General features: G+C 31.9%; 45 protein-coding genes, 1 tRNA gene and 1 riboswitch (2 of these 47 running past the window's edge). Of the genes, 17 read left to right on the top strand and 29 right to left on the bottom strand.

The genetic code is table 11. The features are described from left to right. Window positions 1–1,292 carry the 3' portion of a D-alanyl-D-alanine carboxypeptidase family protein gene (locus T537_RS0104450; protein ID WP_051554958.1) on the top strand. The gene continues 103 nt to the left of window position 1, outside the view, so only the last 1,292 of its 1,395 coding nucleotides appear in the window; the start codon falls outside the window, past its left edge; the stop codon is at window positions 1,290–1,292. A 225-nt stretch (window positions 1,293–1,517) separates the two neighbouring features. On the opposite strand, the gene T537_RS0104455 is transcribed toward T537_RS0104450, so the two are convergent. The 4 genes from T537_RS0104455 to glgB all read right to left on the bottom strand — a co-directional run bounded on the left by T537_RS0104455 (window position 1,518) and on the right by glgB (window position 8,825). Next, window positions 1,518–1,982 (bottom strand): flagellar protein FliS, encoded by a 465-nt coding sequence (locus T537_RS0104455; RefSeq protein ID WP_031556527.1) that lies wholly within the window; start codon window positions 1,980–1,982, stop codon window positions 1,518–1,520. A gap of 26 nt (window positions 1,983–2,008) precedes the next feature. Beyond that, window positions 2,009–3,577 carry a flagellin N-terminal helical domain-containing protein gene (locus T537_RS0104460; RefSeq protein WP_027437934.1) on the bottom strand — a complete coding sequence of 523 codons (1,569 nt, stop codon included), beginning with the start codon at window positions 3,575–3,577 and terminating at the stop codon, window positions 2,009–2,011. Between the two features lie 139 nt (window positions 3,578–3,716). After that, window positions 3,717–6,782: a DUF6240 domain-containing protein gene (locus tag T537_RS0104465; RefSeq protein ID WP_027437933.1), complete on the bottom strand. Its 3,066-nt coding sequence runs from the start codon at window positions 6,780–6,782 to the stop codon at window positions 3,717–3,719. Window positions 6,783–6,863: 81 nt separating this feature from the next. Next, on the bottom strand, window positions 6,864–8,825 hold the full coding sequence (gene glgB / locus T537_RS0104470) for a 1,4-alpha-glucan branching protein GlgB (RefSeq protein ID WP_051637160.1): 1,962 nt from the start codon (window positions 8,823–8,825) through the stop codon (window positions 6,864–6,866). A gap of 238 nt (window positions 8,826–9,063) precedes the next feature. Between glgB and T537_RS0104475 the strand changes: the two genes are divergently transcribed. Further along, entirely contained in the window at window positions 9,064–10,032 is a 969-nt protein-coding gene (locus T537_RS0104475) for an MraY family glycosyltransferase (RefSeq protein ID WP_031556529.1), read from the top strand. A gap of 38 nt (window positions 10,033–10,070) precedes the next feature. Here the strand turns inward: T537_RS0104475 and T537_RS0104480 are convergent, their stop codons facing one another. Continuing rightward, window positions 10,071–11,051 carry a 3'-5' exonuclease gene (locus T537_RS0104480; RefSeq protein ID WP_031556530.1) on the bottom strand — a complete coding sequence of 327 codons (981 nt, stop codon included), beginning with the start codon at window positions 11,049–11,051 and terminating at the stop codon, window positions 10,071–10,073. Between the two features lie 133 nt (window positions 11,052–11,184). Continuing rightward, window positions 11,185–11,405, top strand: a riboswitch (cobalamin riboswitch). 52 nt (window positions 11,406–11,457) lie between these two features. Here T537_RS0104480 and T537_RS0104485 point away from each other — a divergent pair. Further along, complete coding sequence (locus tag T537_RS0104485) at window positions 11,458–12,699, top strand: hypothetical protein (protein WP_031556531.1); 1,242 nt, start codon at window positions 11,458–11,460, stop codon at window positions 12,697–12,699. A 90-nt stretch (window positions 12,700–12,789) separates the two neighbouring features. On the opposite strand, the gene T537_RS0104490 is transcribed toward T537_RS0104485, so the two are convergent. The 6 genes from T537_RS0104490 to T537_RS0104515 all read right to left on the bottom strand — a co-directional run bounded on the left by T537_RS0104490 (window position 12,790) and on the right by T537_RS0104515 (window position 19,426). Then, window positions 12,790–13,641: an ECF transporter S component gene (locus T537_RS0104490; protein WP_027437928.1), complete on the bottom strand. Its 852-nt coding sequence runs from the start codon at window positions 13,639–13,641 to the stop codon at window positions 12,790–12,792. Window position 13,642: 1 nt separating this feature from the next. Next, window positions 13,643–15,334 carry an ABC transporter ATP-binding protein gene (locus T537_RS0104495; RefSeq protein ID WP_027437927.1) on the bottom strand — a complete coding sequence of 564 codons (1,692 nt, stop codon included), beginning with the start codon at window positions 15,332–15,334 and terminating at the stop codon, window positions 13,643–13,645. Between the two features lie 4 nt (window positions 15,335–15,338). After that, a complete protein-coding gene (locus T537_RS0104500) occupies window positions 15,339–16,235 on the bottom strand; it encodes an energy-coupling factor transporter transmembrane component T (RefSeq protein ID WP_027437926.1) in 897 nt (298 codons plus the stop codon). A 19-nt stretch (window positions 16,236–16,254) separates the two neighbouring features. Then, entirely contained in the window at window positions 16,255–17,085 is an 831-nt protein-coding gene (locus T537_RS0104505; RefSeq protein WP_197017987.1) for a DUF4430 domain-containing protein, read from the bottom strand. A 299-nt stretch (window positions 17,086–17,384) separates the two neighbouring features. Next, window positions 17,385–18,308, bottom strand: coding sequence for a DUF3881 family protein (locus T537_RS0104510; RefSeq protein WP_027437924.1), 924 nt, complete (start codon window positions 18,306–18,308; stop codon window positions 17,385–17,387). 29 nt (window positions 18,309–18,337) lie between these two features. After that, window positions 18,338–19,426 (bottom strand): HD-GYP domain-containing protein, encoded by a 1,089-nt coding sequence (locus tag T537_RS0104515; protein ID WP_242839158.1) that lies wholly within the window; start codon window positions 19,424–19,426, stop codon window positions 18,338–18,340. Between the two features lie 467 nt (window positions 19,427–19,893). Here T537_RS0104515 and adhE point away from each other — a divergent pair, with 467 nt between their 5' ends. Next, complete coding sequence (adhE, locus tag T537_RS0104520; RefSeq protein WP_031556532.1) at window positions 19,894–22,530, top strand: bifunctional acetaldehyde-CoA/alcohol dehydrogenase; 2,637 nt, start codon at window positions 19,894–19,896, stop codon at window positions 22,528–22,530. Window positions 22,531–22,582: 52 nt separating this feature from the next. Further along, the gene (locus T537_RS0104525; RefSeq protein WP_031556533.1) at window positions 22,583–23,350 is read left to right on the top strand and encodes a phosphotransferase; all 768 of its coding nucleotides are present in this window, start codon (window positions 22,583–22,585) and stop codon (window positions 23,348–23,350) included. A 224-nt stretch (window positions 23,351–23,574) separates the two neighbouring features. On the opposite strand, the gene T537_RS0104530 is transcribed toward T537_RS0104525, so the two are convergent. From T537_RS0104530 to T537_RS0104560, 7 genes are all read right to left on the bottom strand, one after another. Then, a complete protein-coding gene (locus tag T537_RS0104530; RefSeq protein ID WP_031556534.1) occupies window positions 23,575–24,999 on the bottom strand; it encodes a family 43 glycosylhydrolase in 1,425 nt (474 codons plus the stop codon). Between the two features lie 110 nt (window positions 25,000–25,109). Then, the gene (gene serS, locus T537_RS0104535; RefSeq protein WP_031556535.1) at window positions 25,110–26,399 is read right to left on the bottom strand and encodes a serine--tRNA ligase; all 1,290 of its coding nucleotides are present in this window, start codon (window positions 26,397–26,399) and stop codon (window positions 25,110–25,112) included. Window positions 26,400–26,521: 122 nt separating this feature from the next. Further along, window positions 26,522–27,079 (bottom strand): DUF4446 family protein, encoded by a 558-nt coding sequence (locus T537_RS0104540; protein WP_031556536.1) that lies wholly within the window; start codon window positions 27,077–27,079, stop codon window positions 26,522–26,524. A 22-nt stretch (window positions 27,080–27,101) separates the two neighbouring features. Then, the gene (locus T537_RS0104545) at window positions 27,102–28,028 is read right to left on the bottom strand and encodes a ParB/RepB/Spo0J family partition protein (protein WP_031556537.1); all 927 of its coding nucleotides are present in this window, start codon (window positions 28,026–28,028) and stop codon (window positions 27,102–27,104) included. A 16-nt stretch (window positions 28,029–28,044) separates the two neighbouring features. Then, window positions 28,045–28,812, bottom strand: coding sequence for a ParA family protein (locus T537_RS0104550; RefSeq protein ID WP_027437916.1), 768 nt, complete (start codon window positions 28,810–28,812; stop codon window positions 28,045–28,047). Window positions 28,813–29,780: 968 nt separating this feature from the next. Then, window positions 29,781–30,425: a response regulator gene (locus tag T537_RS0104555; protein WP_027437915.1), complete on the bottom strand. Its 645-nt coding sequence runs from the start codon at window positions 30,423–30,425 to the stop codon at window positions 29,781–29,783. 16 nt (window positions 30,426–30,441) lie between these two features. Beyond that, on the bottom strand, window positions 30,442–31,428 hold the full coding sequence (locus T537_RS0104560; RefSeq protein ID WP_031556538.1) for a sensor histidine kinase: 987 nt from the start codon (window positions 31,426–31,428) through the stop codon (window positions 30,442–30,444). A 280-nt stretch (window positions 31,429–31,708) separates the two neighbouring features. On the opposite strand from T537_RS0104560, the gene T537_RS0104565 reads away from it, so the two are divergent. Continuing rightward, complete coding sequence (locus T537_RS0104565; RefSeq protein ID WP_031556539.1) at window positions 31,709–32,656, top strand: alpha/beta fold hydrolase; 948 nt, start codon at window positions 31,709–31,711, stop codon at window positions 32,654–32,656. Window positions 32,657–32,732: 76 nt separating this feature from the next. Here the strand turns inward: T537_RS0104565 and rsmG are convergent, their stop codons facing one another. From rsmG to rpmH, 8 genes are all read right to left on the bottom strand, one after another. Next, the gene (gene rsmG, locus T537_RS0104570; RefSeq protein ID WP_027437912.1) at window positions 32,733–33,458 is read right to left on the bottom strand and encodes a 16S rRNA (guanine(527)-N(7))-methyltransferase RsmG; all 726 of its coding nucleotides are present in this window, start codon (window positions 33,456–33,458) and stop codon (window positions 32,733–32,735) included. A gap of 16 nt (window positions 33,459–33,474) precedes the next feature. Beyond that, window positions 33,475–35,361 carry a tRNA uridine-5-carboxymethylaminomethyl(34) synthesis enzyme MnmG gene (mnmG, locus tag T537_RS0104575; RefSeq protein WP_031556540.1) on the bottom strand — a complete coding sequence of 629 codons (1,887 nt, stop codon included), beginning with the start codon at window positions 35,359–35,361 and terminating at the stop codon, window positions 33,475–33,477. A 23-nt stretch (window positions 35,362–35,384) separates the two neighbouring features. Then, window positions 35,385–36,761 carry a tRNA uridine-5-carboxymethylaminomethyl(34) synthesis GTPase MnmE gene (mnmE, locus tag T537_RS0104580; RefSeq protein WP_031556541.1) on the bottom strand — a complete coding sequence of 459 codons (1,377 nt, stop codon included), beginning with the start codon at window positions 36,759–36,761 and terminating at the stop codon, window positions 35,385–35,387. 116 nt (window positions 36,762–36,877) lie between these two features. Then, window positions 36,878–37,714 (bottom strand): RNA-binding cell elongation regulator Jag/EloR, encoded by an 837-nt coding sequence (gene jag / locus T537_RS0104585; RefSeq protein ID WP_051554956.1) that lies wholly within the window; start codon window positions 37,712–37,714, stop codon window positions 36,878–36,880. A 33-nt stretch (window positions 37,715–37,747) separates the two neighbouring features. Then, on the bottom strand, window positions 37,748–38,953 hold the full coding sequence (locus T537_RS0104590) for a YidC/Oxa1 family membrane protein insertase (RefSeq protein ID WP_034244253.1): 1,206 nt from the start codon (window positions 38,951–38,953) through the stop codon (window positions 37,748–37,750). Then, entirely contained in the window at window positions 38,953–39,225 is a 273-nt protein-coding gene (gene yidD, locus T537_RS0104595) for a membrane protein insertion efficiency factor YidD (protein WP_031556544.1), read from the bottom strand. The genes T537_RS0104590 and yidD overlap by 1 nt, the downstream gene beginning before the upstream one ends. A 26-nt stretch (window positions 39,226–39,251) precedes the next feature. Next, window positions 39,252–39,593, bottom strand: coding sequence for a ribonuclease P protein component (gene rnpA, locus T537_RS0104600; RefSeq protein WP_027437908.1), 342 nt, complete (start codon window positions 39,591–39,593; stop codon window positions 39,252–39,254). Between the two features lie 106 nt (window positions 39,594–39,699). After that, on the bottom strand, window positions 39,700–39,834 hold the full coding sequence (gene rpmH / locus T537_RS0104605; RefSeq protein WP_022432588.1) for a 50S ribosomal protein L34: 135 nt from the start codon (window positions 39,832–39,834) through the stop codon (window positions 39,700–39,702). Between the two features lie 683 nt (window positions 39,835–40,517). On the opposite strand from rpmH, the gene dnaA reads away from it, so the two are divergent. From dnaA to gyrA, 6 genes are all read left to right on the top strand, one after another. Then, entirely contained in the window at window positions 40,518–41,873 is a 1,356-nt protein-coding gene (dnaA, locus tag T537_RS0104610; protein ID WP_027437907.1) for a chromosomal replication initiator protein DnaA, read from the top strand. A 370-nt stretch (window positions 41,874–42,243) separates the two neighbouring features. Further along, on the top strand, window positions 42,244–43,347 hold the full coding sequence (gene dnaN, locus T537_RS0104615) for a DNA polymerase III subunit beta (protein WP_027437906.1): 1,104 nt from the start codon (window positions 42,244–42,246) through the stop codon (window positions 43,345–43,347). 142 nt (window positions 43,348–43,489) lie between these two features. Continuing rightward, window positions 43,490–43,708 carry an RNA-binding S4 domain-containing protein gene (locus T537_RS0104620; RefSeq protein WP_027437905.1) on the top strand — a complete coding sequence of 73 codons (219 nt, stop codon included), beginning with the start codon at window positions 43,490–43,492 and terminating at the stop codon, window positions 43,706–43,708. A gap of 16 nt (window positions 43,709–43,724) precedes the next feature. Then, a complete protein-coding gene (recF, locus tag T537_RS0104625; RefSeq protein ID WP_027437904.1) occupies window positions 43,725–44,831 on the top strand; it encodes a DNA replication/repair protein RecF in 1,107 nt (368 codons plus the stop codon). Window positions 44,832–44,865: 34 nt separating this feature from the next. Further along, window positions 44,866–46,788 carry a DNA topoisomerase (ATP-hydrolyzing) subunit B gene (gyrB, locus tag T537_RS0104630; protein WP_027437903.1) on the top strand — a complete coding sequence of 641 codons (1,923 nt, stop codon included), beginning with the start codon at window positions 44,866–44,868 and terminating at the stop codon, window positions 46,786–46,788. 54 nt (window positions 46,789–46,842) lie between these two features. Further along, on the top strand, window positions 46,843–49,446 hold the full coding sequence (gene gyrA / locus T537_RS0104635; RefSeq protein ID WP_027437902.1) for a DNA gyrase subunit A: 2,604 nt from the start codon (window positions 46,843–46,845) through the stop codon (window positions 49,444–49,446). A 65-nt stretch (window positions 49,447–49,511) separates the two neighbouring features. On the opposite strand, the gene T537_RS0104640 is transcribed toward gyrA, so the two are convergent. Continuing rightward, window positions 49,512–51,230: a GGDEF domain-containing protein gene (locus T537_RS0104640; RefSeq protein ID WP_027437901.1), complete on the bottom strand. Its 1,719-nt coding sequence runs from the start codon at window positions 51,228–51,230 to the stop codon at window positions 49,512–49,514. Between the two features lie 172 nt (window positions 51,231–51,402). Here T537_RS0104640 and T537_RS0104645 point away from each other — a divergent pair, with 172 nt between their 5' ends. The 5 genes from T537_RS0104645 to T537_RS0104665 all read left to right on the top strand — a co-directional run bounded on the left by T537_RS0104645 (window position 51,403) and on the right by T537_RS0104665 (window position 56,540). After that, window positions 51,403–52,245 (top strand): fumarate hydratase, encoded by an 843-nt coding sequence (locus T537_RS0104645; RefSeq protein WP_031556546.1) that lies wholly within the window; start codon window positions 51,403–51,405, stop codon window positions 52,243–52,245. An 81-nt stretch (window positions 52,246–52,326) separates the two neighbouring features. Continuing rightward, entirely contained in the window at window positions 52,327–52,878 is a 552-nt protein-coding gene (locus tag T537_RS0104650; protein WP_027437899.1) for a Fe-S-containing hydro-lyase, read from the top strand. A gap of 454 nt (window positions 52,879–53,332) precedes the next feature. Next, window positions 53,333–54,448: a hypothetical protein gene (locus T537_RS0104655; protein WP_031556547.1), complete on the top strand. Its 1,116-nt coding sequence runs from the start codon at window positions 53,333–53,335 to the stop codon at window positions 54,446–54,448. Between the two features lie 140 nt (window positions 54,449–54,588). Continuing rightward, complete coding sequence (locus T537_RS0104660; protein WP_027437897.1) at window positions 54,589–56,289, top strand: hypothetical protein; 1,701 nt, start codon at window positions 54,589–54,591, stop codon at window positions 56,287–56,289. A 163-nt stretch (window positions 56,290–56,452) separates the two neighbouring features. Continuing rightward, window positions 56,453–56,540: transfer RNA gene (locus tag T537_RS0104665), tRNA-Ser, on the top strand. Window positions 56,541–56,628: 88 nt separating this feature from the next. Here T537_RS0104665 and bioB read toward each other — a convergent pair. Beyond that, window positions 56,629–57,591: a biotin synthase BioB gene (gene bioB / locus T537_RS0104670; RefSeq protein ID WP_031556548.1), complete on the bottom strand. Its 963-nt coding sequence runs from the start codon at window positions 57,589–57,591 to the stop codon at window positions 56,629–56,631. Window positions 57,592–57,602: 11 nt separating this feature from the next. Further along, window positions 57,603–57,671: the end of a biotin transporter BioY gene (locus T537_RS0104675; RefSeq protein ID WP_051554955.1), read on the bottom strand. Its footprint extends 528 nt past the window's final position; the window shows 69 of its 597 coding nt (coding positions 529–597); its start codon lies off the right edge, out of view — the gene reads right to left on this strand; it ends in the stop codon at window positions 57,603–57,605.

Raw genomic sequence — 57,671 nt, forward strand, 5'->3', positions numbered from 1 at the left:
CTGGTAGCATTGTTTCTAATGTAGATACTTCTAATTTAACTTGGCCTAGTGCACCTAATGTGCAAGCCGGAAGTTGTATATTAATAGATGCAGATACAGGTTCAATTCTTTATGAAAAAAATGCATATACAAAATGCTATCCTGCAAGTACAACTAAGATTCTTACAGGATTATTAACTATAGAAAATTGCAGTTTATCTGAAAACATCACTTTTTCAAAAGCTGCTGCCGAATCTGTTAATATAACAGAAGATGCTAATTTAGGCACTAAAGAAGGGGAAACATATACTGTTGAACAGGCACTTTATGGCATGCTTTTATATTCTGCCAATGAAATTGCTTATGGACTTGCTGAACACGTAGCCGGCAACCTAGACAGCTTTGTTGATATGATGAATGCCAAGGCAAAGGAAGTTGGAGCACTTAATACTCACTTTGCTAACTCAAGTGGATTATATGATAGCAATCACTATACAACAGCCTATGATATGGCAATGATTGCAAAGGCATGTTATAACAATGCAACCTTTGTAAATATTGACTCCACTTCTTCATCTTATACTATTCCTGCAACTAACAAGACAGCAACACCAAGAACTTTTAGACATAGACACAAAATGCTATATGGCAGGGAATACTACTATGAATATTGCAAGGGTGGTAAAACAGGATTTACAGACCAGTCACAATATACCCTTGTAACCTTTGCAGAAAAAGATGGAATGAGACTAATATGTGTAACATTCCAAGAACCAAGTGATGAAAGCCGTTTCGTTGATACAAAGGCATTGTTTGAATGGGGTTTTGATAACTTTACAAAAACCACAACTTCAAGTAGTAATATTAGCTCACTATTAACCAATGAGACAATTTATACATCTAGTGTATTCTCAAAAAAGCAGCTAAATTACAACCTTACAGCATCATTTATAACAATACCTAATACTGGTTCATCATCCGATGTTACTATTGCATTAGATGATAACTACGACCTAACCAATAACAATGGTGAATTAGGTATTCACCTTAAATACTTATTTGGCAATAATGTTGTAGGTACAACAACCCTTAATATAAACACTTCAACAGCAGCTAAGGATTCATCCCTTCCATACTTAAATGCTACAGATAATCATTCAAAATATAGCGCCAAAAAATGCCTATATATTAACATCTGGATTTTGCTTGGAGTTGTATTAATAATTGCTTTAGTTGCATATGTAATCTACTATCTTAACACATCAACTAATTACAAAAGACGTAGAAGAGCAAAAAGAAAATTAAGATTTTAATAAAAAGACACTTTAACAGCCCCCGACCAAGAATAAATCTTGGCCAGGGGTTTTATAATGAGGGGGACTGGAAAGCATAATTTTTTCTGATCTAAATCAGAATCTATATATTTGATGTAAAATTGGAGATTCTCTAGGTGGGAGTTCCCTCTCCCACCCAAGGAGAGTCTATGGTATAGCACATCAAAAACAAATACATAAGACGTCTTGTCTTATAGAAACTGTCTAAACAATATAGCCTCTATTGGCATTACCAGATATAGATTCACAATATCCAGCTTTAGAATAAGTTAAACCAGCATATACATTCTGTGTGTTTTTCATAAGAGAAGCTGATTCATCCACCTTACTTACTTCATAAAAACTTTGTCTTAACTTTAATAATATATTTTGTAACTTACAGACCTCATCCCTATCAAATCTTGTAAAGTTACTTATTAGTCTTCTTTTTACAAAATTATAAATAACAAACAAATTCTTAGATAAATCAAATTCCATATTAAGTCCAACAATCAATTCATCTATTGCTCGTTGTGCTCCAACAATCGCATGTCTTTTTTCTTCAATTTCTTCCACTTCACAAGCTTCCTTCAAATAATCAAGTGCTAAGTCATAAATAATAACTACTAATTCTGTTCTATTTGCTTGAGAAATCCTATAAGAATATGTTCTGATTAAATCATTATTCATGGCTATCTTTCCTTCTTCTTAAAAACTTACTTATTTAAAATCTGTAATACTTCTGCCGGTCTTTGATTTGCCTGAGCTAAGATAGATGTTGCAGCCTGAGTCATTACTGTATAACTTGTATATTCTGTCATTTCTTCTGCCATATCTGTATCTGTCATTACTGATAAAGCCTTAGTTAAATTTTCCACTGAAACATCTAAGTTATTTGTAGTATGTTCAAATCTATTCTCATATGCACCTAACTGTGATCTAACCTTATTAAGTCTTGTTATAGCCTCATCAACTATCTGAACAGAAAGTGTTGCTGTATATCCTGTCATAACGTTAATATTCTCAGTCTTTAGTGTATATGTGGAAATTTCTGGAATATTAATTACTATTACCTGATCTTGGTTACCGCCAATATGCACACTTAATGTACCAACATCTGTTACTTCCTGATTGATCTTTTCAGCATTACCCTTTGACACAATTTCAGACTTTCCGTCTGTTCTTCTTTGGTCATTAAAAATTGTTCCTGATACATTTCCTGGAATATCTAGTTTAAATACCTTATTGTTAACATCTGTCACTGTAATTTCTGTACCCTTTGTTGAAATAATTGCAGATGATTCAAAACCAACTCTTGTTTGAACACCATTAGATATTGTTGTTGTGAATTCTGCCTCACAGTCTTTACCTTCTGCAATAATTCCATCGCCAATTCCAGCCTCAGGCATACCAAGCATTGCAGCTAATTCAATGTTATCGCATTTAATCTCTAGTTTTTGATCTGATCCAAATTGATTAGTCATCATAACCAAATATGAACCTGTATAATTAGTTGATGGACTAAATCCAGCATATTTAGTTCCATTAGATTTTGTGTCATTATCTGTAGGAGATGCTACTACAAATGCCTCACCACCAGCATTATTCATACCATCTACTAATTTTCCCATAATATTTCCTAGAGTGTCTCCCTCTGCAATTTCAATTTTATAGCCATTAATGCTAATGTTTCCTGCCTGTCCTGCACTAATTGTCTGTGTGTCATTCATTGAAATTGTGAAAGAACTTACTGCCACAGCCTGTCTAGCATCTTCAGTAACAGTAACTCCATAAATACCTGCAACATAATTATCAGTACATTCAAGCTGATTAACTCCCTGATAATCTGAATACACTCTTCTTGTTAAATTACCATTTATAAGAGACTGAGTATTAAATTCTGTCTGATTTGATATTCTATCTATTTCATTATTAATGTTATCAATTTCTTCCTGAATAGCTCTACGTTCAGAATCAGAGTTAACATCATTAACTGCCTGAACTGTAAGTTCCTTTAATCTTGCAAGCATAGACTGAATCTCACTTAAAGCACCTTCAGCTGTGTTTAATACAGATACCCCATCTGAAGAGTTATTGTTGGCTTGATTTAGTCCTCTAATCTGCATTCTCATTTTTTCAGATATAGCAAGACCAGCAGGATCGTCCACTGAACTATTTAATTTAAAACCAGATGATAATCTCTCGATTGAGGTAGATAAAGCATTCTGTGCCTTCTGTAAAGCGTTATTAGAAACGATGGCTGAAATATTTGTGTTAATTCTCATTATAAAAACCTCTCTTTGTCCGTCCACCGCCCTGTGAGAAACTTTTTATTTTAACTTCCATGTACTATATATATCGGACCAATTTCCTATTTCTTAACTCGATATTAGTAATTTCTTGTTTCAATAAAATTTAGTTTTTCTAGTAAACAAGCGCATTAACAGCTTTGCGTGCAAGGCTATATAAGCTAGATGTAGAGACTTGTGTTTCTCCTATAGCAGTATTTATATTTTCTAGTTCCTCTACAAAATCCACCTGTTTAAAACTACCATCATTAACATAAGTATCCTTTATCTTGCCCTTTAAAATGTCCATTTTTTCCACACTTTTACTTACCTTAATACTTGCAGCAATTGTATCATTACTTACCTGCATATTAAGACTAGTCTTTCCGTATTCCTTGCTATCTAATTCAATGGCTATTTGACCCTTAAACTCAGATGTTGAAACTAGCTTTAAGTTTATCATTCCTATTCCATCCTCTGATGTATAAGGTATTCTATACTCTCCTTTGTCTCTTAATTTTGATGCATAATTAAACTGTCTATTGTTAATTCTTAACAGTTCTAACATTTCAAAATTAAGATTAGAAAGTGCATTTGCTCCTGCCATTTCCATCATATTAGACGCACTAGAATCATTATTAGTCCCAACTAATCTACCCTCAATTGCTGCCTCAAGACTATCATTACTAGCTTCCCTTAATTCTTCTATGTAATTATCAAGTTCTTCCTTTTGTCCAATTTTTTCTATTACTTCTCCTATGCCCTTTACTTTAACTGGACTAATAGCTGCATTGGCAATAATAAAATTATCGGATTTAATTAATTCACTTACAGCCCTTAGATTTCCCATATTTTCTTCTAAATCTGCCTGTAATAAATTATTATATATCCTATCTTCTACATTGCTTTTTTCTAGCAATTCTCTTGTGTATTCATTATCTAATTCCTGCTCTAATCTATAATCATATTCAACACTAATATCATTGATAAATTTATTAACCGATTCCTTTTCAATTCCATATTTATTGTCGATTTTTTTCAATGTATTAGGTGTTATATAATTCTTATTATTGTTAAATAATGCCTTATAATAGTTAATCTCGCCTTCTATGCTTGCTAGTCCTGTATTGTCATCTATTGTTCTATCAATACCACTGTGTTTTCTACTTTCAAAAGCGGTAATAAGATTTCCCATAGATACATCAGCGCCCTGCTTTATAAGACGACCAACCGATTCTCCAGCATCCTTAGTAAAAATATTCATCATTCTATAGATGCCTATAAACATCTTTCTTTCATCTGCTGTAATATTGTTTGTTCTATCTAATTTATACAAAAATTTTGCAAACTTTTCTTCATTAGCCAAACTTGCCTCACTATTTTGTTCAACAAGATATTCATTTAGATCAGAGATGTCGCTTTCCATTGGATTAATACCATCTCTAATCATCTTAAGGGCTGTCTCTGGTTTCATATTATTAATCAAGTTCTTAAGAGTTTCATTTACTGTCTTAACTTTATTAATATTATCAGTTGTCTCCTCCATGCCATTAAGAGCTAATATTCTAACTGCATCTCTATTAGCCTTATTATCTTCTAGTCCTAAACTATTTAATATTTCCACAGCACTATTTTTAACAGCCTTACTCATAGAATCCCCTAAGTCAGGTCTTATCTGTGTTCCAACTGTCTCATATGTCTTATCATATAAATCAAGCTTACTTTTTATTTGCATTCCCACATTTGCAACTGTGTTAATTGTGAGAATAGTTGCAGCTTCACTAGTATTAATAAGCTTACTAAAGGCAAAAAGAGGGGTTTCTTTAATTTCTTCAACACGAGTACTAACATCTATTGCTCTTCTTATATCAGCTGCTAAATTTCCTGTACTATCAAGCCCCTTTATAAGTTCTTCATTTAACTTACTTATTGGAGTTGATAATAGTTTATCTACATTATTTACCAAAAAGGCACTTGCACTGCTTGTCATTAATATTCTTGTTTCAAGTAATGTATAATATGCAGCATTTGCCTTAGCATTATCTGTATTATTATCCTCTAAATTTATATCCTTAATTAAGGCCAAAGCTTCATTAGGATCAAATACTTCCTTCCCTTTATCATTAGCTTTAACTGCCTTATATATGTTTTCTAAGTTAATTGAAAGTTTATTGTCTATGCAAGTTTTAATTTCCTTAATACCAGCATTATTACTTGCTTCATAAGCCATTTCAACTGCTTCTAGTTTGGAATATTTACTTGTTACATAAACATTATTTATGCTCTCACCAAGGGCTAAATTATCGACCATTTTATCTAATATTTGTGCCTTGCCCGTTAAACTTTTTATTTCGTTAACATCGACTGAATCTAGTTTTTCTAAATTTTCTAGATTAGTTGCTGTTACTGGAATGTCCGATTTTAACAAAAGCTTTGCATTTTCTAATGCAGCCTTTAAGTCTTCACAATTAGATGACTGAACAACTCTAACTAATTGATTTCTCATACCATCAAGATCTGCATCACTAATTGTGCTAGACATATTAAATGTGCTATTTGTAGCCATTTGTGCATTATAAATTCCATCAATAGTTGCTTCTACATTATTAGACACCATATATAATTTTGCCTTGCTATTTAAGCCTTCTAATTTGTCTATTTTTTTCATAGTATCTTCTATAGATACCAAGTCTTCTTCTTTTAATTCTATACCCTTATCATTAAGCCTATTAGACACTTCATTAGCTAGAGCTTTACTTCCTGTTGCTTTTATTAAAGCCTCTTTATTAATTGGTGTGCCATAGGCTCTATAGTCCTTTGAATGCATTGCAAGTTCAACTCTTATCTTATCTATAATTGTAAGCATTTCATCCTTAGATGCGTCTGTAAGATTATAGCCCTCTTTATCAATTCCTATAGCATCAGCTACACTTGAGCCTGACAACTTTTTCATAAGAGCTTTTAATCCAATTTGTGCACCCTTAGCACTATCCATAATTTGAGATTTTACATCATTAGCTTCAGAAAGGAGTTCATCATATGCATTAATGCTTTTCTTCTCTCCATTAGACACAAAAGCAGCGGCAAATGTTTTATCTACACTTGCCGTCTTAGACATATTATTGTTTAAGATATTTATAGAATTATTACTTGTTTTTTCATTTCTATCTAAAAAAGTATTTACATCTATATTTAAACCCATAAAAAAACTCCTTATTTCCTGTACTAATCTTCTCTACGATTAATATCGGAAACAAGGAGTTAAAATATAAGTTAATGTTTTTTACCTATCAATTTTTGTTGGTAAACAACGGCTTACATCACCGTCAAATTCATAAACATTTATTCCATATCTATCAAGATCAATTAATAATGAATCGTCATATCCATCACAATTTCCCTTAACTGATTGAATCTGCTTTGCCTGTTTTTCTTCATTATCACCTAGCACTAATTTATACTTACCTGCAATTGGTGTACCAATTCTAAATGATGGTCTTTCAATTGGTGTAAAATTAAGAACAAAGAGTAAATTTTTCTTTCCAGAAGGACTAATTCTAATAAATGATAATACGCTATTATCCTTGTCATTAGCATTAATCCATCTAAATCCCTTTTCATCATAATCTGTCGCATAAAGAGCTGGATATTTTTTATAAAGCTTCATACACTTTGATGTAAATTCCTGCATTGCCTTATGTGAAGGATCCTCAAGTAAGTACCAATCAAGGGATTTCTTCTCACTCCATTCATTCCACTGACCAAATTCCTGACCCATAAATAAAAGTTTTTTACCTGGATGTCCTGTCATATATGCATAAGCCAATTTAAGGTTAGCAAATTTATCTTCCCTGTCACCAGGCATTTTTCCAAGCATAGAATTCTTTAAATGAACCACTTCATCATGTGATAAAACTAATATGAAATTCTCGCTATATGCATACATAAGTGAAAATGTAATTCGTCCATGGTTGAATTTTCTAAAATATGGATCCAACTTCATATATTCTGTAAAATCATGCATCCAACCCATATTCCACTTAAATGTAAATCCTAAGCATTCGCCATTATCAGGATCACCTGATACCATAGGCCAAGCTGTTGATTCCTCAGCTATTGATATTGCCTGTGGGAATCTCTTTCTTAATATGCTATTAAAGTGCTTTAAAAAGCTCATAGCTTCTAGGTTTCCATTGTCGCCATATTTATTAGGAATCCAATTTCCATCTGATCTTCCATAGTCAAGGTATAACATTGAAGCTACCGCATCCACTCTTAATCCATCTACATGGAACTTATCTATCCAATATAATCCGTTGGCAATAAGGAAGTTGGATACTTCATTCTTCTCATAGTCAAAAACCAAAGTTCCCCAATCTGGATGTTCGCCCTTTCTTGGATCTGCGTATTCATAAACACAACTTCCATCAAACTTAGCAAGTCCGTGAGCATCCTTAGGGAAATGAGCTGGTACCCAGTCAAGAATTACACCTATTTTTTTCTTATGCATATAGTCAACAAAATACATAAAATCTTCTGGTGTACCATATCTTGCTGTTGGAGCATAATATCCTGTTACCTGATAACCCCATGAGCCATCAAATGGATATTCTGCAATTCCCATTAACTCAATATGTGTATATCCCATTTCTGATACATAATCAGCTAACTTATCTGCTAGCTCTCTATAACTAAAAAATCCATCATCTGAATCTTCTATTTTCTTTTTCCATGATCCTAAATGGCATTCATAAATTGACATTGGAGACTTTAAATGGTTTTCCTTTTTCTTAGCTTCAACCCATTTTTCGTCCTTCCATGTAAAGCCATTAAGATTTGTGATTTTTGATGCTGTTGCTGGTCTTAATTCTGCAGCATTAGCATATGGATCTGCCTTATATAATGCTTCTCCACTCTGTGAAATAATTAAGAATTTATATAACTGATTCTCCTTAGCACCTTCTATAAATAAATCGTAAACGCCACCCTCTGATATTTTCTTCATATCATATCCGTATGCGTCCCAATTATTAAAATCGCCTACAACATAAACCTCTTTAGCCTTTGGAGCCCAGACAACAAAATACACGCCTTCTTTGCCATCTTTTGTGCAAAGGTGCGCTCCCATTTTGTTATAGATTTCATAATGTGTTCCATTTCCAAAAAGATATGCATCAAGCTCTGTAAATGCAATATCCTTATAGTCTGGAAATGCGCATTTTTTCTCAATTTTTGCCTTACTCATTTTTTATTACCACCTCTTACTCTTTTACAAACTAACATTAAATAATCTTTCGTTAGCTTTTACTTTCCCCTTTGTAAATAAACTTAACGTTTTTACTTTTTTTAGTTTAGCATATTTTCTTTATAATTACTAATAAATTTTGACCTCAAGTCATTCTTTTTTTGCCCTTTTATCTGCTTTGTGCTATACTATCGCTTGAATTTATAATAAAAAAGATAATTAATCTTGGGAGGCCATTATGTTTATATATCTTTTAGGCGATAGTTACTTTAAATGGACTACATTTTTTGGCGTAATATTCGCATTCATACTTACCTTTGCAGCTATCTCATTAGCTAAGGCTATTTTACCACGTGATGCCGGTAGAGCATTTGCTATTAACGGATCAAAATCTGTTGGTAAGCCTCGAGGAGCTGGTTTAGTATTTATACTTACATTTGTAATTTCAACTCTTCTTTTTGTTAAGATTAATATAGAAATGTGCATCTACCTATGCTTAATAGTATTTGAGATGCTTTCAGGATATTTTGATGACGCATCATCAAAGCCTTGGGGAGAATTAAAGAAAGGTCTTATTGATTTTGTTATTGCTCTTGTTTGTGCATGTACATTCCTTTACTTTAACCCTAACACATTTACACTAGCCCTTTTTGATAAAACTATAACTCTTAATCCAATTGTTTATGGTATTCTTATAATTATTCTTATCTGGGCAAGTATTAATGTTACTAACTGTTCTGATGGTGTTGATGGTTTATGTGGAACATTATCAATTGTTACTTTATCAACAACTTATATTCTATTCCATGAAATCGCCTCATCAGAATTACAATATAGACATTGCGTAATTATTATGGTGGTTTGCTTACTTGCTTACCTTTGGTTTAACTCTTCACCTAGCCAGTTACTTATGGGTGATGCTGGTTCAAGAGCAATCGGTATTTTTATTGCCATCACATTCTTAAAGCTTCATAGCCCATTCTTATTTATTCCAATGGCTATTATGCTTATTCTTGATGGTGGTCTTGGCTTAGTTAAACTTACAATTATGCGTGTATTTAAAACTAAGAACTTCATGAAAAATCTTAGAACACCTATTCATGACCATATGAGAAAAAATAAGACATGGTCAGATACACAGGTTGTTGCAAGATTCGCTATTATACAGCTTATAATTGCATTAGCAGTTATTTACGCCCTAGTTTAATATTGAATTTAATAGACATTAAAAAAAGAATGAGAATTTTATTTCTCATTCTTTTTTATTGCATTTCTTCTTTCAGCTTGTCTTTTTAAACGCTTATGTTCTCTTTCTTTGTTTTGTCTGTCTTTAATTTTTTTAGCGCCTTCAATGTCTGTTTTTTTCATAATTCTGATCACATAATATTGGCCATTATCAGCTTGTTTTGTTCTAAATCGTCCCTTTATTAAGCCATGCTCTATACACTCAAAAAGCCCATAATAAACTTTTGAATTAGTTGCAAACCATTTTATTTTTCTCTTCATTGCTTTGCCACAATAAATACAATTGCAAGCTCTTACAACTCTATCGTCTGCTGCCCTTTCTCTTGAGTCAAATCCTCTAGAGATATATTTTTCATATTCACCATAATTTTGATATATTTCTTCTTTTCTTGTGTTAGGAATGAAATATGTATCTATACTTGTATAATGACCAACTTTTTTTAGGTCGATTTTTTGCAAAACCTTGGCAGTATAGTGTGCGTCAGAAAGAGCAGAATGATATTCTTCTGTTTCTCTAATTTTTAGTTCCTGAATTGCACTTTTTAGATTAAGCTTATCCTTACCATTAAGGTACATGTAACTATATAATTTCTGAACATCAAGATATATAAAAGGCTTTGGGAATGGAATATCCACTTTATAATGTTTCATATTTCGTTGTAGCTCAGTTAAATCCATGCTACCCCAAATTGCAAAAGTATATTCATCACCACACCATTCAAGAAATTCTTTTATGGCATTCTCAAACAAATCGCCCTTTTCTAAATCACTTTCTGTTAAATGAATAACTTTTTTAACTGCTGATTGTAATTTTTTATATGCTCTTGGCTTAATTACTCTCTGCCATTCGCCTTTATATCTTAATTTTTCGTCTAACTTAACTGCGCCAATTTCTATTATTTCAAATGGCATATCAGGTAAGGAGTTAACCTTTCCAGTGGAACTTTGATTCCATTCAAGGTCTAATATAATATAATTCATAAATTGATATTTCTCCTCTTGGCTTATAATAACCTGACTATATTATATAAGAATTATACATTATAATAAAGTACCTCATTAAGATATATTTCAAGTGTTTCACACACTACTTTGCTAAAATATTATTTGACTACATTCCAACTTATATGTAAACTTTTATCTAGCTAGCAAGGAATACGGTTAGAATCCGTAGCAGCTCACTCTACTGTATTGTGTTACATTTAATTATTTAAGCCACTGATTTTCTTTAGTTTATGGTTTTTCCTCAAAAGCTTAGACCAAAGTCATTTGGGAAGGTTAATTAAATGGCTTATACACTAAGCCAGGATATTTGTTAGCAAAAATTTTTTACTGTCCCCTGGTGAGAGGTTCGACAAGTGATGATTATTCATCGGAGAGGAAAATTATGAAAAAAACAATTAAGCATGTTTTTGCTCTTTTTTGCACTACTCTTGCACTTATTCCAACTGCAATTAGTGTTAAAGCAGACGTAAACAAGACAACACCAAATGTTTCTGATGTGAAAGCTCAAGCTATTACTACTGCTAATTATTGCTTAACATCTGACGCTAATCTTTTTAGTGACTTAAGCACTAATTCAAATTTCCATACAGCTTCAAGAGACCTACTTCTTGCTAATGCTGTAGGGGCAGATATTACTACTGAACTAAATACATATTTAGAAACTGTTAAGACGCTTCTAAATGAAGACGGATCTTTAATTCTTGATAGTAGTAATGGTTACATACTTGCTAACTACGCTGATCTTTTGGATGTTCTTGCAATCGCTAAAATCGATGCAACTAACTTTGAAGGACACGATATTGTTAGTATTTTTAATGAGCAGATGAAAGCTGTTACAACTAGTCAATTTGCAGATTCTAATTATGTAAATCCTTATCTTCTAAGTGGTTTATATGCAACAACAAGATCATACCATTCACTCTTATCAGACTATGATCAGATTTATACAAATCTCACAGCTGCCATTAAATCAATAACAACTAATGAAGGTGTACAATACTATGGTTTCTCAGCTGATAATGACTTTAATGTATTAACAGGTATGACAGCACTTTATAACAGCGATGCTGAATTTGCACAAAAAATCGATGCTATTGCAACTAAGCATACAAATACAACAGCAGACTCAGCTGGTACAATCTATACAGACCCAGAAACTGGAGCAGTATTCTTTTATGGAGCATTAAACTCAGATTCAACTGCACTTTCCCTTGGTTTTGTATCAGAATATGGTTCTAGCGAAAATTCAGCAATTAAGTACAATGCCTTAATTAGCAACTTTAAGTCACAGACAACTGCTGGTGCTTTTACATATTACGGAGATGATAGCATATACTCTTCTCGTGATGCATTATTAGGATTAAGTGTTTACATTAGTTCTTTAGAGAATACTACTCATCCTTTCTATGTAACACCATATATAAATACAGTTTCTAATAACGAAACAGAAAACGACACAGTAAACGAGACAGAAAATAACACAGAAACTAGTGCAGCTCCTATTCTAGATTCAGCTCAAACAAGCGATAACTTAAATCTTTCTCTTACAGTTGTTTTAATGGCTGCTTCTTTAGTAACTGTTGCTTCATTATCAATAAATAATAAGAAAAATAACGTGTTATAATAATATTAGTGTTCACTATAGACCAACATAGACGAGACTTTTAAGACAGTGAATACAAGAAAAAGGTATGTGAGAAATCACATACCTTTTTTAATACATACCAAATTTTATTTTTATTCGTTCTAGCTTCTGAATCACGCTATCTCCTATTAAAAAAGAACATATGCTAGCAAAAAGTGCATGTAGAAAATCATAAGGAACACCTGTTATATACATCAACTTTAATGTTTCAAAGCTTATATAGCTTTCACTTCCCGCTCCCATATATGAAGAACCTGTTATCATACTTGCAAAATTCATTATGCCGCCGTATATTACAAAAACCGTTATAAATGTAAAAACCGTAACTGTAATTATATTAGTTGGTATCTTACTTCTACTAAAAATCACATACAAAATAATTCCTAAAAAACCAAAAATATATAATCGCCATCCAAAAAAGCTTTCATTATCAGCTCTTGTAAATAAATAGCTTATAAAGGCTATTAACTCGCAAAAAACAACTAGAACAAGAGGAAATAATACTGCCTTTATCCCAGTATTTACATTTTCTTTTAACACTTTTTTCTTATCTGATAGATGTCCAATTACTTCAACTTTAGCAAAAGCAATACCGCCTAATGCACCAAGCAAACCCCAAGCTAACATCTGCCATGGAGTCCACATTCCCTGTCCCATAAAAAAGTTACATATAAACCTTGCAAGTACACCTATTAACAAACCTGCCTGTGCGCCAAGACCTATTCCAGAAAGAATCACTAAACTCGTTCCTAGATGAAGTGGAATTGTAAATGCACATATTAAATTAGCAACTACTGTAAGTGCTGCCATTAACGCTATTAAAACAACTTCCCTTGCCTTAAGCTTCTTAGCTTTATAATGCAGTGCTAAAGGTAAAGCTGACACAATTAATACTACTGTTGATATTAACCAATAACTCATCTTACCAGTCCTTTGATAATTTTTTTATTTTTTCCACATCTGACATTACAATACAGTTATTGAAAATATCAGACATAACTCTATTAACTCCTGTAGTAAAAAACATATTTCCTGCAAAAAAATCTCTTGTATTATTTAGACTTGCTACTTCTCCATCAAAAAGTAATGCGCATTTATTAGCATACCTAGCAGTCCATTCTAAATCATGAGTAACAACTACAACTGTTATTCCTTCTTTGTCCACTAGTTTTTTTAGCATATCGCCTATTTCCTGTCTATAGAATGGATCAAGTCCCTTTGTTGGTTCGTCTAACAAAAGGATTTCTGGTTTCATTAACATAATCTTTGCTATGGCAAGTTTTTGAGCCTCACCACCACTAAGATCATATGGATGTCTTTTGGCACATGACTCTAAGCCGATGTTTTTTAAGCTTTCATATACCAATTCCTTCTTTTTTTCCAAATCCAATTCTTTGTATAAATCAGACCTAAGAAGGATTATTTCTGCTAATTCTTCTTCCACACTTATCTGTGTAAATACCGTTAATGGATTCTGAGGTAACATATATATTCTCTTATTTTTAGCTACTTTTATCTTTCCTGATTTTGCTTTTTCTATATTGGTTAAAAGCTTTAGTAAGGTTGATTTTCCCGCTCCATTTCCACCAAGAATTGCTGTAATTTCACCTTCATTTATCTGTAAATTCAAATTATTAAGTACCTTTTTATTATCTATATTATCATTGTAATAAAAGGACACATCTTTAATTGTAATAATTGGACTTATCTTCTTATCACTATTTATATTTGGATCTTGTCCTCTAAGATAGTTTTCCACATCTTTTCTAATATTTGTTGGCATATCCACAAAATATTCCTTTATCCACTTTCTAACTTGTGGAACAGTTATTCTATCTGTTTTTTCTGATAGTTTTTCATATACCCTAACTGCCTTTGGTAGTCCTAATGTTAAGTTGCTTTCTAACTCTCTAAGCTTTGAAATCATTGTGGATTTATCCCCAGTTGCTAACACTTTACCATTCTCTAGCGCCACAATCTTATCTACTTTCTCATAGATATTCTCTAAATTATGTTCAATCATAATTATTGTTGTTCCTAAATCTGCGTTAATTGCAGCAATCTGTCCTAAAAATCGCTTTGTTGCAATTGGATCTAGCTGTGCAGTTGGCTCATCTAATAAAAGAATCGATGGTGTTGTTACCATAACAGAAGCTAAATTTAAAAGCTGCTTTTGTCCGCCTGAAAGACTTGTAACCTTTTTGTTATACCAATCTGATATTCCAAAATACTCTGCCATTTCAGCAACTCTACTTCTAATGCTGTTATTAGAAACCCCTAAATTTTCTAATCCAAATGCTAGCTCATGCCAAACCGTATCTGTAACAATTTGATTATCTGGATTCTGTGTTACTAATCCTACTGTCTTAGTAGCCTCTAATTGGCTCATTTCGCCAACTTCTCTGCTTCCTATAAGGATTTTACCGCTATTTCTTCCTGCTGGCATCATGCCTGTTTTAAGGCACTTTAAAAGGGTTGACTTTCCACTTCCTGATTTGCCTATAAGAAGATTAATGCTACCTTCTTCTATTCCTAAATTTATATCCTCTAATGCAAATTCATCACTTCCACTATAGGAAAAGCTAAAATCTTTAATTTCAACAATTTTTCCCATTATATTAGCTCTCCTTTTTTGTCATACTTTTCTTTTTTACATAAAATACTAGTTCTATTATCACTGGAAGCAATGCTTCACATATAAATAAAACAAGAGCAGCTATATTAAAAATGTCCCATTTATTCATAATAATAACTGGTAACATATATACTCTATACTTCTTATTAACAAGCTCCCAGACAAGAAACGCCAAAATCATTATCTGAATAGAAATAAATATTTTGTCTCTTTTATTCATAGTAAATTTATGATAACTTGTTCGTCCCTTTAATCCATAGCCTCTGCTTTCCATAGAATTTGCTGTTTCTATTGAGCTTTCTAAAGACCAAGACACAAGTATAGAAAATTCTCTTAATCTATATTTCATATTAGATAATAAGCCAGCACTAGGATTTATTATTCCCATTGCTAGCTGGCCCTCATGAATTTGCTTTAATCGATTTTTAAACAAAGGAATAAATCTAAGTATCATTGTAAAAAAAAGACCTAATGTTGGAGATAATCGTCCAAACAAATAAAACATTTTTTCTGAATCAATCATTATTCTTAAAATGACACACCAAATTATTCCAGATACCAGCATAAGGCTTATAACAGCTCCATATAGGTAATTTTCCATATAAACCGCAGACTCATTAACATAAAATAAAACCTTGCTTCCTGTGTGATATAAAAGTGGCTGAAGCCCTATCATAAATACAATGATTGGTATGGATAATGATATTAAGTTTACTAATTTTTTCTTATTTTCTTCTAAACATATGCATACTAACAATCCTGTAAAAAAAGAACATAATAGTACTATTACATTTATTGTACTCATTGTTACTATAAGCATTGTTATCACATATAATAAAAGCACCAAAGGATGTGCTTTTTCATACTGTTTCTGATTCATATAGTCTCCATTCAATTAATTATGGTGCGTAATCGCCTTTTATTCCACTATACCACCAAACCATGCTATCTCCATCCTTTAATTCATACTGAGATGATCCTCTATCTGCAAAAACATTATTTACATAATAAGTCCATCCTGAAAAATTATTTCCGTTTCCTAATGCTCCATCTAATAATTTATGCGTAATACCAGCAATATCGCTTACATAACCGCCACTTGCCTTTAAAGATACGCCTTCCTCATTACAAGCCATCTTTAAAAGGTTAAGGGCTGTTGTACCCTCTTCAACATAATAGTACTTTGTTGAAATTATCTCTCCATTTGCAGGTATTTTTTCTTTAACAGCATCTGGAAGCTTAGAATTATAATCATCCCATAAAAGCGCCTTTGCTGTTACTCTTACGCTTACTCTAATATATTTTTTATCATCTTGTGGAAGTGCTTTATTATTACTTCCATTAGCTTCATCATTTCCTATGCTGTCCTTATTGCTATTATCTGTGACTCGGTTTGAATCTTGCTGTCCATTAATTTCATCTGATTTTTCTGTATTATTATCAGCATCACTTTCAAAATCACTTTCTTCTATGTCTGATTTATCCAATTCACTTTCTTTAGTTTTCTCATTAGCTCCATCTGATTCTATCTCATTACTATCATCCGTATCCGTGCCATTTTGCCTATTATACTCCTCATGCAATCTATTTTGTATATCAGCTATCTTCTTGGCATCATCATTATATTGCTTAACGCTTCTAAATTTTACTCCTGTAAATACAAAAATCACAAAAGCTACTAAAAGCAAACAAGTTCCTATTATTCTTATCTTCTTATATTTATCAAACATATTAATTTCACCTACTCTAGTTATAAATAAAAGGAGCATATGAATTTTTATATGCCCCTTTTATTCTTTCGTATTCAATTAATGTTCCCACCCAGAGTCGAACTGGGGATTGAGACTTAGGAGGTCCCCGTTATATCCACTTAACTATGAGAACTCTTTAAAAACAGCACTATCACTGTTTAAACGTACTTATTTTATCACATAGCAATTTGCAGGTCAACTTCTACAAATTCCTTAAATAACAAAAGGCATTGAAAAAATCAGCCATAAATGTCTTTTTTTATCAATGCCTTTTATGTTTATGATTTAAATTTTACATTTCCCTGTAGCCATATTTGACCTTTGAAACGACGTCCAATTTCTGGCTCTCCCATTAAATGCTTTTTATTGATTACTGTAGTTATAAACAAGTCATTACAGTCCAAAAGCATTATATACATGGTCTCACCTGTGTATATATTCTCTTCTGTTTTTATCTCCATAATTTCACCAATTACTGAGTATTGATCACATTCAACACCACATGGCATAAAGGTTGAATCAACTATTGTAAAAATATCTTCTTTAACAATTCTATGTGACAATTCATTGTATTTATCCATATCTTCAATTGTTAGACTTTCAATGGCGTCTTCATCACCTTTTTTAGCTGCTTGAATTAGATTTTTTCTCTTTTTTTCCTCTTCTGCACTTATTTTTGCTTTCTTATTCTTCGCTGTGGGTAGTAATATAAGTCCTCCAAGTGATAATCCTGCAAGCGCTACCTTTTTATGTCTTATGGCTTGTTTTGCCACTGAATTTCTCACATCCGGATTAAAATTATCAACCTTTAATTCTCCTCCATCATATAAGTAGTCTAAATAATCCATAACATTTTGCAAATAAAAAATAAGTGTTACACCTGTCTTTAGTTCGTCACAACCCACTTCATATGATTCTTTATCCAAATGTCTTTCCACTACTAATTCCTCATTAGTTATTACCCTTGTTCCCACAACGAAAGGATGATAATACTCATATTTAAATTCTTTACCATCATATCTTCCAAAGACATATAATCCTGTTGAATTACTTAAACGAAAAATTATTACGCCTCTATTTAATGCCTCGTGGTGAACTACAAATTTTTCTTTTAAGCTTTCTTCAATTCCTAATTTAATGAATTCTTCTTCACTCTCAGAAGTCATTTCACTAAACCCTAAAGCTCTAATATATATGTTCATAAGCCACTCATTTCTAGGTTTCCCTTGTATTATTCCGTATCAATAATGAACATTGTAAGCTCTGTCATGAGGTTTTTTTCTACATTTTCTTCATATGGCGTTCCGTCTGAATGAAACGTCATTCTAATCACTGGTCTATCTGTGTAATCCTTATTTTGTCGCACAACAACACCTTTTTCACCCTTATCAGTAATTACGGTTATTCCCACAGGAAATGCCGCTACTGATTCTAATAATTTATTAGTAATTGCTGCATCAAATTTCACACCAGAATTTATTTTTAAAAATTCGATTGCTTCATATATCTTTAGTTTCTTATTACCAATTCCACTGATTAGGCTATCAAATTCGTCACATATTGATACGAGTTTAACCTCTAACTTAAGTTTATCACCTGTTTGTCCAAAAGGATAGCCTGTACCATCAATTCTTTCGTGATGCATAAGTATTATTTCCTTACTTGTATCAGAAATCCAACTTTCATCCTGTATTGAACTATATCCATAAACAGTGTGATTTCTATATTCTAGAGAATCTTTTTTATTCATCTCCTTCTCAGTAATATCAATATATGGCACATTTACATACCTTAATCCAATATCATGCAAAATTGCGCCTATTGAAACATTTCTCACCTGTTTTTCACTCATTTTAAGTCTTAAAGCCATAATTGTTGATAAGGAGCACACATTAAGACAATGGGTATACATATCTGTACTTACATTCCTTATTTCTGTGATATTAGTTACAACTTCAGGTTCCTCTAGTACCGAATTAATTATTTTTTCTGCTTCTTGCCCAATTTGCCACAAATCTTTATTGTGCTTATATATATGTTTTTCTAAAACCGACTTAACTACTACTTTAGAATCTTCCATGGTTTCTTCAACCTTGTATATATGCTCAGGCACATTACTTTTAGGCAATATATCAACCTTTTTTTCTTCAACTTTATCGTCTCTAATATAGATTTCATACAATCCTATATTCCTTACTCTTGTGATTAGATCGGAAGTTAAGACCACATCTGCATGAATTAAGACTATATCATTATCTGAAACAATTGGAAGTGCTAAGATTTCATTTCCCACAAGATCATCAACTTTAACTTTTCTCATAGCATACCCCATTTAAAAACATATCTTTTTTCACGGTCATTATAGTTGTCCTTTACTGTATTTATGCCTGGTTACACCAATTTGTATCCATTACAAAAATAATAGGACTTGCAATTACTTATAAAATAACATATATTTAATAATATAGCAAATAGTGTGTAAATATTTTATAAGTAAACTAACGGGTTTTTGTGATGAAATTTGTTTGTTATTTTTTTAACGTTTTTATTGACAAGTAACGCTTTATCGTGTTATAGTGGCTTTGTTAATAAATTATCAAACTTTGTTATAAAAGTATCCGTATCATGAGACGGCGACTTTTTCATCACGTAGTTACGTAAAGCGCTGCTTACGTTTCTATCTAGCCTTATTTACGATTAAGAATAGAACCTCCCAAATAATGCGTTCATTTTTCTTAGGTACGAATCGTAAATCCAATATATTGGCAGCGCAGAAATGAGGAGATTATGTCAGAGAAACAAAAAACATTAGTAGTTGACACAGTCGAAGCACTTGAAGAGAAGCTTAATTCAGTTAGAAAGGCACAGCGTGAATTTGCAACATTCTCTCAAGAACAGGTAGACAAAATTTTTAGAGCTGCTGCTCTTGCCGCTAACAAAGAAAGAATTCGTCTTGCTAAGTTAGCAGTTGAAGAAACAGGAATGGGTATCGTAGAAGATAAGGTTATTAAGAACCATTTTGCTTCTGAGTATATCTACAACAAGTACAAGGATACAAAGACATGTGGTATTCTTGAAAGAGATACAGCTGCTGGTATTACAAAGATTGCAGAGCCTATCGGTATTGTTGCTGCTGTTATTCCAACAACAAACCCTACATCAACAGCTATTTTTAAGACATTAGTATCTTTAAAGACTCGTAATGGTATTATCATTAGCCCACATCCAAGAGCTAAGGGTTCTACTATTGAAGCTGCTAGAGTTGTTTTAGAGGCTGCTGTTAAGGCTGGTGCTCCAGAAGGCATTATTGGTTGGATTGATGTTCCATCACTTGACTTAACTAACATGCTTATGAAGGAAGCTGACATCATTCTTGCTACAGGTGGTCCTGGTATGGTTAAATCAGCATACTCTTCAGGTACTCCTGCACTCGGTGTTGGTGCTGGTAACACACCTGCTATTATTGATGAAACAGCAGATATTACATTAGCTGTTAACTCAATCATTCATTCTAAGACATTTGATAATGGTATGATCTGTGCTTCAGAACAGTCTGTAATCGTTGATAAGAAGATTTACGATGCTGTTAAGAAGGAATTTGAAGACAGAGGATGCTATTTCTTAAATAAAACAGAAACAGAAAAGGTTAGAAAGACTATCCTTATTAATGGCGCACTTAACGCTAAGATCGTTGGTCAGAAGGCCGCAACAATCGCTGCCCTAGCTGGTGTTAAGGTTCCAGAAGAAACAAAGATTATCATTGGTGAAGTTACTTCTGTTGATATTTCAGAAGAATTCGCTCATGAAAAGCTTTCTCCAGTACTTGCTATGTACAAGTCAGAAAACTTCGAAGATGCTATCGACAAGGCTTCTCACTTAATCGCTGATGGTGGTTTTGGTCATACATCTTCACTTTATATCAACATTCCTACACAGCAGGAAAAGATTGCTAAATGGTCAGAGGCTATGAAGACTTGCCGTTGCTTAATTAATACTCCTTCATCACAGGGTGGTATCGGTGATATTTATAACTTCTCTCTTACACCTTCACTTACTCTTGGTTGTGGTTCTTGGGGCGGTAACTCAGTTTCTGAGAACGTTGGTGTTAAGCACCTTATCAATATCAAGAACGTAGCTGAGAGGAGAGAGAATATGCTTTGGTTTAGAGCACCTGAAAAGGTTTACTTCAAGAAGGGTTGTCTTCCAGTAGCTCTTGATGAATTAAAGAACGTTATGGGTAAGAAGAAGGCCTTCATCGTAACAGATCAGTTCCTTTATAAGAACGGTCATATTAAGAACATTACAGATAAGCTTGATGAAATGGGTATCCAGTATACTTGCTTCTATGATGTAGCTCCAGATCCAACACTTGCTTGTGCTAAGGCTGGTGCTGAGGCAATGAGATTATTCGAACCTGATACAATCATTGCTATCGGTGGTGGTTCAGCTATGGATGCTGGTAAGATTATGTGGGTTATGTATGAACATCCAGAAGCTGATTTCGAAGACATGGCAATGCGTTTCATGGATATCAGAAAGAGAATTTATACATTCCCTAAGATGGGTGAAAAAGCTTACTTTGTAGCTATTTCTACTTCATCTGGTACAGGTTCTGAAGTAACTCCATTCGCAGTTATTACAGACGAAAAGACAGGTCTTAAGTATCCTTTAGCAGATTATGAATTACTTCCTAACATGGCTATTGTTGATGCTGATATGCATATGACTCAGCCTAAGGGATTAACAGCTGCTTCAGGTTTTGATGCATTAGTTCATGCTTTAGAGGCTTATGCTTCTATTATGGCTACAGAATTTACAGATGGTATTTCACTTAAGGCTATTAAGACTATATTTGATTACTTACCATCTGCATACGAGAATGGTGCTAACGATGCTAAGGCAAGAGAAAAGATGGCAGTAGCTAGCTGTATGGCTGGTATGGCATTTGCTAACGCATTCCTTGGTGTTTGCCACTCTATGGCTCATAAGCTTGGTGCTTACCATCACTTACCACATGGTGTTGCAAATGCAATTCTTCTTACAGAAATTATGAGATTTAATGCTGTTGATGTTCCTACTAAGATGGGTACATTCCCTCAGTATCAGTATCCACATTGTAAGGAAAGATACGTTGAGGTTGCTGAATTCTTAGGTATCCAGGGTAAGGACGATGATGAGAAGTTCGAAAAGCTTATTGCTAAGATTGAAGAACTTAAGCATACAATCGGTATTAAAGATACAATTAAAGATTACGGAATCGAAGAAAAAGATTTCCTTGCTACTCTTGATGAAATGTCAGAAATGGCCTTCGACGATCAGTGTACAGGAGCTAACCCAAGATATCCACTTATCAGTGAAATCAAGGATATGTACATTAAGGCTTACTATGGTAAACCAGTTGATATATCAAAGAAGACAAAGTAATTTTTATAAATAATTATGGGGACTATTTTTAGGTAGTAGAAAGGATACAAACATGAAAAAATTAATAGCTGAAAATAAATTAAAATCCGTTTATGTAGATGGCGGTATTGTAACTAAAGTATTTGACAAGGATTATAACAAGTCAGACGTTTTATATGAGGCTCTTAATACAGCTCGTGTTGAAGATGCTGGGGCTAAGATACCTAAACTTTTATCCGTTGATGTAAAAGACGGACAATGGAGTATAACAAGTGAATATGTAGAAGGACCAACTCTTACTGAGTTAATTAAGAAGAATCCTGGTAAGATTGATGAATATATCAATAAGATGGTAGAATATCAGGTTGATTTCCAGAAAAAATCTAACCCTCTCCTACTTGTTTTAAAAGATAAGTTAAAGAGACAGATTGATTCACTCACTGAAATTGATAATTCAACAAAATATGAACTTCAGACAAGACTTGATTCTATGCATAATCATACAAAGCTTTGTCATGGTGATTTTTGTCCAGACAACATCATCGCCGATTTAGATAAAGACGGTAACATTAAGTCATTAACTGCCGTAGACTGGGTTCATGCAACTCAAGGTAACGCTTCTGCAGATATTGCTAATACTTATCTTCTTCTCAAATTACAGTATGGAGAAGAAAGTGATATTGCCGATAAGTATATGGATGAGTTCTGCAAGATAACAAACACTCAAAAGGCTTACGTTACTACATGGCTTCCAATTGTTGCAGCAGCTAGACTTGCTAAAAACAAGCCGGAAGAAAAAACTTTACTTGAGAAGTGGATTAATGTCGTTGATTTCCAGTAAATATTAATCTCCTTTAAAATATAATAATGTGTAATATGATTTGATATTAATTTCTTCTCATTTCAACATTAAAGAAGCAACCCTAGGTTTCTAGGGTTGCTCCTTTTAATTTATCTTTTAATTTATCTTTTAATTTATCTTTTATTTTATCTTATCTTTTATTTGACTATAGTTTAATTCATTACTAAGTCTAGTCTAATTTTTTCATTCCTTTTTTAGATTAATTACACATATTCAAATCTAAACTCTTTTAAATCAAATTCTCCATCCCCTATAAAATCAAAGTATAGAGCATTTTTTCTATGATTTTTTATCCTAATATATTCAGATTTTTCTTTTATCCATGTCGTATTATTACAATCAATATTTATATACGACTCTATTTCTCCATTATAATTTGAGCGTATATTAAGTCTTCCTTTAGCCTCTCCTCTTATGGTAATTTCTATTAAAACTTCATCGTATTTTTCATCATAATCAAAGTACTTATATCCTATAACACATTCATTATGTATACGTGAAACGTACTGATTTTCCCCTTCTTCTCTATCTTCTCCATCCTGTGTTATTCTTACCTGTTTTAAAGCCTTTTCCTCTTTATCTTTATATTCATTTCTATCTATTAGGGTACAGGCTATATAACTTAGAAATGTTCCTACAGCCTTTAATGGCCCGCCATTTAAACCACAACTAGTTGCTTCTACCTGCTTAAAACATCCATTTTCATCCATAAAAATCTCTTCTGCAACTGCCTGCCTTGAATATGAGCTTGCATTACTATATCTATGATCAAATACATAATATTTATCCTGTATTTGTATTAAACTTCCGTGTGTATTTCCATTAGGATATGCCGGATTTTCTGCATTAAATCCATTTATTCCCACATCTGATGTTGAATGTAATCTTCCCATGTATTTAAAGTCTCTATCCGGGTACTTACTCATTGCATAATGTAATCCACCAATCCTTACTGAATATATTAAATAATATTTACCATTAAATTTACGCATTGATGGTGCTTCAAAATACCTTGTTTCATCATAAAAATCCGGATTTTTTTCAATTACAATTTTAGGCTTAGTCTTCATTGTTATATAATCATCTTCTAGCTTACATACATGACAGCCTACGTATTTTCTTCCTAATTCATCCTCATCCTGTCGTGGACAAAATCCAGAATAAAGATATATTTCTCCATCATCATCCATAAAAACGCCTGGGTCAAACTGATAATAATCTCCTGCCGCACTTCCATATACATGTCCATTTGGCAGTGAAACATCCCCTAAATACTTATATTTTCCGGCTGGCTTATCACTCACTGCAACAGATATTACTGAGGAATGCGCTATAGAATAGTATAAATAATATCTATTATCCTTACCCTTTAACACATCTGGCGCAAATAGTATTTTTCTGTCTGCCTTATGCGGATCATCTTCCTTTGTATATATTATTCCCTCAAATCTCCATTCCTTTAAATCATCCACAGGCGATGACCAGCACACATAATCATTTTCACAATAATCCTTGCCATTAAACCTATCGTGACTTCCGTATAAATAAACTCTCCCATCAAATATATGTGGTTCTCCATCCGGAATATACTCATAACTTGGTAAAAATGGATTAAATCCCTGTTTCATAAAAATCCCCCTTTAAAAATACATTTATATATAAAAAATCTGCTTATACCTAATTGATATAAGCAGATTTATATTATTCATTAAACACTAATCTTGTATTCTATATTTAATTACTTAGTAGGTACAAGCTCTGTTTTTCCGCCCATATAAGGTCTTAATGCCTCAGGGATAAGAACTCTACCATCTGCCTGTAAATTGTTCTCTAAGAAAGCGATAAGCATTCTAGGAGGTGCAACACAAGTATTATTTAATGTATGAGCAAAGTACTTGTTCTTATCTGGACCCTGTACTCTAATCTTTAATCTTCTAGCCTGAGCATCACCTAAGTTAGAGCATGAACCAACTTCGAAATACTTCTTCTGTCTTGGAGACCAAGCTTCAACGTCGATTGACTTAACCTTAAGATCAGCTAAATCACCTGAACAACACTCAAGTGTTCTTACAGGTATATCAAGTGTTCTAAAGAAGTCTACTGTGTTCTGCCATAACTTATCAAACCACATCTTGCTATCTTCTGGCTTACAAACAACAATCATTTCCTGTTTTTCAAACTGATGAATTCTATATACACCACGCTCTTCAATACCGTGAGCACCCTTTTCCTTACGGAAACATGGTGAGAAACTTGTAAGAGTCTTTGGAAGTTCTTCTTCTGGTGTAATTGTATCAATAAACTTACCAATCATTGAATGTTCAGATGTTCCGATTAAGTATAAGTCTTCGCCTTCAATCTTATACATCATAGCGTCCATTTCATCAAATGACATAACACCTGTAACTACGCTACTTCTAATCATGTAAGGAGGAATACAATATGTGAATCCTCTATCAATCATAAAATCTCTAGCATATGCTGTTACTGCTGAATGTAATCTAGCAATATCACCCATAAGGTAGTAGAATCCGTTACCAGCTACCTTACCAGCTGAATCCATGTCTATACCATCAAATCTTTCCATAATATCTGTATGATATGGTACTTCAAAATCAGGTACAACTGGATCACCATACTTCTGAATTTCAACATTTTCACTATCATCTTTACCAATAGGTACTGATGGATCAATAATGTTAGGAATTGTCATCATAATCTTAGTAACTTTTTCATTAAGTTCTGATTCTTTAGCTTCTAATTCCTTTAACTTCTCTGCCTGAGCATTAACCTGAGCCTTTACTTCTTCAGCTTCTTCCTTCTTTCCCTGACCCATTAAAGCACCAATCTGCTTAGAAAGCTTATTACGATTAGCTCTTAATTCATCAGCTTCTGTCTTTGTTGCTCTTGCCTGAGCATCTAATTCGATTACTTCATCTACTAATGGAAGTTTTCTATCCTGAAACTTATTCTTAATATTCTGCTTTACGATATCAGGATTTTCTCTTACAAATTTTAAATCTAACATATTTCCTCACTTCTGCATTATATGCATTTTTATTTATTTTATTTGTGTTTAGTATAAATTCATCTATGTCAATTTATCACTGAAACACTTTTTTAGCAATACGTATTTAGCTTTAATGATAATTACATTTTATTTTGCTGTACTAAATCATTTACTTCTTTACTTAAGCTTGCATCTCCTAATCTGCCAGCTATTGCTTCGTTTAAGGCCTTTTCTTCCTCATCACCTAATTCTAAGAAAGACTCACCTCTAACTATTTCTTTTACATATGCAAAACATCCTGTGTTGCTATGCATTACATTTATAACATAACCATTATTAGCCTTATCAAGCATACATAAAGCAAATGATAACTTACCACCCATTTCATGGAATGCATCATATTTTACAATACCAATCTTAGTGAAAGTATATTCTAATTTTTCATAAATATCTTTAATTGATTCTGTATTCTTTGTAGCTGTTTCCTTTAATAGCTTAATATCACCTGTATACTCTTTAATTAAGGCTTCAATACTCTTTCCATCAGAGCCTTCCATCATCATATTATACTTTTTCTTCATATTTGAAGACTTAACAATTGAAACAATTGAAAGTATAATAGCTATTAATGTAAATGCAATTATTCCAATTAAGACATATAATTCATTTACACTAAATAATCCAAATACGTCTAACATTTTTCTACCTTCCTAGTATTTTTTATTTTACTTTCTTGAAAAGATCAATGATTCTCTCTAATTCAGCTTGCGAATAATATTCAATTTCAATTTTTCCCTTGTTATTATTCTTATTCTTGATTACAACCTGTGTACCAATAATCTTTCTAAATTTTTCTTCAAGATCACGATAAATAAAATCGTTTTCTGGCTTTGGTTTTTCTTGTTTTTCAGGCTTATCAAGTTCGCGCATTAGCTTTTCAACATCTCTTACACTTAGTTTTTCATCAAAAATCTTCTGTGCAATAAAATATTGCTTATCCTTATCTTCTATTGTGATAATTGCTCTTGCATGACCACTTGATAATTTACCCTCTACTACCATATCTTGTACTCTTGGATCAAGTTTTAATAGTCTCAATGAATTAGTAATTGCTGTTCTTGATTTAGATACTTTTTCAGCCACTTCATCCTGCTTTAATCTATAATCCTTTATAAGTCTTTGATATGCTTGAGCTTCTTCAATTGGATTTAAGTCTTCTCTTTGAATATTCTCAATAAGAGCAATTTCCATTACTTCCTGTGTTGTATAATCTTTAATTATAACTGGTACTTCTTTAATTCCAGCCATTTTAGCGGCTCTCCATCGTCTTTCACCAGCTATTATTTCATAATAATTGTCCTTTTTTTGCACAAGAAGTGGCTGTAAAATTCCGTATTGTTTAATAGATTCTGAAAGCTCTATTAAAGCATCTTCGTCAAACATTTTTCTTGGCTGTTCTCTATTAGGTTCAACTAAAGATATCTTTACCTTATTTTCAACCGGTACTTCTTTTATTACCTCTTTAACTACTTCAACTTCCTTAACTACTTGTTTAGGTGAACTAGTTTCCACTTCAGGAATTAATGCGCCAATACCTTTTCCAAGGCCCTTACCAAGGCCCTTAGTTGCTGCTTTCTTAGTTGCCATTGTATTCCTCTCTTTCTTATTTATTTGCTATCACTTCTGCTGCAAGCATTCTGTAGCTTTCAGCGCCACTTGACTTGCTATCATATAAATTGATTGGAAGTCCATGGCTTGGTGCTTCTGCTAATCGAATATTTCTAGGTATTATTGTTTTATAAATATTTTCCTGTAAATTATCCTTAACGTTTTCTACAACTTGTAATGATAAATTTGTTCTTGAATCATACATTGTAAATACAACGCCTTCTAATTTCAAATCTGGATTCAACTTCTTCTTAACAAGATTTACTGTATGTATAAGCTGAGTTAACCCTTCTAGAGCATAATATTCACATTGTATTGGAACTAATACTGAATCTGCTGCTGTCATTGCATTAACTGTTAACATACTTAATGAAGGAGGACAATCCAATATTATATAGTCATATTCATCTCTTATTTCTTTAATTGCACTTTTAAGTGAATATTCTCTGTTATCTATATCAATCAAATCAATTTCTGCACCTGCAAGATTTACATTAGATGAAATAATATCAAGATTTTCAATATCGGCTACATTTTTAATAATTGCATCTTTGATATTACATTCTTGGAGAATTACTTCATAAACTGTATTACTAGAACCATCTTTAGAAAGACCATAACCACTAGTTGTGTTACCCTGTGGATCTATATCTATGATAAGTACTTTCTGACCGGCTTCTGCTAAACAGGCTGATAAGTTAATTGCAGTTGTTGTCTTGCCTACGCCACCCTTTTGATTAGCTATAGCTATAGTACGACCCATCTTTTTTCCTCCCATTTATTCTATTAATGATTATAAGTCATCTTATAATTACATTTTAAATATATTTCACGTGAAACATCACGATTAAAACCATTTATTATTATATCACTTCATAAATAAAGTATCTATACTTTTTTTAGATTGTTTCACGTGGAACATTAAAAAAACGCAAAAATATATATTAAAAACAGACTATTCTGTCTATTATAGCTATAATAAAGCTTATCTATATTAATAAGTTACGAATCTTTATATTATATACACTGTGCTTTATTCGCTGGATAAAAAACTTTGCAGAAGTTTACGTTCGATTATATCCATTTCGTTAGTATAAAATAGATTAATTGAGTTTATTAAGACTATTAGAATACCAACATTTCAATTATTTCTGCTATGTTTCATGTGAAACATGCTATCTTCTTATATATGTCTCCTATATAAAATTTTATCTTTTATCTGGATAATGTTTCATGTGAAACATTTCATTTACCATTTTCTATCAATTGTATATTTATATTAAATGTTTCATGTGAAACATTTAATATGCTTCACTTTATACTACACTTTATCTATTGTATTTATTATCTATATCTTTAAAGTTCATAATATAGTAAAGCACAGATAAATTATATTTAAGTTCTTGTATTTTGCATATTACTTATACATTTCTTATGTCTATCTCTTATATACAGCATTCTTTTATTTAGGGTTTAGCATTTATGTTTCATATGAAACATTTAATCTAATATATTACATACCAAGTGAACAACAACATACATGTTTCATGTGAAACATGTAATCCAATGCAAATTACATACTAAATAAAAATAGCTTTTATGTTTCATGTGAAACATGTAATTTAGGCCATATATAACTTGTAAATGCCTATCTAATTGACTTATAGCTCTTTATTTTAGAAATTTTGGCACAAAAATAAAGGATTCACATTTCTGTGAATCCTTTATTAATTACTTAATCGTTATAATATTATTCTTGATAGCGAATACAGCAGCTTGAGTACGATCTGAAACGCCTATCTTCTTAAATATATTAGAAACATGATTCTTAACTGTTCTTTCACTAATATTTAGTGTAGAAGCAATTTCCTTATTAAATGATCCGGCAGCTATCATTTTTAAAACTTCAATTTCTCTTTTAGTTAAGTCACTTAATTTTTCATACATTACATCTCTTTCTGCTAATGTAGCATTAAGTAACGGCATCATTGTTGGCTCAACATATGTATCACCTGAGTAAACTGTAAAAATAGCTTTTCTTAAAGTTTCAAAATCAGAATCCTTTAAAACATACCCATCACATCCCTGATCTAGTGCTTTTATTAAATAATCGACTTCCTTATGTATAGTAAGGATTATTACCTTACATAACATTTTTTGCTGTTTCATTATATTCAACACCTGTAATCCATCAAGGTTAGGCATATTAATATCTAATAATACCAAATTAGGTTTTGTCTTATTGGCTAAATTTAAGCATTCATATCCATCTCCTGCCTCACCAACAACCTTTATTTCACGATCTGTTTCTAGTAAGTGTCTCAGGCCTTCTCTTACCATTCGATGGTCATCTGCTAGCAAAATATTTATTGCCATAAAAACCCTCCCGTTTTTATTTTTTTGGAATTGAAATAGTGTAAGTAGAACCATTTGTATTGGAATAACTTATCACCCCGTCAAGTAATTCAACTCGTTCTCTTAACATAACTAAACCAAATCCCGTGTTATCCTTATGTATTTGTTTTTGGTTATCATAATCAAACCCGATTCCATCATCACTATGCTTGATAATTATCTCTTTATCAGTATTCTTAACTTTAATATTGATTTTAGAGCATTTACTATATTTAATAGAATTACTTGTTAGTTCTGTAATAATTCTAATAATACTAATACCAATTATAGATTCAACTTCATCGTCACCTATAAAGCTATAACTTATTTGTTTATTACTTTGATGATTTAGTTTTGCGCAGCACACGTTAAATGCTTCTTTAAATCCTAAATCTTCAATTGATATTGGTTTGAGATCGTATATTATTTCTCTCAACTCATTAATGCAATCTTTTAAAACCACTTCATTATCTTTTAATTCTAGTTTTGCTCTATTTAAATCTTGTTCAATTAATTGAACTATAAATTCATTTCGATAAATCAAGGCTGTTAAAGACTGTACTACTGAATCATGTATATCTCTTGATATGCGCTCTCTTTCTGCCTCTAAATTTTTTAATAATGCTTTATTGGCTTTAGTTTTATCTTTATTATCCATATCATCATCATTTAAAATCTCTAATAATGACTTATTTTTTCGTGCTATTATTTCTAACTCATTATTAAGACTTTTATTCTCTGACTCAATTTTTTCTCTAGTAGAATTTAATTCCTCTAACTTAATTCTATCTTCGTCATTATAATTTACCGAATGAAACGATTGATCGGATTTTTCCAATTTTGCTTCTATATTGGATATTTCATTGTTAATAGTCATAATTTTAGAGCTATTAAGTTGAATATGTTTTTTTATATCAAGTTCCTCAAGCTGCCAGTTTTTATATTCATTCTCAATATACTCTAATGCTTTATTTGTATTATTCATTTTTTCTCCAATACTCGATAAACAAAAGATTTAATATATAGTACTTTTGTCCATTTAGTACTATAAAAATAGTAACAATGTATCTATTTATTATAGAATACCATACTACAATAAAAATTTTAACCTATTTTGAACAATAAATAAAGTACTTTTTTCCCTTTTAGTAAATAATAGTTTTCTCCTTTATTTATTTTTCTATTTGTTTTTATTTGATAGTACTTAATTATTGATTTATAATAGTATATAAGTTAAATATGCAAATATATAAATGGAGGTCAATATGAATAAATGGCAAAAAATAGGATTAGCTGCTAGTATTTGTGGTGCTACTCTAACAACAGCTCATCTTATAAATAAATTCATTTTTAGCACTGCCACTGCTAAAGGGATTACTAACAATCGCGTATACTCAACTTACCCTTGGAAATTTGGCGACATAAACTACTGTAGTTATGGTGAAGGCTCTCCTATCCTTCTCATTCACGATTTAAACTCATATAGTTCTTTATATGAATGGGATAATGTTATTGATGAATTATCTAAAAATCACAAAGTTTATGCTATCGACCTTCTCGGTTGTGGTAAGTCTGATAAGCCTTATCTAACTTATACAACTTATATGTACACTCAGCTTATTGCTGACTTTATCAATTGTGTTATTAGAGAAAAAACTGATGTTATTGTTTCAGGCTCATCAGCTCCTATGGTTATTGCTTCTGCTTTTAACAATAAAGATGTTATAAATAAGATTGTTCTTGTTAGCCCTATTTCAATTAAATCAGCTTTAATAGGTCCTAACAAGCAATCTAAGATTACTAGATTTATTCTCGAAACACCTATTATTGGTACACTTGTTTATAATATTTGTCAGAGTAAATCAAGCATTAATAAGGAATTAAAAAACGATGCATTTGCAGATGGTGTTGTTCCTTGTGATTTCCTTGATGCTTATTATGAAAATTCGCATATTAATGGATCTTCTTGTAAACATTTATTTACTAGCAAAAAATGCCATTATACTACTATCTCACTTAGCAGATTACTTCCTGCTATTAATAACAGTATTTTCATTATCTCTGGTGAACTAGACAATAATACTCGTATTTTAGAAGAATACACTACTGCTAACAATGCTATTGAGACTTTCTCTATTCCTAATTCTAAAAAGCTTCCTCAAATTGAAGAACCTGAAGAATTTGTGAAGCAAGTTGAAATCTTTTTGGCATAATATAGCTACAAATTATTATTAAATACTAAACCCCTCAACCGATTAAATAATCCATTGAGGGGTTTAATTATATTCTTTACTTTAATGGTTCTTTTGTTGGTAATCCTGCTTTTCTAGGATATTTCTTTGATGTCGCTTTTACCTTTTTTACAATAACTAAGGATCTGTCTATATCTGAATTTGGAAGCTGAAATTTTTCTATTTTTTCTATCTCGCCTCCAAGTAGACTTATGGCTTTCTTAGCATTAGCTGCTTCTTCATCTATTTCTCCTGATTTCATTGCTACAAAATATCCTCCCACCTTTACATATGGTAGATTGTATTCTGCAAGAGATGATAAATTAGCTACTGCTCTTGATATTGCTATATCAAATTTTTCTCTTAAGTCCTTATTTCTTCCGCCATCTTCAGCTCTACTATGTATTGTCTTAATATTCTTTAAACCTAGCTTTGATATTACTTCATCTAAGAACTTAATTCTTTTATTTAGTGAATCTAGCAATACCACGTCTACGTTTTCATAAGCTATTTTTATTGGTAAACCTGGAAATCCTGCTCCTGTTCCAACGTCTATTAAGCTTATTTTATCACTTTTTATTAACTTATTAGGATTAAAACACAAACTATCAACAAAATGCTTTAATAGAACTTCATCATATTCTGTAATTCCTGTTAGGTTCATTACTTTATTCCATTCTACTAATATTTCAAAATAGCTGTTAAACTGCTCTAACTGCTTTTCTGATATTTCAACATCTATTGTTTTTAGATTTTCTAAGAAAACTTTTTCTTGGTTATTCATCATTAATCCTTTCCGCTTATTTAGCGCTTCTTCTATAGCTTTCAAGGAAAACTAACAATACTGATATATCTGCTGGTGAAACACCTGATATACGTGAAGCCTGGCCTATTGAACGTGGTCTAAATTTATCTAGCTTTTGCATAGCTTCTTTTCTTAATCCTGAAATTGCAAAATAATCCAATTCTTCAGGTATTAATTTACCTTCTAGCTTCTTAAAGTGTTCTACCTGTCTTAACTGTCTTGAAATATATCCCTCATATTTAAGATTTATATTTACCTGTTCCTTAACATCCCATGCTAATTCAGGTCTATGCTTATCTATTGGTTCTAATACTTCATAATTTAATTCTGGTCTCTTTATTAATTCTGCTAGTGTTACTCCTGTTGTTAATTCTGTTGAGTTATTAGCTTTTAATACTTCTTGAACTTCGCTACTTGTTCCTACATTACCACTTTTAACTCTTTCGATTTCTTCATCTATCAGTCTTATTTTTTCTTCAAGATTATGCATTCTTTCTTCACTTATTAAGCCTACTTTATATCCATACTTTGTAAGTCTGATATCTGCATTATCCTGACGTAATACTAATCTATATTCTGCTCTACTTGTCATCATTCTATATGGTTCTGATGTCTCTTTTGTTACTAAATCATCGATTAAAACACCTATATAGCTTTCTGATCTATCAAGTATTAATGGTTCTTTATTTTGTACATATAAAGCTGCATTGATACCTGCTATTAGTCCTTGTGCTGCTGCTTCTTCGTATCCTGAACTTCCGTTAAACTGTCCGCCTGCAAATAAACCATTTATTTTCTTAAATTCTAGAGATGACTTTAATTGTACTGCATTGATACAATCATATTCGATTGCATATGCATTTCTAACGATTTTTACATTCTCAAGTCCTGGCACTGTTCTATACATTGCATACTGTACATCTTCTGGTAATGAACTACTCATTCCTCCAAGGTACATTTCATTTGTGTATAATCCTTCTGGCTCAACAAAAACCTGATGTCTATCTTTATCTGCAAATCTTACTACTTTATCCTCAATTGATGGGCAATATCTTGGGCCTACGCCATGTATATCTCCTGAATAAAGAGGTGATCTGTCTAAGTTATCTTTTATAATCTTATGTGTTTCCTCGTTAGTATATGTTAACCAGCATGAAACCTGATCTTTTTGTATAGATTCTGGATCTGTTGTAAATGAAAAAGGAACCACTCTCTCATCGCCAAATTGCTCCTGCATCTTGCTGAAATCAATTGATCTTTTATCTACTCTTGCAGGTGTTCCTGTCTTAAATCTTCTTACTTCAATTCCATTATCTATTAAGCTCTGTGTTAAATGATTAGCAGCCTGTAATCCATTTGGGCCTGTATATGTGCTTACATCACCATAAACACATCTTGCCTTTAAATACACACCTGTACATAATACAACTGCTTTTGCATCATATTCAGCCCCTGAAACAGTTTTTACACCACAAACAACGCCATCTTTAACTATTAACTCGGCAACTTCTGCTTGTCTTACTGTGAGATTATCTGTGTTTTCTAAAACTCTTCTCATCCTTCTTGAATAGTCTTGTTTATCAGCCTGTGCTCTTAAAGAATGCACTGCTGGGCCCTTTGATGCGTTTAGCATTTTTGACTGAATAAATGTGGCATCTATATTCTTACCCATTTCTCCACCAAGTGCATCTATTTCTCTTACTAAATGCCCTTTTGAGCTACCACCTATATTAGGGTTACATGGCATCATTGCAATACTGTCTACACTTACTGTGAAACATATTGTATTTAAGCCCATTCTCGCACTTGCAAGGGCAGCTTCACATCCTGCATGACCTGCACCTACTACTACTACATCATATTCCTCTTTTATATTATGCATGACCTTTTCCTCAATTCTTACATTTACTTACCCATACAAAATCTTTCAAATATTCTATTTGCAAGATCATCTTCTACTTCTTCGCCTACAATTAATCCAAGTTTTTCATAAGCTGTCATAAAATCTATTGTTAAGAAATCTTCACTTACACAATTATCGATTCCCTGCTTTACTAGTTTAAGGCTTTGTAATGCCTCTGCTAATAACTGCTTATGTCTTGTGCTTGTAATATAGATTTCATCATTTACCTGTATTTTTCCACTAAAGAACATATCTTTAATTTCGTCTTCTAATTTGTCTATTCCTAATTCCTGTTTTGCAGAAATTGAAACAACCTTCGCTTCTGGTAAGTTACTGTTAATATCTTCTTTAGATACTACCACATCTAAATCCATTTTATTTAACAGTACTAATACCTTTTTATTTTTAATTAATGACATTATTTCAAAGTCATTTTCATCTAATTTTCTTGTGGAATCCACAACATAAATTATTAAGTCTGCATCAGCTGCGTATTTCTTAGCTTTTTGCACACCAATGTTTTCCACAACATCATCTGTCTTTCTTATACCTGCTGTATCCACTAAATTTAATGTGATTCCAGAGAGGTTAATTGATTCCTCTAAAACATCTCTTGTAGTGCCCTCAATATCAGTAACTATGGCTCTTTCTTCCTTTGCTAGCACATTAAGCAATGATGACTTTCCTGCGTTTGTTTTACCTAGGATTACTGTTCTTATTCCATCGTGGATAATTCGACCGTTATCATAGGTTTTCAACAATTTATCAACAGTTTCCACAAGGTTATCCACATCATATGTCATCTTATCTACATTATCATTAATATCAATATGTTCTGGATCATCAAGTGCTGCTTCTATAAAAGCCACATTATTAAGAATTATATCTCTTAATTCCTTTATTTTTTCTGATAATTTTCCATTTAATTGCTTTACTGATGACTTTAGGGCTAAATCATTCTTAGCATTTATTATATCTATTACTGCCTCTGCCTGAGATAAATCTATTCGACCATTTAAAAATGCTCTCTTTGTAAATTCCCCAGGTTCTGCAAGTCTTGCACCACTTTTTAATACTACTTCTAATAACTTCTTTGTTACTAAAATTCCGCCATGGCAATCGATTTCTACAATATCTTCTTTAGTATATGTATTAGGCGCTTTCATTACCACAACTAAAACTTCATCTATTATTTTTTCATCATAAACAATATTTCCATAGTGTACTGTGTGCGATTTTACATCTGCTAGTTTTATTCCTTTTTTTGATACGAATAAACTATCCACAATTTTAATTGCTTCACTACCACTTACTCTAATTATACTTATACCTCCACTAGACATTGTACTAGTGGAAATAGCAGCTATTGTATCAACCATATATTTCCTCTTATCTTTTCTATTAAAACAAAAAATCTTTATTTCACTTACTAAAACGCAAGACAAGATGAGTGAATATAAGCTCACTCATCTTGCTTGTATATTATTGTTTTTAATTAATTATTATTGTATCTGTTGTTATATCTATTATTATCTCTTCTGTTGTATCTATAATTGTTATTGTTTCCTGCCTTTTCTCTATCTAAGTAAACAATAACATGTCTAAATGGTTCTTCACCTTCTGATTTTGTTGAAACAAACTTATCATTCTGAAGTGTTGAATGAATAATTCTTCTCTCATAAGGATTCATTGGTTCTAAAGATACTGAACGTCTACTTCTCTTAACCTTATAAGCAATATTCTTTGCAAGAGACTCAAGTGTTTCCTTTCGTCTATTTCTGTAGTTTTCTGTATCAATCTTAATACGTACGTATTTTTCTTTACCCTTATTTACTACAAGGCTTGTAAGATACTGAATTGAATCAAGTGTCTGTCCTCTCTTACCGATTAAAACACCCATTCCTTCACCTAAAAGCTCGACATTAACGCTATCTTCAACTTCATCAAAGCTAATCTTAACATCTACATCCATATTCATAGCCTTGAACATATTGTTTAAGAATGTTGAGATTCTCTTTTCAATTTCTTCATTTGAAAGAACAACCTTTGTCTCTGTTTTTACTTCTGCTGCAGCAGGCTTAACTTCTTCCTTAACAGCCTCTACAGTTTCCTTAACTTCAACCTTTTCTTCCTTAGCTTCAGTTTTGATTTCTGGCTTTGCACCCTTTTTCCAAGCAGAAATCTTTGCATCCTTAGATCCTATTCCTAAGAATCCTGTACTTCCCTTTTCAATAACCTCATACTCAATGTCACTGCTAGTTGTACCTAATTCTAAGCATGCATTTGTAATAGCTTCTTCAAGTGTCTTTCCTGTAACTTCTACAAAATCCATCACTTTACCCTCTCTTCTTTTATATTTACTTTTTTATTTACTTTTCTTATTCAATTCAGCAGCTAATGAAGCTTTTTCTGCTAACGAACCCTTCTTTGGTGCCTTAATATTCTTAGCTGCATCTTTTAATTCTTTTATCTTCTTATCATTTGCATCTTTTTTTGACTGTAAATCACGCACTCTATCTTCTGATGAGATTTTCTTTGTATTTACAGCTGCATTCTTTGTAATTTTTTCAGCTGGTAAGCCTTTTTTTGCTCTCTTTTTATTACGCTTTTCGATATTCTTGCTTACAATTGCATCTACACCTATTTTATCAAAATATTTATTAATGCAAATATACATTACTGTCTGTATTACAGCTGTTGCAATCCAATAAATACCAAGACCTGCTGGTACTGAAATTGCGATAAATGCTGACATAAGTGGCATAAATAATGTCATCATCTTCATTGATGCTGCTGCTGGATTATCATCATCTGCCTGTGGCATTCCTGCCTGAGAAACCTTAACACTTATAAACTGTGATAAACCAGCTAGAATAGGAATTAAAACTGGTAATGTAAATGATAAACCAGGATTCTGTGACATATTTATTCCTAAAAATGTATTTACATGTGTTATTTTGTCATAGTTTTCTGTAATAACTGATGCCATGCTTGGGAATGCTTCTTTTAGCTGATTCCACTGATCTGGTGTAAATTTATTTAATCCTAAAATAGCTGCATTAGTAGATGTCCAATCTACATTACCTGAAATTTGAGATAATGTATCTGCATATCCGCTAATACTTGTAATACCTGTAGTTCCATTACCTAAGATATTAGTAAATAATACCTTAATTGATGAAATATATAGAGGAATCTGTTGGAATACTCTATATAATGCAAATAAAATAGGCATCTGAATTAATAACTGTACACATGAGCCCCACTGAGAAACGCCATATTTTTCATAAACTGCCTTATTCTCAGCCTGCATTTTCATCATTGCATCCTGATCGCCACGCTTATTTTTGTATTTTTCCTGAATTGCTTTAAGCTCAGGATTCATTACTGCTGTAAGCTTTGACATCTTCTGTTGTTTAACCGTTAATGGGAACATCAACAATTTAACAATTAAAGTAAATATAACAATAGCTATAGCAACATTTCCAATACCTAATGCATCTAAACCTTTATATAATAGGTCTAAAACTGCTCCTAGAAATGAAGCTATAGGGTTAATAATGCCATTCATTATTTATTTTTGTCCTCCCTATTCTTACGGAACCTTTTTCTCCATTGATATTTGCCAACAGGAACAGGATCAAATCCTGCTCTTACAAAAGGATTACAACGTAATATTCTTTTGAAAGCCAACCAACCACCTAAAATGACTCCATACATCTCAATTGCTTCCATTGCGTATTGAGAGCAAGTAGGAATATAAGCACACATCTTACCACCTTTATATGGTGATATTGCTAATTGATAAAACCTTATTAACTTTAAGGCTATTTTTTTACCTATATTCTTCAATAATACTTCCTTACTGACTACTTATATAATTTATGTAATCTCAATAAATGAATCATTGACTGTTCTGTTTCATGATAACCCTTATCCTTAAGACTAGCTCTGGCAACAATTACATAATCATAGCCATCGGGTATATGACTTGTATTAAGACGAAATGCCTCTCTTATAAGTCTTGCTAATCTGTGTCGGACAATACTATTCCCGACTTTCTTGCTCACAGATACTCCGAGTTTTTTTGTATCCGTTCCATTCTCTTTAACATACATAATAAGATTTCTATTAGCTAATGAATTCTTATTATCATATATATGCTTAAATTCAATGTTCTTTCTCAATGTTTCAAAATCGTTATACTTCATAAAAGCCCTACCATCTTTACCTTATTATTATTTAAAAAACTATCTATCTAACTAATCAATTATAAAACAAAAAAGGACCTTCTAACGAAGGTCCAATAAAGTCACATTAAGCTGAAAGTCTCTTTCTGCCCTTTGCTCTTCTTGCTGCTAAAACTTTTCTTCCGCCTGCACTGCTCATTCTTGCTCTGAAACCATGAACCTTAGCTCTCTGTCTTGTTTTTGGCTGAAATGTCATCTTCATACTATATACACCTCCTTTATTACCACTTTATGTATATGGTAGGAATAATTTATCTTGTAAAAATTCAAAACATCCCTCTAATTATATTGATAAGCCCAAAGAAAGTCAAGTATCTCAAAATCAAAATTAGCAAATGTGGGAAAATCCCCACTAATCCACAGTTTATACATAAGTTATAAACATTTTGTTGATAACCTGTGGAAAACTTGCGAATTTATTCGATTTTATTGTTAAAATACATTTTAAACGCCCTATTTATGCATGTTTATAATGTTCCTAACTTTTCCACAATATAAATAGTTTCCATTTTTTATCAACTATTTTTAAGGTTTATCCACAATGCAATTTGTGGATAATGTGGAAAACTCCGCAAATAATCTACACAAGCTTATTCACATGTTTTGTATTTTTATAATTAACAAAAATTTGTTTTTATCATATACGCTTAAAATCTATCACAATGCCTGTTTCTTGAAAATTGCCATTAAATGATGTATTATGTTATAGAATGTGTTTTTAGTCGAAATATGCCCTTTTTTGGCGCATAGAAACTATTTCCACAATCAAAATCCGCAATATAGATAAAGATTTATTACAGTTTTTATTTTTTTCTTCATTATATATGGTGATTTTTATCCATATATATTTCTTTATCTATAACTATTATTTTGGGAGTAATATATATGGAAGAACTAATAAGTAAGTGGGACGAAATTCTAACCACTTTCAAAGAACAGTATGATATGACTGACGTTTCTTATAAAACATGGATAATGCCAATTAAACCATATTCTGTAGACGGTGATAATATTACACTTGTTTATGATAACAAGAAAAATGCAGCATCTTCTGGTGATTTAGGTATTGCCTATGTGGAAAAGAAATATCTTAGTTTATTAGAAGCAACTACTAGTGAAGTATTAAATAGAATTTGCACTCTTCGTCTTATTTCTGCTGAAGAAAAGCAAAAAGAAGAAACTAGAAAGACTTTTAATTCATCTAACACTGCTGCAATTCAAAATCTAAATCCTGCATATGTATTTGATACATTTGTAATAGGTAATAACAATAATTTAGCCCATGCTGCATCCCTTGCAGTTGCTGAATCTCCAGGTCAGGTTTACAACCCTCTATTTATCTATGGTGGTGTTGGACTTGGTAAGACTCACCTTATGCAGGCTATAGCTCATTACATTATTAATAATGATCCTAGCAAAAAAGTTCTTTATGTAACTTCAGAAACATTCACTAATGAATTGATTGAATCTGTAAAAACAAATAAGAACTCTGAATTTAGAAATAAATATAGAAATATCGATATTCTACTTATTGATGATATTCAGTTTATTATAGGTAAGGAATCAACTCAGGAAGAATTTTTCCATACTTTTAATGCTCTTTATCAGGATGGAAAGCAGATTGTTATTTCATCTGATAGACCACCTAAGGAAATGGAAACATTATCTGATAGATTACGTACACGTTTTGAAAGTGGACTTCCTGTTGATATTCAGATTCCTACTTATGAAACAAAGATGGCTATTATTAATAAGAAGGCAGAGACTTTAAAAATCGAATTACCTAATGAAGTTAAAGATTACGTAGCTACTAATATTAAATCAAGTATTCGTGAACTTGAAGGCGCACTTACTAAATTATCTGCATTTTCAAGATTATCACATACACCTATGACTGTAGAATTTGCGGAAAACACACTTAAGGATCTTATATCTCCAGATTCTAAAAAAGAAATTACACCTGATTATATTATTCAGGTTGTTTCAGAACATACACATGTTTCCACTGAAGATATTACATCTAAAAAGAGAACCGCTAACATTGCATATGCACGTCAGATTGTAATGTATTTATGTAGAGCTATGACTAGTGCTCCTCTTCAAGCTATTGGTGGAGCCCTTGGTGGACGTGATCATACAACAATTATCCACGGTATTGAAAAAATCGAAAAGGAAATTGTCAACAATCCTCAAACTAAGGAACTTGTAGATATTTTGGTAAAAAAGATCAATCCAAACTAAGTTTATTAACATTAACTAACAAGTTTTCCACAGTTATCCACCGACTTGTTCACAATTTTACGTATTTTTATCATTATTTTTGATAAGTATGTGGATAACTTGTTATTTATCTGTTAGTTGTTTGTTGATTTATATTTATAACTTACATTTATATTTTTAGTTAAATTTTTAGTTCAGACTTATCCATAACTGGTTAACATAAAAAATCGATCTTTTTAACACAGTTATTAAATTTATCCAGCGCAGTAGTAATGCGGGCTTGCGATATTTTTAAACTTATCCACACCGCCTACTACTACTACGACTAAAATTAATATATATATATATAGCGACTGCGTCGCATAATTAGCTGAAAGGAGTTTTACACATCATGAAATTAGTTTTCACAAAATCTAATTTAACAAAAGCTGTTAATATTGTTATGAAAGCTGTACCTACTAGAACTACAATGACAATTTTAGAATGTATCTTAATTGATGCTACTACTAATGTTATTAAGTTTACTGCTAACGATATGGAGCTTGGTATTGAAACAATAGTTGAGGGTGACATTATTGAAAAAGGTAAAATAGCACTTGATGCTAAATTTTTCTCAGAATTTATTAGAAAATTACCTGATAATGAAATAACACTTGAAACTGATAATAACAATGTTGCTACTATTTACTGTGAAAATACTAAAATTAATATAGCTGGTAAATCTGGTGATGATTTTTCATATCTTCCAGCTATCGTTAAAGATAAATTTATTACATTATCTCAATTTAGTCTTAGAGAAGTTATTAATCAGACAATTTTTTCTCTATCAATGTTAGATAATAATAAGCTTATGACTGGTGAATTATTTGAAGTTACAGATAACAAGCTTAAAGTTGTAGGTCTTGATGGACATAGAATAGCTATTAGAAATATTACTTTAGAAGATCATTACGATCACATAAAAGTTATTGTTCCTGGTAAGACTTTATCTGAAATAAGTAAAATTTTATCTACTGATGCTGAAAGCATGGTAAATATTTACTTTACAAATAACCATATTTTATTCGAATTTGATGAAACACTTGTTGTTTCTAGATTAATTGAAGGTGATTATTTTAAAATTGACCAGATGTTATCTAATGATTACGAGACAAAAATTTCAATTAATAAAAAAGAATTCATGGAATCTATTGAAAGAGCTAATTTATTTATTAAAGAAAGTGATAAAAAGCCTATCATTTTCAGCGTTACAGATGGTTCTTTGAGAGTTAATGTAAAGTCAGCAATTGGTAATTTTGATGATAATATCAATATTAACAAAGATGGTAAGGATATTATGATTGGTTTTAATCCTAAATTCCTTATTGATGCTTTGAAAGTTATAGACGAAGAAACTATTGATATTTATATGGTTAATCCTAAGTCTCCTTGCTTTATTAGAGACAGAGAACAGAGCTATATATACTTAATTTTACCAGTTAATTTTGTAGTATAATTGAGTTAAATCTATATTTAACCTACCGATTAATGCATTTTTAAACAAGAAAGCTATACAAATATCCTGTTAAAAATGCATATCGGTAGAACGATATAATTTCTTATCAATACAGTATTTTAAAGGTATAGAAGGTATAAAAATGGAATCAATACAAATAAAAGATGAATTTATTAAGCTTGGTCAGGCTCTTAAACTTGCTGGTTTAGTTGAGTCAGGTGTTGAAGCAAAAATTGTAATTCAAGATGGTCAAGTTACACTAAACGGTAACGTTGAAACACAGAGAGGAAAAAAAATCTATGATGGAGACGTTGTTGAATATAATGGCCAAAAATTTAGTGTTAAAGCAGGTAATTTATAATTAAAGCAGGTGCAATGTGATTGTTGAGTCAATAGATTTAAAAGATTTTAGAAATTATAGTATTCTTAATATGAATTTTGATAAAAATGTTAACATTATTTATGGTGATAATGCTCAGGGAAAGACCAATATTCTTGAATCTTTATATATTTGTTCTACATCTAAATCACATAGAGGTAGTAAAGATAAAGAGATAATCAAGATTGGTTGCAATGAAGCTCATATCAAAGTTAATGTTAAGAAAAATGAAATTAAATATCGTATTGACATGCATCTAAAGCAAGGAAAATCAAAAGGAATTGCAATTAACGGAATTCCTATAAAAAAAGCTGTTGAGTTATTTGGTATAATAAATATAGTTTTATTTTCACCAGAGGATTTAAATATTATAAAAAATGGTCCTAGTGAAAGAAGACGATTTATGGATATTGAATTAAGTCAGCTTGATAAGATATATCTAAATAACCTTGTAAATTACAACAAAGTTGTAAATCAAAGAAATAAGTTTCTTAAAGAAATATCCTTGATTCCATCCAAAGAAGATTTGGATATGTTGGATATTTGGGATATGCAGCTTGTAAGATATGGGACAGAAATTATTAAAAGACGAACTGAATTTATAAATCAGATTAATGACATAATTTCTGTTATTCATACAAATTTAACTGGAGGCAAAGAAAAATTATTTATTGAGTATGTGCCAAATGTTAAAGTTGAAGATTTTGATAGCGAAATAAGAAAAGTTAGAGATAGGGATTTAAGATATAAATTAACAAATATTGGTCCGCATAAGGATGATTTGTGTTTTTATATTAATGATCAAGATGTTAGAAAATACGGTTCTCAAGGACAACAAAGAACTGCAGCACTTTCTTTAAAACTTTCAGAAATAGAGCTCGTTAAAACAATAATAAAAGATACACCAATTCTTTTGTTAGATGATGTTTTATCTGAGTTAGATAGCAATAGACAAAATTTTCTTGTTAACAGTATAGGTGATATTCAGACTATTATCACATGTACAGGTTTAGATGAATTTATAAATTCTAGGATAAACGTTAATAAGATATTTAGAGTTATAGATGGTCAGGTTTTTGACTACAAAGAATCTGATAGTAAATAAAAAATAAAAGTAGTTTATAGAAGGAGGAATTATCGTGGCAGAGCAGAATTATGGTGGAGATCAAATTCAAGTTTTGGAAGGTCTCGAAGCTGTAAGAAAAAGACCGGGTATGTATATTGGAACAACTTCGGGTAGAGGTCTACATCATCTAGTTTATGAAATTGTAGATAATGCAGTAGATGAGGCACTTGCAGGTTATTGTGATACAATAAATGTTTTTATAAATAAAGATAATTCAATAACTGTAATAGATAATGGAAGAGGCGTTCCGGTTGACATCAACCATAAAACAGGAAGACCAGCTATAGAGGTAGTTTATACAGTGTTACATGCTGGCGGTAAGTTCGGCGGTGGCGGATACAAAGTATCTGGTGGCTTACATGGAGTTGGTGCATCAGTAGTTAATGCTTTGTCATGTTGGTTAGAGGTTCAAGTAAAGAGAAATGGACATGTATATCAGCAACGCTATGAAAGAGGAAAGATATGTTATGATCTTAAAATAGTTGGTGATTGCCCAGTTGAAGAAACTGGAACAAAGGTTACTTTTTTACCTGATCCAGAAATTTTCCAGGAAACAACTGTTTATGAATTCGATATTCTTAAGCAGAGACTTAGAGAAATGGCCTTTTTAACAAAGGGAATCAGGATTGTTCTTACAGATTTACGTGAAGGTAAGGAACAGGAAATGGTTTTCCATTATGAAGGTGGTATAAAAGAGTTCGTTGCTTATTTGAATAAGAGTAAAGATACACTTTATGATCAAATTATTTATTGTGAAGGTGTTAAAGATAAGGTACAGGTTGAAGTTGCTTTCCAACACAATGATGGGTTTAACGAAGTTTGCGATTCTTTTGTAAACAATATTAAAACTCCAGAAGGTGGTACTCATTTAACAGGTTTTAGAAATGCATTAACTAAGACATTTAATGATTATGCAAGATCAGCTAAAATCCTTAAAGATTCAGACCCTCAGTTATCAGGTGATGATATTCGTGAAGGTTTGACTGCTATTGTTTCAGTAAAAATTGAAGATCCTCAGTTTGAAGGTCAGACAAAGCAGAAGTTAGGAAACTCTGTTGCAAGAGGTGCGGTGGATAGTATTGTAAGTGAACAGCTTACATATTTCCTTGAACAAAATCCTGCAATTGCAAAATCAATTTGTGAAAAATCATTACTTGCACAGCGTGCTAGAGAGGCAGCAAGAAAAGCAAGGGATTTAACAAGAAGAAAGACAGCTCTAGAAAGTACATCCCTACCAGGTAAATTAGCAGATTGTTCTGATAAGGATCCTAAAAATTGTGAAATTTATATTGTCGAGGGTGATTCAGCCGGTGGTTCAGCTAAAACTGCAAGAAGTCGTGCAACACAGGCAATTCTCCCATTAAGAGGTAAAATTCTTAATGTTGAAAAGGCAAGACTTGATAGAATCTTAGGAAATGCTGAAATTAAAGCTATGATTACAGCATTTGGTACAGGTATTCATGAAGATTTTGATATTTCTAAGTTAAGATATCATAAGATTATTATTATGACTGATGCCGATGTTGATGGTGCACATATTGCAACATTACTTTTAACATTCCTTTATAGATTTATGCCAGAATTAATAAGACAGGGACATGTTTATTTAGCACAACCACCTCTTTATAAAATTGAAAAAAATAAAAAGATTTGGTATGCATATAACGATGATGAATTAAATAAAATCATGCAGGAAATTGGACGTGACCAGTCAAATAAGGTTCAGCGTTATAAGGGTTTAGGTGAAATGGATGCAGAACAGTTATGGGAAACAACTATGGATCCTGAGAAGAGAATTCTACTTAGAGTAGACATGAGTGAAGATGATGAATCAGAATTAGATGTTACATTCTCTACACTTATGGGTGATAAAGTAGAACCAAGACGTGAATTTATTGAGGCAAATGCTAAGTATGTAAAGAACTTAGATATTTAATAGTCAAAATTAACATAAATGAATTGCTAAAAATTCTAGAAAGGACATAAAAAAATGGATGAGCATATCTTTGATAAAGTTCAAGAAGTAGATATGAATAAAACGATGCAGAATTACTACATCGATTATGCCATGAGTGTTATTGCATCTAGAGCTTTACCCGATGTTAGAGATGGGTTAAAACCTGTACAAAGAAGAATTTTATATTCAATGATCGAGTTGAATAATGGACCTGACAAACCACACAGAAAATGTGCGCGTATTGTCGGTGACACAATGGGTAAGTATCACCCACACGGTGATTCTTCAATTTATGAAGCTTTAGTAAAATTAGCTCAGGATTTCAATACAAGATATCCATTAGTTGATGGCCATGGTAATTTTGGTTCTGTCGATGGTGATGGAGCTGCAGCCATGCGATATACAGAAGCTAGATTAAGCAAAATCTCTATGGAAATGACTAGAGATTTAAATAAAAATACAGTTGATTTTATTCCAAACTTTGATGAAACAGAAAAAGAACCAACAGTATTACCTTCAAGATACCCAAATCTTTTAGTTAATGGTACTTCAGGTATTGCTGTAGGTATGGCAACTAATATTCCTCCTCACAATTTAAGAGAAGTAGTAGCAGCTGTTGTAAAGATGATTGATAATAAGGTTTTAGAAAATAGAGATACAGAAATTGATGAAATCTTAGAAATTATCAAGGGACCTGACTTCCCAACAGGTGGTACAATCATTGGTAAACTTGGAATTGAAGAAGCGTATAGAACAGGTCGTGCTAAGGTTAAGGTAAGAGCTGTAACTAATATTGAGCCAATGCAGAATGGTAAAAATAGAATTGTAGTTACAGAATTACCATATATGGTTAACAAGGCAAAACTTATTGAAAAAATTGCAGAGTTAGTAAGAGATAAGAGAATAGATGGAATTACAGATTTACGAGATGAGTCAGATAGAGAAGGTATGAGAATTGCTATCGAACTTAGAAGAGATGTAAATCCTAATATTATCCTTAATCAGTTATATAAGCATACACAGTTACAAGATACTTTTGGCGTAATTATGTTAGCATTAGTTAACAACGAACCTAAGGTTATTAACTTAAAAGATATGCTTTATTACTATCTCCTTCATCAGGAAGATGTTGTAACAAGAAGAACACAGTATGATTTAAATAAGGCTGAAGAAAGAGCTCATATCTTAGAAGGATTAATGGTAGCTCTTGACAATATCGACAGAGTTATTGAAATAATCAGAGGTTCTGCAAATGTTACAATTGCAAAAGAAGGATTAATTAGCGAATTTTCTTTAACTGAACAGCAGGCACAGGCAATCGTTGATATGAGATTACGTGCTTTAACAGGTTTGGAAAGAGAAAAACTTGAAGGCGAATTAAGAGAATTACAGGAAAAAATAAATGAATATAAGGCAATTTTAGCAGATAAGAAGATTTTATTAGGAGTAATAAAATCTGAAATCCAGGAAATTGCTGATAAATACGGTGATGATAGAAGAACATCAATCGGATTTGATGAATATGATTTATCTATGGAGGATCTTATTCCAGATGAACCATGCATTATTACAAGAACAAATTTAGGTTATGTAAAACGTATGACTCCAGATAATTTCAAGGCTCAGAATAGAGGCGGTAAGGGAATTAAGGGAATGCAGACAATTGATGAGGACTACATTGAAGATTTATTAATGACAACATCTCATCACGTTTTAACATTCTTTACAAATAAGGGTCGTGCTTATAAGCTAAAGGCATATGAAATTCCTGAATCATCAAGAACATCAAGAGGTACAGCGGTAATTAATTTATTACAGCTACAGCCAGGTGAGACTATTACTGCCGTTGTAACAATTAAGGTGGAAAAATTACAGGAAGATGATTATCTATTTATGGCAACAAAGAAGGGTATAGTTAAAAAGACCCCAATTAAAGAGTTTGCCAATATTAGAAAAACAGGAATTCAAGCAATTAATTTACGTGACGATGATGAATTAATCGAAGTAAAATTAACAAATGATCAGGCAGAAGCACTTATGGTAACAAAGTTTGGTCAGTGTATTAGATATAAGATCACAGATGTAAGACCAACAGGACGTTCAGCAATGGGTGTAATTGGTATGAACTTAAATGACCAGGATGAAGTAATAGGTGTACAGCTTAATACTCAGGGAAGTGAAATGCTCATAGTATCAGAAAATGGTATGGGTAAGAGAACTGATATTGAGGAATATGCAGTACAGCATCGTGGTGGAAAAGGTGTTAAGTGTTACAAGATTACAGAAAAAACAGGAAATGTTGTAGGAGCAAAATCAGTAGATGAATCAAGAGAAATCATGTTAATCACTACAGAAGGTATTATTATAAGACTAAAATGTTCTGACATTTCTAAGTTAAAGAGAATAACTTCAGGTGTTAAATTGATTAACCTTGATGAAGGTATTAAAGTAGCATCACTTGCAAAGGTCAGAAAAAAACCAGCAGATGAATCAGGTGATGATGTCGAAGGTTTTGACAACGATGGAGATAATGAAGATGTATCAAAACCAGTAGAAACAGTTGAAGTAAAAGAAGAAAGCGAATTAGATAGTTCAATAGATGAATTATTAAATAGAGCTAAAGAAGACGAAGAATAAATTTTTAAACCCCCAATAGTTTTTAATAAACTATTGGGGGTTAATGTTATTAACAAAATATGGATTTATAAGCCGTATTTGTCGATAACTCTAGCACAAATCTTGGCCATAAGTCGATAATTGTGGATATTATTAGTATCCCAAGTAATTCTAATATTAGTTGCTTCAATTGATAAAACATATCTATGATTGTATTTATCCTTAAATCTAGTGTGTATAAAGGCCTGTACACCCTGTTTTTTTAAAGGTTCATAGCAAAGAGGAGCATGATTATTTAGGATAGAAATGTTATTAACAAGAATAACATCATTTTGATACATTTCCTTTAGCTGTGAATCATTTACATAATAGGCATTTTCTCTAATAGCTTTGTAATCGTAATTGTAGCAACTTGAAATTTTAATAGGTATGGCATTTTCATCATAAAGCACAATACGCTGGAAATTTTGCACATAACTAAAATAATCAAGTACTTTCTGAATTGATAAATTCTCTTCGTCGCAATATTCTGAAATAATTTTACAAATAACCTCACTAAGAACAAGGTTGTTTCTACCATCAATACTAGCAGCGTTGTCTGTTGAATTATTAGATTCGTAAAGAATCTCATCAACAGATTTAAGACGTTCAGGAGTATAGATAATATAACGATTACGTCCAAGGTCTTTAGCAACATATAAACAATAATCCGCAACAGTAAATAAATCCTTATAATTATTAGCATCTTTAGGATAACAAGCGCATCCAATTGACAAGGAAACAACAGGTTTACCATCATCGTTAGGAGAATATGTTGCATTAACAATATTTTTAAGACTCCTTAGAATTTCGCGTGTTTTTTCCTGGTTATAGCCATTGTAAAAAACAACAAAAAATTCATCTCCACCAAATCTACCAACTAAACCGGCATTACCTACTTGTTGTTTTATAATATCCGAAATAGATCTTAAAATTTCATCACCCTTTAAGTGACCGTGAATATCGTTTATATTTTTAAAATAGTCAATGTCAATGATAGCAATAGCAGTACCCTCACATTTATCCACATCTATTTTTTTAACAGCAAAATTTGTTATTTCATTTTTGGTTAAAGTACCAGTAAGTGAGTCAATTTGAGGCTGTTTAGTAACAGTGGATAATTCTTTTGAGTCCTTATGGATAAAGCCAGTAGCTTTTAAAAATTCTCCATTGTTGTAAATAGACATACCACGAACCTGTGTGATTTCTGCGTTATTATTCTTATCTCTAAAAACAAATTCAAAAGTAGAATCCCCATTTTTTAAAGATGATTGTAGAGCAGAAGTATCACCAGGAATATACATATTAAGTTCATTAAGAGAAATAACCTTAAATTCGCGACCTTCAAAAGAAGGTTCATAAATTACAACGTCCATTTTATCTGGATAATATACAAGAATTTTGTCGTTGTATAGGTTTAAAACATTGTAATCAACAGATTGGTGTTTAATTAATTGCAAATGCTCATCAATAAGTTTGTGTAATTCAACACATCTAACTGCAAATTGATTTTGATTTGGACCTGGCGATATTCGCATTATAAAATCGAGTAAGTTTCCAGATTGAGAATACATCTTTATGATGAAATAAGATGAGTCCATATGCTCAAGTTTGTATTGGAATAATGGTAAATCGTTTTTGTATATAAATTTTTCAAAGGTAAAGTATAAACGTTCACCCATAAAATTATAAAATTCCGAATCGGCTGAAAGAATATCCATAGTATTAAGTTGTACTATCAAATTGTGAATATAACTTTCATTCATAATGAATTTCCCTATGTAAATAAATTACAATCCCCTTTATTTATTACGTGAAGAAAAGTATATCATATACAGATAAAAATTACTATTAAAGTATAGTAATTTTTTTAATCAGAGACTATAATAACTTACGTTACATCAACCAGAAATCTGGGAAAAACGGGAAGGAAAAAATATGAGAGAAGTTGATGTGTCTTTAATTACAAAGAATATTAAAGAAATGTGTATTGAAGCGAATCATAATTTAACACTGGATATGGCAAAGGTGTTTAATGAGGCAGTTGATCGCGAAAAATCTTCATTGGGAAAGCAGGTCTTAAACCAATTAAAAGAGAATCTTGAAATCGCAAGAACAGATATGATACCAATTTGTCAGGATACAGGAATGGCAGTGGTATTTATAAACGTAGGACAAGATGTACATTTAGTTGGTGGAGATGTAAATCAAGCAATCAATGAAGGTGTAAGACAAGGATATGTGGAAGGCTATTTAAGAAAGTCAGTGGTAAAAGATCCAATTTATCGAGAGAATACTAATGACAATACACCAGCAATAATACACTATTCAATAGTTCCAGGAAGTGAAGTTGAAATAACAGTTGCTCCTAAAGGTTTTGGAAGTGAGAACATGAGTAGAGTATTTATGCTAAAGCCAGCTGATGGTATAGAGGGTGTAAAAGATGCAATATTGACAGCAGTTAAAGACGCTGGGCCTAATGCCTGTCCACCAATGGTTATAGGTGTTGGAATAGGTGGAACATTTGAAAAATGTGCCTTACTTGCAAAAAAAGCATTAACAAGAGACTTAGATCAAAAATCAGATAAGGAATACGTTAGAAAATTAGAAGAAGAAATGCTAGAGAAAATCAATAAGTTAGGAATAGGACCAGGAGGCTTAGGAGGAACACAAACAGCTCTAGCAGTCAACATAGAAACATATCCAACACATATAGCAGGTTTGCCAGTTGGAATTAATATATGTTGTCATGTAAACAGACATTCACACAGGATAATATAGTTACCTACAAATATACATAGAAAAATATATAAAATGTGGATAAGTAAAAAAATCTTTACAGACAGTGTGGAAAGGAATAATATGGATAAGCATATAAAAGCGCCGCTAGAAGAAGATGAAATCTTAAATCTTAAAAGTGGTGATTACGTTTATATAACAGGTAAAATATACACAGCAAGAGATGCAGCTCATAAAAGAATGTATGAATGCTTACAGGAAAATAAACCATTACCGATACAACTTGAAAATAATGTGATATATTATATGGGTCCATCTCCAGCAAGAGAAGGAAGACCAATAGGGTCAGCTGGCCCAACAACAGCAAGTAGAATGGATAAATATGCACCAAGCCTATTAGATCTTGGATTAAAGGGAATGATAGGAAAGGGTAAGCGCTCAGCTAAAGTAATAGAATCCATAGTGAAAAATAAAGCAGTTTATTTTGCAGCAGTTGGGGGAGCAGGAGCAATATTATCAAAAAGTATAAAATCATCAAAAGTAATAGCATATGATGATTTAGGAACAGAGGCAATACGAGAATTGGAAGTGGAGAATTTTCCAGCCATAGTTGTAATAGATAAAGATGGTAATAATCTTTATGAAACAGCAATAAAAGAATTTGCACAGATATAATTTATATAAATATATACATAACTTCATGTGTGACTTGAGTAAAAATGTACAAAGGCAAGTTACCCATGAAGTTATTTTTTTATTAAGGTCATGATATAATAGTACAAAGGTACTATAAAATGCCACGGAAACGGATAATTAAATGGGGGTTTCCGGGGTGGTATAGGTAGGGGGTGAGTATGAAAAACAGGGGGGATAAGCGTGGTGTATACAATCTATTTAGGGGATATATATAGAGTATTTTTATGAAAAAATAGGACATAAGTACTACGCGAAAAAAATATTGTATTTATATTGATACAAAAATAACGCAAAAATTACGTTATACCCCCTTTTTTGGTGTATATTAAAAAAAACGATGATGATATTATTTATTTACGGTTTCAAAGACTAAAGTACTAAAAATAAATGTATAATGGAAACTTTAAAAAAGGTTTTATTCGGAGGAAGAGCAATGAACAAGAAAATGAGAAAATTTGTTGCGGTGACAGCATGTGTAACAATAGGGGCATTAGTAGGAACATTAACACATGGATTCACACATTCAGACTTAAGTAGCGTATCATCATCAGTGACAGTCAATGCAACTATGAAGTCGTTAGCTACTATATCTGATGAAACAACAAATGGAACAACAACAATTAAGCCAGAATTAAATTTAGAAGAATATGTAGGAAACATTGGTACATTATCAGTTAATACAACAACTAATGTTGGATATTATGTTGTAATGCCATGGGCAACACAGACAATTAAAGGTGAATATAAATACCGTGAAACAACTGGTAGTAGATATAGAGAGTTAGGATGGTTAAAGTCATTTTCACAGGATATTTGTGAAGGTAACGGAGTTTTATCTCTAGATTTTGCAGAAGGATATGATTTAAAAGCAAACGTTTCATATACAGGAGATGATTTAACAAGTTATTTAGGAACAAATAATAATTTTGAAAGCCTTGAAGTAGGCGACACAATTAAGACAGATAGAGAAGGAATAGATGTAGTCGTTGTAGAAAAAGACGGAGAAAGAGCTTTACAGGTAGAATATGATAACAATTTATACACAGCTAAGGTTAGTGATATAGATTGGTATGTAATAAAGACAGCTCCATATACAAACTGGCATGTAGATGGTTCAGTAAAGTGGGAGAAGTCACCAATTGAAGAAACTACAGAAAAAGAAACAGAGACAGAAACTGAAAAAGAAACAGAAGAGAATCCTTCAATTGAAGAGTCAAAGACAGTAGAAACAGAAACACCATTTATCAGCGAAGTAGCAGGTGTTGAAGATGATCTTGAAGAAGATACTGAAATTGAAACAATAACAGTAAATACAGATTCATTATTCTATGGAGAAGTAGCAGCTGATGAAGATGTTGTTCTAGCTAATACAGTAGTTAGTACAGACGATTCATTCTACGGAGAAGTAGCAGGTGACGAAGATGTTGTAGCATTAAATTCAGTACAGACAGGTGATAGCAATGCAATTATGATATATGTAGTTGTAATGCTTGTAGCAATTGGACTTATTGCAACATCATTAGTTTTAAAGAAGACAGAAAATAACTAATAAAAAGCTTATTTAATAGGCATGAGCAAAGAAAGACGTGAATTTTGCTCATGCCTATTTTTTTATTTGCTGGAATTTAATTCTTCAATAAAAGAACAATATATGATACTATTAAAAAAATATCACTTATGGAGGTAAAAATGAAAAAATATATAGGGACAATAGTTACTGTAGTAGTGATGATTTTGTACATGATGGTATCGTATTATTTGTTAATACCACCAATAAATTTAACATCAGGAGAGTTTTGGATTTATATAATTCAGTTACTAACAATATTCTGTATCATTACTTTATTCTCACTAATAGTAGATAAGTTTAAAAACGCAAGTTATAAAAAGAGCAAATTTAATAAATCTAAATTTAATAAAAAAATAAATATTAAATATGCAGATATGGGGCTTGTTTCAAAGGTTATATTTATAGCAGATGTATGCGTAATTCTCTTATTTGTGTTTTTGTCGATTTTTTCTAGCGAAATTTTTAATGCTAAGAAATATAGTCAAATTTTACAGGTAAAAGAAGGTTCTATAGATGATATACCATCAGTTACTAATGCATCAGCAATAGCATTAATGGATACTCAATCAGCAATTAAATTAGGTGATAGAGAAATAGGTTCTCTTAATACCGTTGTTTCACAGTATGATATAGAGGATTATTCATATGCACAGTTAAATTTTAATAATACACCAGTAAAAGTAGCACCATTAGCCTATGCAAGCTTTTTTAAATGGGTGAATAATAAGGATAAAGGTATAGTTGGATATGTTGTTGTAAATCCAGTATCCATGGATGCTAGTTATCAAGAATTGTCTAAGGGTATGAAGTATGTACCATCAGCTTTTTTAGGACAAGATTTACAGCGTCATATTAGAAATAAATATAAGACAACGATATTTGAAGAACCACATTTTGAAATAGACGAGGATGGAAATCCTTGGTATGTAGCACCAGTTGTAAAAAAGACAATAGGTGTAGTAGGTGGTAAGAAAGTTACAGGAGCAATACTTATAGATCCAGTAACAGGAGATATGAAAAAGTATAAATTGGACGAAGTACCAACTTGGGTGGATATAGTGTGTCCAGGAAATTTAATTTGTAAGCAGTACAATGATTATGCACAGTTACAAAATGGATTTTTAAATTCAATAATAGGACAGAATGGATGTAGAAAAGTAACAGAGAATTCTGAAGAATCAACATCAGATTATGGTTATATAGCAAAAAATGATGATATCTACATTTATACAGGAATAACATCAGTAAATGGGGATTCATCAAATATAGGTTTTATAATAGCCAATGAAAGAACAGGAGAGACATCGTATATAGAGGCAGCAGGTGCAGATGAATTTTCGGCAATGAATGCAGCAGAAGGTGAAGTTCAAGAAAAAGGATATGAGGCATCATTCCCATCCTTAATAACAATAGATAATGTTCCAACTTACATAATGGTTTTAAAAGATAAGTCTGGATTAGTGAAGTTGTATGCTTGTGTAAATGTAAATCAGTACAATATAGTTGCTACTGCATCAACACAGGAAAAATGTATAGATAATTATAATCGATTATTAAATGGAGAAGATATAAATCCAAATACAGATGAAAATACAGCACAAAAAGAAGAAATAGACTATACACAATATGAGGAAAAGGATATAACAATAGCTAAAATGCAGACTATTGATGAGGATGGAAACACATATTTATATATAGTTGATACAGAAGGAAAAATATATCATGCTAAGTATAAGGATGTAATAAATATGCTTTTAGTAAATGTGGGCGATACAGTAAAATTAAGAGTTTTTAACGATAATTTCTTAACAATAGAATAAATAGTAAAAGGAGTAGAATATATAAATAATTCTATAAAATTGTGTTGACAATAAGTTATATGCAAGCTATAATAAATCTTGCGTTTAACGCATAATTACATAATTTTGCTTTGTGAATTGTTTATTATATATAACACAATTGGCGAGCGCAAATACGGAATCTGGAGTAGTACTCAAGAGGCTGAAGAGGCGCCCCTGCTAAGGGTGTAGGTCGGGAAACCGGCGCGAGGGTTCAAATCCCTCCTGCTCCGTTATTTAAACCCCAAGGAATTAGTTAATAATTCCTTGGGGTTCTTTTTGTTAATTCCAGAATTAATTTTTAAAATTAGCTGCTTAAGATTAGATAACTTTGCGATCAAGAGAATTAAGCATTTGATAATCGCTTTTTATTGTATAACCAGAAGTGGTTAGCATATTACCTGTTATAGATGCACTAGCACCGGAGCAAAAAGCTTCTTTTCCAGCATTGTTAAGAAGAATACGACCACCAGCAAGTCTGATATTAGCTTCAGGGTTGATGAATTTAAAACTTGCAATTGTACGTAAAATCTCATCTTCTGATAATCTAGGCAAGTTTTCAAAAGGAGTCCCCTTAATTGGAATAAGGACATTGATAGGGATAGACATAATATGCATTTTAGAAAGTGTTAATGCCATTTCAAGTCTTTGATTAAAACTTTCCCCCATACCAATAATTCCACCGGAACAAACATCAAGACCAGCCATTTTAGCATTAGAAATAGCTTCAAATTTATCTTTTTGTGAATGACTAGTGCAAACAGATTCAAAAAAACTAGGAGCAGTTTCAATATTGTTGTGAATTCTTGTAACTCCAGCATCTTTTAAAAGAGAATACTGTTCCTTGCTTAAAAGACCAAGAGAGGCACAAAGCTTAAGACCTGGACATTTGCTGTGGATAGTTTTAAAGGCATCAAGACATTTTTCAAAGTCACTACCGCTAAGAGCGCGGCCGGCAGTAACAAGGGCAAAGTGGTTAACTCCTTCGTTGTAGTTGTCCATGGCCTTAGCAACAATAGCGTCGCAATCCATAAAAGGATAAACCTCACAAAAGGTGTTGTAGTGAGCGGATTGGGCACAGTATTTACAGTTTTCACTACATTTTCCACTTTTAGCATTAAGAATTGTGCATAACTCAACAGTATTTTTATTGTAATGTGTACGAATCAAATCAGCGCCCTTGGTTAAATCACAAATATTGCAGGAAGAGAAGATTGACAAATCATCTTTGTCGGAAATTCTATATCCGTTAATAATATCGTTAGCTAAATTAAGAATACTCATAAAACCTCCAATTAAATGTTTTTGTAATGCATAAGACCAGAAATACTAAGAGCTTTTCTTAAGGAAATGCCAAGGATAAG

This window comes from Lachnospira multipara LB2003, assembly GCF_000702205.1.
Lineage (GTDB): Bacteria > Bacillota > Clostridia > Lachnospirales > Lachnospiraceae > Lachnospira > Lachnospira multipara_A.

What these genes read in the sequence shown, in the direction of transcription:
- T537_RS0104455 (WP_031556527.1), bottom strand. Translation starts at nt 1,982, where the DNA reads ATGAATAATGATTTAATCAGAACATATTCTTATAGGATTTCTCAAGCA.
- T537_RS0104460 (WP_027437934.1), bottom strand. Translation starts at nt 3,577, where the DNA reads ATGAGAATTAACACAAATATTTCAGCCATCGTTTCTAATAACGCTTTA.
- T537_RS0104465 (WP_027437933.1), bottom strand. Translation starts at nt 6,782, where the DNA reads ATGGGTTTAAATATAGATGTAAATACTTTTTTAGATAGAAATGAAAAA.
- glgB (WP_051637160.1), bottom strand. Translation starts at nt 8,825, where the DNA reads ATGAGTAAGGCAAAAATTGAGAAAAAATGCGCATTTCCAGACTATAAG.
- T537_RS0104475 (WP_031556529.1), top strand. Translation starts at nt 9,064, where the DNA reads ATGTTTATATATCTTTTAGGCGATAGTTACTTTAAATGGACTACATTT.
- T537_RS0104480 (WP_031556530.1), bottom strand. Translation starts at nt 11,051, where the DNA reads ATGAATTATATTATATTAGACCTTGAATGGAATCAAAGTTCCACTGGA.
- T537_RS0104485 (WP_031556531.1), top strand. Translation starts at nt 11,458, where the DNA reads ATGAAAAAAACAATTAAGCATGTTTTTGCTCTTTTTTGCACTACTCTT.
- T537_RS0104490 (WP_027437928.1), bottom strand. Translation starts at nt 13,641, where the DNA reads ATGAGTTATTGGTTAATATCAACAGTAGTATTAATTGTGTCAGCTTTA.
- T537_RS0104495 (WP_027437927.1), bottom strand. Translation starts at nt 15,334, where the DNA reads ATGGGAAAAATTGTTGAAATTAAAGATTTTAGCTTTTCCTATAGTGGA.
- T537_RS0104500 (WP_027437926.1), bottom strand. Translation starts at nt 16,235, where the DNA reads ATGAATCAGAAACAGTATGAAAAAGCACATCCTTTGGTGCTTTTATTA.
- T537_RS0104505 (WP_197017987.1), bottom strand. Translation starts at nt 17,085, where the DNA reads ATGTTTGATAAATATAAGAAGATAAGAATAATAGGAACTTGTTTGCTT.
- T537_RS0104510 (WP_027437924.1), bottom strand. Translation starts at nt 18,308, where the DNA reads ATGAACATATATATTAGAGCTTTAGGGTTTAGTGAAATGACTTCTGAG.
- T537_RS0104515 (WP_242839158.1), bottom strand. Translation starts at nt 19,426, where the DNA reads ATGAGAAAAGTTAAAGTTGATGATCTTGTGGGAAATGAAATCTTAGCA.
- adhE (WP_031556532.1), top strand. Translation starts at nt 19,894, where the DNA reads ATGTCAGAGAAACAAAAAACATTAGTAGTTGACACAGTCGAAGCACTT.
- T537_RS0104525 (WP_031556533.1), top strand. Translation starts at nt 22,583, where the DNA reads ATGAAAAAATTAATAGCTGAAAATAAATTAAAATCCGTTTATGTAGAT.
- T537_RS0104530 (WP_031556534.1), bottom strand. Translation starts at nt 24,999, where the DNA reads ATGAAACAGGGATTTAATCCATTTTTACCAAGTTATGAGTATATTCCG.
- serS (WP_031556535.1), bottom strand. Translation starts at nt 26,399, where the DNA reads ATGTTAGATTTAAAATTTGTAAGAGAAAATCCTGATATCGTAAAGCAG.
- T537_RS0104540 (WP_031556536.1), bottom strand. Translation starts at nt 27,079, where the DNA reads ATGTTAGACGTATTTGGATTATTTAGTGTAAATGAATTATATGTCTTA.
- T537_RS0104545 (WP_031556537.1), bottom strand. Translation starts at nt 28,028, where the DNA reads ATGGCAACTAAGAAAGCAGCAACTAAGGGCCTTGGTAAGGGCCTTGGA.
- T537_RS0104550 (WP_027437916.1), bottom strand. Translation starts at nt 28,812, where the DNA reads ATGGGTCGTACTATAGCTATAGCTAATCAAAAGGGTGGCGTAGGCAAG.
- T537_RS0104555 (WP_027437915.1), bottom strand. Translation starts at nt 30,425, where the DNA reads ATGGCAATAAATATTTTGCTAGCAGATGACCATCGAATGGTAAGAGAA.
- T537_RS0104560 (WP_031556538.1), bottom strand. Translation starts at nt 31,428, where the DNA reads ATGAATAATACAAATAAAGCATTAGAGTATATTGAGAATGAATATAAA.
- T537_RS0104565 (WP_031556539.1), top strand. Translation starts at nt 31,709, where the DNA reads ATGAATAAATGGCAAAAAATAGGATTAGCTGCTAGTATTTGTGGTGCT.
- rsmG (WP_027437912.1), bottom strand. Translation starts at nt 33,458, where the DNA reads ATGAATAACCAAGAAAAAGTTTTCTTAGAAAATCTAAAAACAATAGAT.
- mnmG (WP_031556540.1), bottom strand. Translation starts at nt 35,361, where the DNA reads ATGCATAATATAAAAGAGGAATATGATGTAGTAGTAGTAGGTGCAGGT.
- mnmE (WP_031556541.1), bottom strand. Translation starts at nt 36,761, where the DNA reads ATGGTTGATACAATAGCTGCTATTTCCACTAGTACAATGTCTAGTGGA.
- jag (WP_051554956.1), bottom strand. Translation starts at nt 37,714, where the DNA reads ATGGATTTTGTAGAAGTTACAGGAAAGACACTTGAAGAAGCTATTACA.
- T537_RS0104590 (WP_034244253.1), bottom strand. Translation starts at nt 38,953, where the DNA reads ATGAATGGCATTATTAACCCTATAGCTTCATTTCTAGGAGCAGTTTTA.
- rnpA (WP_027437908.1), bottom strand. Translation starts at nt 39,593, where the DNA reads ATGAAGTATAACGATTTTGAAACATTGAGAAAGAACATTGAATTTAAG.
- rpmH (WP_022432588.1), bottom strand. Translation starts at nt 39,834, where the DNA reads ATGAAGATGACATTTCAGCCAAAAACAAGACAGAGAGCTAAGGTTCAT.
- dnaA (WP_027437907.1), top strand. Translation starts at nt 40,518, where the DNA reads ATGGAAGAACTAATAAGTAAGTGGGACGAAATTCTAACCACTTTCAAA.
- dnaN (WP_027437906.1), top strand. Translation starts at nt 42,244, where the DNA reads ATGAAATTAGTTTTCACAAAATCTAATTTAACAAAAGCTGTTAATATT.
- T537_RS0104620 (WP_027437905.1), top strand. Translation starts at nt 43,490, where the DNA reads ATGGAATCAATACAAATAAAAGATGAATTTATTAAGCTTGGTCAGGCT.
- gyrA (WP_027437902.1), top strand. Translation starts at nt 46,843, where the DNA reads ATGGATGAGCATATCTTTGATAAAGTTCAAGAAGTAGATATGAATAAA.
- T537_RS0104640 (WP_027437901.1), bottom strand. Translation starts at nt 51,230, where the DNA reads ATGAATGAAAGTTATATTCACAATTTGATAGTACAACTTAATACTATG.
- T537_RS0104645 (WP_031556546.1), top strand. Translation starts at nt 51,403, where the DNA reads ATGAGAGAAGTTGATGTGTCTTTAATTACAAAGAATATTAAAGAAATG.
- T537_RS0104650 (WP_027437899.1), top strand. Translation starts at nt 52,327, where the DNA reads ATGGATAAGCATATAAAAGCGCCGCTAGAAGAAGATGAAATCTTAAAT.
- T537_RS0104655 (WP_031556547.1), top strand. Translation starts at nt 53,333, where the DNA reads ATGAACAAGAAAATGAGAAAATTTGTTGCGGTGACAGCATGTGTAACA.
- T537_RS0104660 (WP_027437897.1), top strand. Translation starts at nt 54,589, where the DNA reads ATGAAAAAATATATAGGGACAATAGTTACTGTAGTAGTGATGATTTTG.
- bioB (WP_031556548.1), bottom strand. Translation starts at nt 57,591, where the DNA reads ATGAGTATTCTTAATTTAGCTAACGATATTATTAACGGATATAGAATT.